This window comes from bacterium (assembly GCA_023150945.1).
Classification (GTDB): domain Bacteria; phylum Zhuqueibacterota; class Zhuqueibacteria; order Zhuqueibacterales; family Zhuqueibacteraceae; genus Coneutiohabitans.
Genome location: JAKLJX010000007.1, coordinates 288358 through 338122 on the forward strand (window position 1 = coordinate 288358; position 49765 = coordinate 338122).

The 49765-nt window shown below is 57.9% G+C and carries 37 protein-coding genes; 26 read left to right on the plus strand and 11 right to left on the minus strand.

What is annotated here, in order from left to right:
- Positions 1-257: 257 nt before the first annotated feature.
- The 6 genes from L6R21_12180 to L6R21_12205 all read right to left on the minus strand — a co-directional run bounded on the left by L6R21_12180 (position 258) and on the right by L6R21_12205 (position 6229).
- Positions 258-1595, minus strand: coding sequence for an alpha-amylase (locus tag L6R21_12180; GenBank protein MCK6559944.1), 1338 nt, complete (start codon positions 1593-1595; stop codon positions 258-260).
- 97 nt (positions 1596-1692) lie between these two features.
- On the minus strand, positions 1693-2439 hold the full coding sequence (locus L6R21_12185) for a methyltransferase domain-containing protein (GenBank protein MCK6559945.1): 747 nt from the start codon (positions 2437-2439) through the stop codon (positions 1693-1695).
- Between the two features lie 309 nt (positions 2440-2748).
- Positions 2749-3696: a paraslipin gene (locus L6R21_12190; GenBank protein ID MCK6559946.1), complete on the minus strand. Its 948-nt coding sequence runs from the start codon at positions 3694-3696 to the stop codon at positions 2749-2751.
- 12 nt (positions 3697-3708) lie between these two features.
- A complete protein-coding gene (locus tag L6R21_12195) occupies positions 3709-4170 on the minus strand; it encodes an NfeD family protein (protein MCK6559947.1) in 462 nt (153 codons plus the stop codon).
- A gap of 322 nt (positions 4171-4492) precedes the next feature.
- Positions 4493-5218, minus strand: a complete 726-nt coding sequence (locus L6R21_12200) for a carbon-nitrogen hydrolase family protein (protein ID MCK6559948.1) — start codon at positions 5216-5218, stop codon at positions 4493-4495.
- 9 nt (positions 5219-5227) lie between these two features.
- The gene (locus L6R21_12205) at positions 5228-6229 is read right to left on the minus strand and encodes a ParB/RepB/Spo0J family partition protein (protein ID MCK6559949.1); all 1002 of its coding nucleotides are present in this window, start codon (positions 6227-6229) and stop codon (positions 5228-5230) included.
- A 510-nt stretch (positions 6230-6739) separates the two neighbouring features.
- Between L6R21_12205 and L6R21_12210 the strand changes: the two genes are divergently transcribed.
- From L6R21_12210 to L6R21_12245, 8 genes are all read left to right on the plus strand, one after another.
- The gene (locus L6R21_12210) at positions 6740-8518 is read left to right on the plus strand and encodes an SLC13 family permease (protein MCK6559950.1); all 1779 of its coding nucleotides are present in this window, start codon (positions 6740-6742) and stop codon (positions 8516-8518) included.
- Between the two features lie 314 nt (positions 8519-8832).
- Positions 8833-9918: a hypothetical protein gene (locus L6R21_12215; protein ID MCK6559951.1), complete on the plus strand. Its 1086-nt coding sequence runs from the start codon at positions 8833-8835 to the stop codon at positions 9916-9918.
- Position 9919: 1 nt separating this feature from the next.
- On the plus strand, positions 9920-10063 hold the full coding sequence (locus L6R21_12220; protein ID MCK6559952.1) for a hypothetical protein: 144 nt from the start codon (positions 9920-9922) through the stop codon (positions 10061-10063).
- Positions 10064-10430: 367 nt separating this feature from the next.
- Positions 10431-13178 (plus strand): HAD-IC family P-type ATPase, encoded by a 2748-nt coding sequence (locus tag L6R21_12225; protein MCK6559953.1) that lies wholly within the window; start codon positions 10431-10433, stop codon positions 13176-13178.
- Positions 13088-13828, plus strand: coding sequence for a hypothetical protein (locus L6R21_12230; protein ID MCK6559954.1), 741 nt, complete (start codon positions 13088-13090; stop codon positions 13826-13828). The genes L6R21_12225 and L6R21_12230 overlap by 91 nt, the downstream gene beginning before the upstream one ends.
- A gap of 12 nt (positions 13829-13840) precedes the next feature.
- Positions 13841-14662 (plus strand): hypothetical protein, encoded by an 822-nt coding sequence (locus L6R21_12235; GenBank protein ID MCK6559955.1) that lies wholly within the window; start codon positions 13841-13843, stop codon positions 14660-14662.
- A gap of 83 nt (positions 14663-14745) precedes the next feature.
- Positions 14746-16023: an outer membrane protein assembly factor gene (locus L6R21_12240; protein ID MCK6559956.1), complete on the plus strand. Its 1278-nt coding sequence runs from the start codon at positions 14746-14748 to the stop codon at positions 16021-16023.
- 34 nt (positions 16024-16057) lie between these two features.
- Complete coding sequence (locus L6R21_12245; protein ID MCK6559957.1) at positions 16058-17317, plus strand: anion permease; 1260 nt, start codon at positions 16058-16060, stop codon at positions 17315-17317.
- A gap of 3 nt (positions 17318-17320) precedes the next feature.
- Here the strand turns inward: L6R21_12245 and L6R21_12250 are convergent, their stop codons facing one another.
- The gene (locus L6R21_12250; protein ID MCK6559958.1) at positions 17321-17473 is read right to left on the minus strand and encodes a hypothetical protein; all 153 of its coding nucleotides are present in this window, start codon (positions 17471-17473) and stop codon (positions 17321-17323) included.
- A gap of 90 nt (positions 17474-17563) precedes the next feature.
- Between L6R21_12250 and L6R21_12255 the strand changes: the two genes are divergently transcribed.
- Entirely contained in the window at positions 17564-17755 is a 192-nt protein-coding gene (locus L6R21_12255; GenBank protein MCK6559959.1) for a hypothetical protein, read from the plus strand.
- A 109-nt stretch (positions 17756-17864) separates the two neighbouring features.
- On the opposite strand, the gene L6R21_12260 is transcribed toward L6R21_12255, so the two are convergent.
- On the minus strand, positions 17865-19472 hold the full coding sequence (locus tag L6R21_12260; protein ID MCK6559960.1) for a Na/Pi symporter: 1608 nt from the start codon (positions 19470-19472) through the stop codon (positions 17865-17867).
- 176 nt (positions 19473-19648) lie between these two features.
- On the opposite strand from L6R21_12260, the gene L6R21_12265 reads away from it, so the two are divergent.
- The 7 genes from L6R21_12265 (at position 19649) to L6R21_12295 (ending at position 26614) form a co-directional block, all read left to right on the plus strand.
- The gene (locus L6R21_12265) at positions 19649-22120 is read left to right on the plus strand and encodes a hypothetical protein (GenBank protein ID MCK6559961.1); all 2472 of its coding nucleotides are present in this window, start codon (positions 19649-19651) and stop codon (positions 22118-22120) included.
- A gap of 149 nt (positions 22121-22269) precedes the next feature.
- Positions 22270-23907, plus strand: a complete 1638-nt coding sequence (locus L6R21_12270) for a L,D-transpeptidase family protein (protein ID MCK6559962.1) — start codon at positions 22270-22272, stop codon at positions 23905-23907.
- The gene (locus tag L6R21_12275; protein ID MCK6559963.1) at positions 23852-24931 is read left to right on the plus strand and encodes a D-Ala-D-Ala carboxypeptidase family metallohydrolase; all 1080 of its coding nucleotides are present in this window, start codon (positions 23852-23854) and stop codon (positions 24929-24931) included. Before L6R21_12270 ends, L6R21_12275 begins: the two co-directional genes overlap by 56 nt.
- Positions 24932-25040: 109 nt before the next feature.
- The gene (locus tag L6R21_12280; protein ID MCK6559964.1) at positions 25041-25514 is read left to right on the plus strand and encodes a Na+/H+ antiporter subunit E; all 474 of its coding nucleotides are present in this window, start codon (positions 25041-25043) and stop codon (positions 25512-25514) included.
- Entirely contained in the window at positions 25511-25783 is a 273-nt protein-coding gene (locus L6R21_12285) for a cation:proton antiporter (GenBank protein MCK6559965.1), read from the plus strand. The genes L6R21_12280 and L6R21_12285 overlap by 4 nt, the downstream gene beginning before the upstream one ends.
- On the plus strand, positions 25780-26205 hold the full coding sequence (gene mnhG, locus L6R21_12290) for a monovalent cation/H(+) antiporter subunit G (GenBank protein MCK6559966.1): 426 nt from the start codon (positions 25780-25782) through the stop codon (positions 26203-26205). The genes L6R21_12285 and mnhG overlap by 4 nt, the downstream gene beginning before the upstream one ends.
- Positions 26206-26269: 64 nt before the next feature.
- Positions 26270-26614, plus strand: coding sequence for a sigma 54-interacting transcriptional regulator (locus L6R21_12295; GenBank protein MCK6559967.1), 345 nt, complete (start codon positions 26270-26272; stop codon positions 26612-26614).
- Positions 26615-27124: 510 nt separating this feature from the next.
- Here L6R21_12295 and L6R21_12300 read toward each other — a convergent pair.
- Positions 27125-28369, minus strand: coding sequence for a transporter (locus L6R21_12300; GenBank protein ID MCK6559968.1), 1245 nt, complete (start codon positions 28367-28369; stop codon positions 27125-27127).
- Positions 28370-28645: 276 nt separating this feature from the next.
- On the opposite strand from L6R21_12300, the gene L6R21_12305 reads away from it, so the two are divergent.
- The 7 genes from L6R21_12305 to L6R21_12335 all read left to right on the plus strand — a co-directional run bounded on the left by L6R21_12305 (position 28646) and on the right by L6R21_12335 (position 43591).
- On the plus strand, positions 28646-31192 hold the full coding sequence (locus L6R21_12305; GenBank protein MCK6559969.1) for a DUF3536 domain-containing protein: 2547 nt from the start codon (positions 28646-28648) through the stop codon (positions 31190-31192).
- Between the two features lie 417 nt (positions 31193-31609).
- Positions 31610-32953, plus strand: coding sequence for a glycerate kinase (locus tag L6R21_12310; GenBank protein ID MCK6559970.1), 1344 nt, complete (start codon positions 31610-31612; stop codon positions 32951-32953).
- An 860-nt stretch (positions 32954-33813) separates the two neighbouring features.
- Positions 33814-34695 (plus strand): hypothetical protein, encoded by an 882-nt coding sequence (locus L6R21_12315; GenBank protein MCK6559971.1) that lies wholly within the window; start codon positions 33814-33816, stop codon positions 34693-34695.
- A 2-nt stretch (positions 34696-34697) separates the two neighbouring features.
- Positions 34698-36050 carry a PEGA domain-containing protein gene (locus L6R21_12320; protein MCK6559972.1) on the plus strand — a complete coding sequence of 451 codons (1353 nt, stop codon included), beginning with the start codon at positions 34698-34700 and terminating at the stop codon, positions 36048-36050.
- A 44-nt stretch (positions 36051-36094) separates the two neighbouring features.
- Positions 36095-37288, plus strand: coding sequence for a hypothetical protein (locus L6R21_12325; protein MCK6559973.1), 1194 nt, complete (start codon positions 36095-36097; stop codon positions 37286-37288).
- An 87-nt stretch (positions 37289-37375) separates the two neighbouring features.
- Positions 37376-42796 carry a leucine-rich repeat domain-containing protein gene (locus L6R21_12330; GenBank protein ID MCK6559974.1) on the plus strand — a complete coding sequence of 1807 codons (5421 nt, stop codon included), beginning with the start codon at positions 37376-37378 and terminating at the stop codon, positions 42794-42796.
- A 216-nt stretch (positions 42797-43012) separates the two neighbouring features.
- Positions 43013-43591: a DJ-1/PfpI family protein gene (locus L6R21_12335; protein ID MCK6559975.1), complete on the plus strand. Its 579-nt coding sequence runs from the start codon at positions 43013-43015 to the stop codon at positions 43589-43591.
- Positions 43592-44009: 418 nt separating this feature from the next.
- Here the strand turns inward: L6R21_12335 and pabB are convergent, their stop codons facing one another.
- Together pabB and L6R21_12345 are read right to left on the minus strand one after the other, a co-directional pair.
- Positions 44010-45911, minus strand: coding sequence for an aminodeoxychorismate synthase component I (pabB, locus tag L6R21_12340; GenBank protein ID MCK6559976.1), 1902 nt, complete (start codon positions 45909-45911; stop codon positions 44010-44012).
- Between the two features lie 9 nt (positions 45912-45920).
- Positions 45921-46199, minus strand: coding sequence for a hypothetical protein (locus tag L6R21_12345; GenBank protein MCK6559977.1), 279 nt, complete (start codon positions 46197-46199; stop codon positions 45921-45923).
- A gap of 305 nt (positions 46200-46504) precedes the next feature.
- On the opposite strand from L6R21_12345, the gene hisZ reads away from it, so the two are divergent.
- The 3 genes from hisZ (at position 46505) to hisD (ending at position 49558) form a co-directional block, all read left to right on the plus strand.
- On the plus strand, positions 46505-47497 hold the full coding sequence (gene hisZ / locus L6R21_12350) for an ATP phosphoribosyltransferase regulatory subunit (protein MCK6559978.1): 993 nt from the start codon (positions 46505-46507) through the stop codon (positions 47495-47497).
- Positions 47498-47631: 134 nt separating this feature from the next.
- Positions 47632-48294, plus strand: a complete 663-nt coding sequence (gene hisG, locus L6R21_12355) for an ATP phosphoribosyltransferase (GenBank protein MCK6559979.1) — start codon at positions 47632-47634, stop codon at positions 48292-48294.
- Positions 48275-49558 carry a histidinol dehydrogenase gene (gene hisD / locus L6R21_12360; GenBank protein ID MCK6559980.1) on the plus strand — a complete coding sequence of 428 codons (1284 nt, stop codon included), beginning with the start codon at positions 48275-48277 and terminating at the stop codon, positions 49556-49558. The genes hisG and hisD overlap by 20 nt, the downstream gene beginning before the upstream one ends.
- The last annotated feature ends 207 nt before the right edge of the window (positions 49559-49765 follow it).

A 49765-nucleotide genomic window follows, 5' to 3' on the forward strand; every position in this document is an offset into this window, starting at 1 on the left:
ACCGGGCTGCAGCCCGGTGCGGATCAAAGCCGTCGGATTCCATAACCCTAAAAGGCAGAGCCCAAAGCTTTCGTGATGCCATCGCAATTAGGGGAACATGGCACAGCAACATCCCGACTTCCAGTGTTTTGTGTGATAACTCTCCTGCGCTTGAACAAGTTTCCTGGCAAAATACCCGAGGCGTCCCGCGCGTGCGCAAATTCGCGAAGCCGCGGCCAGGCCGGCAGCGGGCACCGCCAGCGCAGGTCGGCGCTGTTTCAGATTTTGGGGGCATAGATGACATAACCGCGCGGCGGCGCATAGAACTCGGCGCGGCCATCTGCCGCCGCTTGCTGGTCGTTGGGGCGATTGCGATCCGTCGGACTCCACCACGCCACCGGCGTGAAGCCCGCGTTCCGCCACTGCGTGGTGACCCATGCCCCGCGCCAAGCGTCGCCGCGATTGTTGAGGGCGTAGATCAATCCCGGACTGCCGCCAGCGCCGGTGCGCTGCATGAGGTAAAAATCGTCATCCACATACAGAACGGCCGTGGTGCCCGCCGCATAGGTCTCGTGCGCCTGAATGAGAGCGGCAATGCCGTGCGGCGTGCCGCTCAGGTGCAGCCCGGCGTTGAAATAGTCCTTCCAGTAAACACAGGGATAGCCCTCGTGCGCCAGAATAAAACTGTAGGCCAGCAGTTTGTCATTGCCGATGGCGCGCCCCTCGTCGCGCAAATCGTGATTCTCGACGAACGTGACGGTGGATTCCGGTTGCTCCTGCAGCAGCGTCTCCCCGGCGACGAGATTGCGCAGGCTAAAGCCGTATTGATCACACAGGCCTTTGAGCAGCTCGCGCAGGGGGAAATCGAAGGCGTCCACCGGATTGGTGTTGGAAAAATTGGTCACGTTGACCCATTGCTCGATGGCGCGTGCGTTGTCCCAGTGTTCCGCCACGCCATAGGGTTTGAACAACTGGCCGCTGCGCTGATAACGATACTCCTGGATCGCGGCCACGGTGCCCGCGCCATACCCTTTCACGAAATCATAGCGAAAGCCGTCGAAGCCGATTTCTTCCACCAGCCAGCGCGCGAGATTGATGATCTCACCAAAGACGTAGGGATTGCGGTGGGAAAGATCCGGCATGTCACCAAACGTGCTTTCGTCCCACGATTCATACATGTTGGGATGAAAGCATTCCCAGTTGCGCGGGAAGCGGCCGCTCTGGGGCCGAAACAGCGTCCAGCGTGCCTGTTGGGTGATGGGATTGACTTCGGTGGCATCGGCGCCGCTGTTGTGATTGATCACCATGTCGGCGATTACCGTCATGCCGTGTTGATGGGCGGTCTGGATCAAGGCAAGCAACTCTGCCTTGGTGCCAAACCACGTGGGCACGCCGCCCTTTTGATCGAACTCGCCGAGATCATAGTAATCGTAAGGATCATAGCCCATCGAGGGCCCGCCGAGATTGGCGGCCTTGTGCGCCGGCGGCAGCCACAGCGCGGTGAAGCCGGTGGCTGCCAGGCCGGGGATTTGTGCACGCACATATTCCCACCACTTGTCATCGCGGCCTTCCTCACCCGGCGCATTCCAGTAGAACGCTTGCAGCATCACACCCATAGAATGACACCTCCTGTTTAATCTTACGCATGGGACAACCGGAATCAAGCGCCGGCAACACACTTGAATTTCCACAAGCACCGGAAGAAAAGAGCACTCAGCGTTTGCGCGCCAGGCAGCCGCAGTGGCCGGGCAGAAATCGCATTTCACCGTAACCGCGCGACCAGCGAACCGAAAAGCCGGCCTGTCGCAGCATCGCCGCTATCTCGGAAGGCGAATAGAGGCGCTGGCGATGAATCTCTTCCCGGCGGCGATAGAACCGGCCAATGCGCCGAAAGCTGGTAATGTGGCGCGTCAGCACGCGTTGCGCCGTATCCTCTTCGGCGCGCACCAGGGTGGCCCAATCCCGGCCGCTCGCCCAGCGCTGCGCCGGCTTGCGGTTGCGCCATTGCCCGGGTTCGAGAAAGTCAAAAATGAACACGCCGCCGCGAGGCAGGCTGGCATGCACCCGGCCAAAGAGGCGCGCCAGCGCCGCCGGATGATGACGGCCGTCGAAACGATAATTCAGACACTCGCCCAGCGAGGTGACTGCGGCGCAGGACGGCAAAGCGATGGCAAAGAAAGAGGCACGCTTGAATTTCGCCTGCGGCGCGCGCTGCCGCGCGCGTTTGATCATGGCCGCGGAAATGTCGATCCCGAGAACTTCATAGCCGGCGGCTGTCAGCGCCTGCGCCCAGAGGCCGCTGCCGCAGCCGAGATCGACGACGAGGCCATCGTTGATTCCGTGCCGCCGCAACATTTCCAATAAAGCCGGCGCAGCCGTGCGGGCGAAATCGCCAAAGCCGCGGTCGTGAATATCGGCAAGATCGCTGTGATAAGCTGTGGGTGATTTGAAAGCCGACATGGCCTCAAAGCGCTCGTAGCTCATTTCAAATGAAAATGGCTGGCATTGCTTTGCGTCCCCGCCAGCAGAGCCGTTCAGGCGTGGTTGGGAGTACTTTGCTCTGTGGATCGTTTGCTCCCAGGCACTGAAGCATCGGCGTGTGACTGTGAGGTGACAGTTGGATTCACGAACTCGTTCAGTCAACGGCTGGCTCTAGTCGGTCAATCGGTGCAGGGACAATCTTGCTACTCCGGTTAGTGAACTAGAGCCAGCCGTTCGCAACCTTCATTTGGTATGGCAAAGCGAAGCGCATCGCAAAACCGCCGGCGCTCAGGCCTTGCGCATTTCCGCGGCTTCGACGGGCTTCATCGTGCTGAAAATCTTGCCCGCCGCCGCCACGATGCCGGCGACGTCGGAAAGGTTGGAGGGGATGATCATCGCGTTGTTCTTCTGCGCCAGCTTGCCGAACTCGCCGAGATACTGCTCGGCAATGCGCAAATTCACCGCGTCCAGGCCGCCCTTTTCATTGATCGCCGTCGCGATCTCACGAATGCCCTTGGCGGTCGCCATGGCCACGCGCTCGATTTCCTGGGCGCGGCCCTCGGCCTCGTTGATGCGCTTCATTTTTTCGCCCTCGGACTTGGCGATGGCCTCCTGCTTGTCGCCCTCGGCACGGTTGATCTTGGCCTGCTTGTCGCCTTCCGATTCCGCGATCAAGGCACGCTTCTCGCGTTCGGCGCGCATCTGCTTTTCCATCGCGTCGCGGATGCTGGCGGGCGGCACGATGTTCTTCACTTCATAGCGCGTGACCTTGATGCCCCAGGGATCGGAGGCCTTGTCCACCGCGTTGACGATTTCATGGTTGATCTTTTCCCGCTCTTCGAAAGTGCGGTCCAACTCGATCTTGCCGATCTCGCTGCGCATCGTGGTTTGCGCGAGCTGAATCGAAGCAAAGCGGTAGTCGCTCACGCCGTAGGCAGCTTTTACCGGATCGATGACTTGCATGTAAAGCACGCCGTCCACTTCCACCTGAATATTGTCTTTGGTAATACACGTTTGCGGCGGCACATCGATCACCATTTCCTTGAGCGAATGCTTGTAAGCCACGCGGTCCACAAACGGCATCAAAATATGAAAGCCCGCCTCGAGCGTGCCGGAATATTTGCCCAGCCGCTCGACGATGAACACGGTCTTCTGCGGTACCACGATCGCGGTGCGCGCGAGCGTGGTCAGCGCAAACAGAATCAATCCCAGAATGATGATGGTTTGCAGCGACATCCCTTCCTCCTTTCAGGAAAGCGGTCTGACTCGTAACGTGAGATTGTTGCGGCTGACAATTTCCACCACGGCGCCGGGCGCAATCTCGACTTCTGCTTCCGCCGCCCAGGGCGTGCCGTTGTACTCCACTTTGCCGCCCAGCGCGTTCGGTTTGATCGCGGTGAGCGCCACCGCCCGTTGGCCCTGCACGTCATCCAGTGATTCGCCGGGCAGCAGCCTCCCCGAGACCTTGCCCTCAAAATAGCGCTGGCCCTGCTTGCGAAACAGCACCAGCGACAGAATCGAAGAAATCAGAAACACCAGCAACTGCTCGTTGAACGACCCGATCACACCCGCCATCAAGGCCAGCGCCGTAATCCACGCCCCCACGGCGAAGAAGATGACGATCAACCCCGGAATGATGAACTCTGCCAGCGCCAGCACCAGCCCGACAATGAACCACGCCAACTCCGCGGGTTCGGTCCACATTGACATAGGCACCTCCGCTATTTTGAGGATTGGAATTTTCAGCGTCTTCTACGCACGCCGCTGCCGCGAGTTCGGCGATTTCTTTGCCCGCGCCGCGGCTCCTGCGGAATTTCGGCGCAGCAGAGAATAACAAAAGCCCGGCACGGATGCCACTACTTTTTCCGTGCGGGTTCGCGGCCGCGCGGTTGGGGCGCGCCTGCCCCTGCCCGGTCACACCGCAGAAGCACCTTGCGGAGGGGGTTCACTGCTCTTTGCTGCTGCGTGCCAGGCGCGCGCACCGGCGTTGCCGCGCTGAGGCAGCCGGCGGCCGCGGCGCCGGCGTGCTGCGCTAAATCGTCTTTGCCAAAACTGCTTCGGTCGCGGTGTCAAAGAGCAAGATACCCTCATGGGTGCCGTCCAATTGCCCGAGCAAAACGCCACGATCGTTCCAAACCGATGATCTGCCCGCGCTCGCAAAGCCGCTGCTCGCGCCGATGCAATTCGCCATCACGACCGTCATCGCATATCGCGCTGCGATCGCGGCGAGGCGCGGCACCGCGTTCTCAACGCCACCGGCTGATTTTGCCACGCTGGCCAAATAAACCGCCGCCCCGTTTTTGCCGGCACTTTCCGCATGCGCGGGCACGGACAGTTCGTAGCAGATTGCCGGCGCCAGCTTGACTTCGCCGCCGATCACAGCAAAGGAATTCTCGCCGCTGACAAAGAATTCATCTTCATCAGGGTGCAAATACTGCTTCGAATAGATTCGCCGGGGCTGGTGCGGTTGAAAAATAAGCAGGCTGATACAAATGCCTTCGCTTCTGGTCGGGATACCGATTGCGAGGGTCGCGTGACTGGAATCAGCAATCCGCTGAAAATCGTCAAAACGGCGGTCGTCCGGCGCGATTGCCAATTCCTTCGCCCGTTCCGGCTCGTAACCCGTTAGGGAGAGTTCCGGGAAAACGATCGTGTCCGCTCCATGGGAAAGCGCCAGATCGATCAACCTTTTGTGCTTCGCGATGTTTGCCGGAATATCGCCTTGCACCGGCCGGAGTTGCGCCGCGCAGATTTTCATTTTTTCCTCTCAGAAATCCTCTTCCGCCGGCTGGCCCTCGGCCTGCAACAGCGCGAACAATTTCTGCCAAAGGCCTTTGCGTTCGGCTTCGTTGAGCGTCTGGAGTACGGAGGCAACTTCCTCGGGCGCGCGGGCGCGAAAGGAGACGGTGAGATCATCGCCTGCGAAATATCGCGGCGGCTTGATGTCCAGCCGGTGGCCGCCTGCCAGCAGCTTCGCCAGATCCTCGAAGCGTTCCTCCCGGCTGCTGAGCTGGGGGAAACGCTCACGGTGGAGCAGCGTGCGCAACTCGTGCGTGCGCTGGCGCGGTGACCAATCATCGCGCAGGAAAATCTCCCTGACTTCGGGCCGCTCAAACACCTCGAGCACGCGCGTCCCGTGGCGCGCGGCCAGGCCGGCGGCGTTTTCGATGATCTCCCGCGCCTCCCGCAGCGGAATTCTCTGCGTGCCGAACAGATGCTCCGCCGCCGCTCGGCGATCTTCGGGCGGCAGGGGCCGCAGCAAATCCGCGTGTTGCGGCGTGAGGCGGCCGGCGGCAATGTCCTCCTGCTGCGCGGCGGGAAATTCCTTGAGGAAAAGATGGCTCTCGACCGCGGCGGCGGTGGCGGGCAGGCCGAGCAATGGGCAAATCTCGTTTTGCAGGCGCTCGACGTCGCCCTGCCACAACTCGGCGAAGCGCTGCAACACCCGCGATTTCTCCAGCGCGTTGAGCGGCCGGCTACCGGCCTTCTCGTGCAGGCTCAGCCACAGAAGTTGCTCGCGGCTCTGGGGCGGCTGCACGATGGCCGGAATCTCCTGCCAGCCCAATTCCCGGCAGGCGAGCACGCGGCGCACGCCGATAATGAGCCGGAATCTCTTCTTGAGCGGCGTCACCACCACCGGCTGCTGCAAACCGATCGCGGCGATCGACTCCTTCACCGGGCCGGGCGCAAACGGGTAGGTGAAAATGAACTCATCCCAGCCTGCGGAGCTGAGATCGATGTGGACGAGGGCAATATTTTCTATTTGCATAGTTCTTCATGGTTGGCACGGAGAAATTAAGAAAGTTGGGGAAACATACAAGCGGAAGATGGCAGGATGGAGAGTAGTCAGGTGGGAGGTTGAATTGATGATGACCCTGCAGTGTGATCACCTCAGCAGGCGCATTCTCCAAGGCGGAAAAATCGACGGCTCTTCGCCGGTCTCGCTGTACTATTCTTCGAGATGATTGCCAGGCCTGTCCACTTGCTCGGCTCCGCCCGCGCGGCCAGCACAGCCGAAGCGCCCGATGCTCTGTCATGATCAACAAGACCATCCTTCCTTACGCAACGCGGAGGAGGCGCAACCCAGTGGATAGACCCGGTGGAAGCGGAATCGACGAAGGCGGGTGTGAGAACTCCCTCCATGCTTGATGCAAGTCCCCCGGTCTGCTCGCCTTGCTTGGAAACTCTTTGCTTTTCTTGCAGCAGTTGCGCTTTTTGTGGCACATCCTCCTTGCGAAAAGAAAACAAGGCAACCACCCTGAGAGAAGACAGCCTCTATATGACCTTCGAAATCGCCTTCGTTCTCGCTCTCGTCGTCATCGCCGTCGTCCTTTTCGCCACCGAGAGGCTGCCGGTCGATCTGGTGGCACTGCTGGTGATGGGCACGCTGCTGGTGAGCGGCATCATTTCGCCGGAGCAGGGCATCGCCGGCTTCAGCAACACTGCCACCGTCACAGTCGGCGCCATGTTCGTGCTCAGCGCCGGCTTGTTCAAAACCGGCGCGGTAAATCATCTCGGCCGCGTCTTGAGCCGGCTCTTCAAACTCAATCTTTGGCTGGCGTTGATCGTGACCATGCTCCTCGCCGGTGGCTTGTCAGCCTTCATCAACAACACGCCGGTGGTTGCGATTTTCTTGCCGCTTCTGCTCGGTGTCGCGCGCGATCTCGGTGTCAGCCCTTCGAAACTGTTGATGCCGCTGTCGTTCGCCTCGATGTTCGGCGGTGTGTGCACGCTGATCGGCACCTCCACAAATATTTTGGTCAGCGCCATCGCCGAGCGCCACGGCCAGCCGGCTTTCGGCATGTTCGAGTTCACGCCGATGGGTGCAATCTTTTTCGCAGCCGGCATACTGTATATGATCTTTATCGGCATCCGCTTGATTCCCGACCGCCGCGGCAAGGGTGATCTCATGCAAACCTTTGGCATGGGCGATTATTTGATCGACGTGGTGCTGCTACCGGAGGCGGAATCGGTCGGCAAATCCGTGGCGGATTCGCCTTTGGTCAAAGATCTCGATCTTGATATTCTGGAAGTGCAGCGCGAGGACCGGCTGATTCCCCTTCCCACCGCGGCAACCGTGCTGCAGGCCAACGATGTGTTGCGCGTGCGCTGCGAAATCGAAAAGATAAAACAACTGCAGGAACGCAAGGGCATTATTCTGAAGCCGGAAATCAAATGGCGCGATGAGGAGCTGGAGTCGGAGGAAGCGATGTTGGTGGAAGCCGTGATCGCGCCCAATTCCTTGTTGGACGGCAAGACGTTGAGGGACATCCGCTTCCGCAATTATTTCGGCGGCACGGTGCTGGCCTTGCGCCATCGCGGCGCCACCGTGCATGAAAAGATGGAAAGCACCACCCTGCGCGCGGGCGACGTATTGTTAGTGAAGATTCGGCGCGATCATCTCATTCACCTCGAGGAGCATGAAGCCTTCCTGGTGGTTTCCGAGGTTGGTCTGCCCACGTTTCGCAAGAGCAAGGCTCTCCCTGCAATAGCGATCGTCGCGGGCGTTGTGCTCGCCGCCGCGTTCAACATTATACCGATTGTCAGCAGTGCCATTGCCGGCGCCATCTTGATGATTCTGGTCGGCTGTCTTGATTTGGAGGAAGCTTACAAAGCCATTGAATGGAAGGTGATCTTCCTGCTGGCCGGTGTGCTCTCGCTCGGCGCAGCGTTGGAGAAAACCGGCGCGGCGCAGGTGGTGTCTTCGGTCATGATCAATGCGATCGGCGCGTGGGGGCCGGTCGCCGTGGTGGCGGCGTTTTATCTGCTCACCTCGCTGTTGACGGAAACGATGTCGAACAACGCCACCGCCGCCCTGCTCGCGCCCATCGCCATCATCACCGCCGATTCGCTCGGCGTTGATTCCCGGCCGTTCCTGATGGCGGTGACCTTTGCCGCCTCGGCGAGTTTCATGACGCCGGTTGGTTACCAAACCAACACGCTGATTTACGGCCCGGGGCAATATAAATTTGCCGATTTCCTCAAGATTGGAACGCCGTTGAATGTTCTGTTTTGGCTGTTGGCGACTGTGCTGATTCCGCAATTTTGGCCATTCTAATAAAGAAGGTGTGAAGCCCGGTTGGGGCAGAGCGTCCACGTGCGGCGGCCGTTTTTCCAGGGTTTGTAGGGAATTGGTGGCCACGCATACGGCGCCGCTGCGGCTTCGGAGGTCGAAGTGGTGCTCCTTCGCCTCTCCCGGCTGATGCCGATGCGGCGCAAAATCCAGAGCATGTTGTCACCCAGCCTTTCAGCCCGGCCCTCTCTGGGCCTTGGTCTGCAACGCAGGCAGGCAAGCTGCCTGCGCTGCTGCAACCTGACCTGAAAGCAGCCCATTCCCAAGCTCCAGTTTTCAACACAATGGAGAAATAAATCATGAATCGTAACGACATTCAATTCCTGCAATCCCAGCGCGGCTATCCGGCGCTGTCGATTTTGGTGCCGACGCACCGCCGCTTCCCCGAGAATCGCCAGGACGCGATCCGAGTCAAGAATTTGGTGAAACAAGCCGGCGAGCGTTTGCTCTCCGAATTTTCCAAGCGCGAGGTGGAGCCGCTGTTGTCGCGCCTGGAAGCCCTGGCGGCGGAGATTGATTACAACTACGCGCTGGACGGCCTCGCCCTGTTCGTGAATCAAGACCTGGCACAGAAGTTTTATCTGCCGTTTCAGGTCAAAGAGCGCGTGGTGGTGGATCAAACGTTTGCGACGCGCGATTTGGTACACGCGCTCAACCGCAGCCCGCACTATTGGGTGCTCGTGCTCAGCGAGCAATCTACGCGACTGTACGAGGCTTGGCGCGATACCTTGATTGAAGTTGACGCCAATGGTTTTCCCATGGCCTACGAAGGCCCGGGAGTAACCGAACCCATGCCTGGCGGCCGCGGCGTAAACAAATCGGCCTATCGGGACGAACGCCATCGCCAATTCTTCCGGCAGGTGGATGCCGCCTTCAAAAAAGCCGCGAAAGCCGATCCCCTGCCGCTGGTGGTGACGGGTGTCGACCGCCATCTGGCTTTTTTCGATGAAGTGTCATCCCACCAAAGTTTGCTGGCCGCAACGCTCACCGGCAGTCACGACAAAACGCCGGCGCATGAATTGGCCAAGCTGGTTTGGCCTTTGATGCAGGAACATCTGGCGAGCCAACGCCGGGAAGTTTTGCAGGAGCTGGAAGCGGCAGTCAAAGCGGGCAAACACGCTTCCGGCATAGACACGGCGTGGCGCATGGCGCACGAAGGCCGCGGCGCGGTTTTACTGGTGGAAGAAGATTTTCACTACGCCGCGCGCGTCGACGCGAGCGGCTGGCGCTTGACGCCGGTGAGCGAATTGGCGGGACCCGAAGTGTTTGATGACGCTGTGGATGAACTGATCGAAGCCGTGCTCGGCAAAAGCGGCAGAGTCGTGTTCGTCGAAAACAGCGCGCTGGCTGCGCACCAGCGCCTGGCGATGATTTTGCGGTATTGACATGACCGTCGAATTCGCCTTCGTTCTCGACCTCGTCGCCCTCGCCGTTGTTCTTTTCGCCATCATGCAGTTGCCGGTCGCTCGCGGCATTTTTTGTGACGACGGTTTTGACCAACATCTTGTCTGCCAACGCCACGCGGCGTAATCTGTTCAGGCAATGCGAAGTGTGCGGGCGGGGATCGATCACCAAAGTCGAACCCAAGGCGTCCTGAAGATTGGGCGTGGCCTTCAAGTGAAGCTCTGTGACGCCCATCTCGCACCTCGGCCCCAATTAAGCATGATTAGGACTCTAGCCGGACCATCGACAACGCCGGCGAATTTCTGATGATCGAAGCCGCGCTCAGCGGCGCCGCCATGAAACCCGCGCTGCGGGTTTAAAAGGGAGAGGGCAGAATAATGGATCGGCAGAATGATTTTTTTTAATCAAATCAACCGCTTACATTTTTCTCCCATTCATCTTTCTGTCATTCAAACGTTTTTTAGCAGGGTGAATTATCGAATTGCCAGGAAAAATGAAAACCAACAAACCCCATCGTCCTCGCGCGCAACGCGGGGAAGCCTCTGCCCGCTCACTCGCTTGGCACGCCCTTGCGGAAGAAGCGGTATATCACAAGCTCCAAGCCAGCGAGCAAGGCCTCAACCCGGAGCAGGTGGAAGAGCGGCTGCATGAATTCGGCAGGAACATCCTGCCCGCCAAGAAACCGCCCACTTTGCTGCAAGTGGTGCTGCACCAGTTCACCAGCCCGTTGATCTACATTCTGCTGATCGCCGGCGTCGTGGCTCTGGCCATCGGTGACGTCAAAGACGCCGGTTTCATCTTCGCCGTCATTCTGCTCAACGCCGTCATCGGCACGGTGCAGGAGTGGCGCGCCGAGCAGAGCGCACACGCCCTGCAAACCCTGTTGAAGATCAAGGCACGCGTGCGCCGCGCCGAGCCCCAACAAACGATTCCAGCGGAAGAATTGGTTCCGGGCGACGTCGTTCTGCTCGAATCCGGCGACAAAGTTCCGGCAGATTTGCGCTTCGTGCAGGTCAACAACTTGACCATTGACGAAGCTTTTCTGACCGGCGAATCTCTTCCCGTGGAAAAAAGCCTGTCGCTGCTGCGCGAAGACACGCCGGTGAGCGACCGCAAAAACATGGGCTATGCCGGCGCCACCGTGGTCACCGGCCGCGGCCTCGGTCTCGTCGTCGCCACCGGTTCGCACACCGAGGTCGGAAAAATCGCGCGCTCCCTCACCGAAAAAGAAGGCGCCAAACCGCCGCTGGTCATTCGCATGGAGCGGTTCGCCCGCCAAGTCAGCCTGATCGTGCTGGTGTTCGCCGTTCTGCTGGGCCTGCTCTCAGTCTCGCGCGGCGTCGAATTTCGTGACGTTTTCTTTTTGATGATCGCCATGGCGGTCTCGGCCATTCCCGAAGGCCTGCCGGTGGCGATGACCGTGGCGCTCTCGCTCGCCACCGGCCGCATGGCCAAGCGGCAAGTGATCGTGCGCAAGCTCATGGCGGTGGAAAGTCTGGGCAGTTGCACCACCATTGCCAGCGACAAAACCGGCACCCTAACCGTGAACCAGCAAACCGTGAAATTGATCGTGTTCCCCGAGGGCACGCGCGTGCAGATCAGCGGCCAGGGTTACAACGACGAAGGCGAAGCCAGCCGCGAGGACGGCGGCTCAATTGACGAAGCCTTGCAGGCGCGCTTGCTCGGCCTGACAAGAGCTGGCGTGCTGTGCAACGAAGCCTCGCTCGCCAACGAAAACGGAACTTGGAAACACAGCGGCGATGCCATGGATGTCGCCCTGCTGGCGCTGGGGCGAAAACTGAATCTGAATCCGGACGACGAACGCCGGCAGTTCCCGATTGCCGCCGAGATCCCGTTTGAATCTGAAAAGCGCTACGCCGCCACCGCCTATCGCAACAACGGCAAAATTGAAGTCGCCGTGAAGGGCGGCGTCGAAGCGGTATTGCCTTTCTGCACTCGCATGTCAACCGCCTCCGGCGACCAGCCGCTCGATGAAGACGGCCTTTTGCGCCAGGCGCAGGAAATGGCCGAGCATGGCTATCGCGTGCTCGTCATCGCCGGCGGCTCGCTCGCCGATGCCGTCAATGCGGCGCAATTTGACGAGTCGCAGTTGGCCGATCTCACGGTGTTGGGATTGGTGGGATTCATCGATCCGCTGCGTCCGGAAGTGCGCGATGCTGTTGCCGTCTCCCGGCAAGCCGGCGTGAAAGTGATCATGATCACCGGCGATCATCCGGCCACGGCGCTGGCCATCGCCAAAGAATTGCAGATTGCCGAATCGGTCGAGCAAGTGATCAGCGGGCAAGAGTTGGAAGAAATCGGTGGATATGACACGCCGGAATTTTACGAGCGCATCAAGCACGTCACGGTCTTTGCGCGCGTCACCCCGCAGCAGAAGCTGCACATCGTGGAAGGCTTGGTGAAGGTGGGCGAATTTGTGGCGGTCACCGGCGACGGCGTCAACGACGCGCCCGCTTTGCGCCGCGCGAACATCGGCGTTGCCATGGGCTCCGGCACCGACATCGCCAAAGACACCGCGCTGATGATCGTGACTGATGACAACTTTGCCTCAATTGTATCCGGCATTGAAGAAGGGCGTTTCGCCTATGCCAACGTGCGCAAAGTCACGCTACTGCTGATTTCCACCGGCGCCGCGGAGCTGATCCTGATTGGCGGCGCGACGCTCATGGGATTGCCGGCGCCATTGCTGGCTGTGCAAATTCTCTGGCTGAACTTGGTGACCAACGGCATTCAAGACGTGGCTTTGGCATTCGAAGCCGGCGAGAAGGGCGTCATGAGACTGCCGCCGCGCCGGCCCAGCGAGGGCATCTTCAACCGCAAAATGATCGAGCAGGTGCTGACCAGCGGCATCACCATGGCTTTGGTCTGTTTGGGCGCGTGGATCATCCTGCTCAACCGCGGCTGGGAGGAAGCAATCGCCCGCAACGCGCTGCTCACGCTGCTGGTGCTCATGCAATTCTATCACGTGCTCAATTGCCGCTCGGAATACCGCTCCGCCTTCCGCATTCCATTGCCCAATAACACCGTCTTGATGTTCGGCATGCTTGCGGCCTTCGGCATTCACGTGCTGGCGATGCACTGGCCGCCGCTGCAAGCGCTGCTGCGCACCAGCCCCCTGCCCCTCGAGCAGTGGCTGATTTTTGGCGCCATTGCTGCGGTGGTTATGGCCGTCATGGAAATTTACAAGCGGGTGAAGAAAATGCCATTGTTGGCAGAATGATTACAATTACAAAATTATCCTGCCGAACAATCATTCTGCCTTTTAAAAAGCTTTTGCTTTGTTGCTTTGATCAAAGTCGTTTTGTTCTGCAATTATTGAGAATTTCCATCGCATCTATTTCAGGGAATGAAACCATGCGTCTTTCAGATCATTTTCGAATTCCGTTTCTTCTATCCTTCATAATTACAAGCGCTGCCATCGATGCCGTCCACGCCCAATATTTTGGCCGCAACAAAGTGCAGTACGAAAGCTTCGATTTCAAAGTTCTCAAAACAACGCATTTCGACATTTACTATTGTGCCGAAAAAGAGGAGGCGGTACAGCACGCGGCGCGCATGTCCGAGCGCTGGTACGCCCGCATGTCGCGCCTGCTGAATCACCAGCTCACCGGGAAGCAGCCGTTGATTCTTTACGCCAACCAGCCGCACTTCCAGCAAACCAACACCATTCAAGGCACGCTGGGAGAGGGAACCGGCGGCGTTACCGAGGCTTTCAAGCGCCGTATGGTGCAGCCGTTTGCCGCCTCGCTGGCAGAAACGGATCACGTGCTCGGACACGAGCTGGTGCATGCGTTTCAATTCGACCTCACCGGCGGCGGCAGCCCTGGCGCCGGATTCCGAGCGCCGAGCGCGCTGCGATTGCCGTTGTAGTTTATTGAGGGCATGTCAGAGTACTTGACCCTCGGGCACGTCGATCCTCACACCGCCATGTGGATGCGCGACGTGGCGCGCGCGAAAAAACTGCCCACCGTTCGCCAGCTTTCCGATCCGCGATATTTTCCCTACCGCTTCGGCCAGGCATTTTGGGCTTACGTCGCCGGCAGATGGGGCGACGAGATGGTGGGCAGGCTGCTGCGCGACGCGGGCAAATCCGGCGACGTGGAGAAAGCCATCAAGACTATTTTCAACCTCGATGCCAACGCCTTGTCGCAAGCCTGGCACGACGCACTTCACACCGCGTATGATCCACTCGTCGAGGTCACGCAAACTCCGGACAAATATGGCCGCCTGCTGATTTCGGATAAACAAGGCGGCGGCAACATCAATTTGGCCCCGGCCCTCAGCCCGGATGGCAAGCACATCGTTTTCTTCTCGGAGAAAGATTTGTTCTCCATCGACATGTTTCTCGCCGACGCCGAGACCGGAAGAATCTTGCGCAAAATCACCAACACCGCGGTCGATCCGCATTTCGAGAGTCTGCAATTCATCAATTCCGCCGGCGCGTGGGATGCGCAAAGCCGCCGGTTCGCTTTCGCCGCGATCAAGAAAGGCCAGCCGGTTCTCTCGCTGCTCGAAGTCACCCGCAACCGCATGGAGCGCGAAATCACTTTGCGCGAGCTTGGCGAAATTCTCAATCCCACCTGGTCACCGGACGGCCGCTACATTGCCTTCTCCGCCCTCGTTGGCGGATTAACCGATTTGTTCATTTACGATGCTCAGCCCGGCGCTTTCGGTTGCCTCGCGCGCGCCACGTCTGGCTTTTAGTGTTTTCGAAAACGGCAAGTATGGCATTTATTCGGTGGATGCTGCGGAGAAGCTCGCCGGAGAAGAGCCCGCCAAGTGGCCAAATGACGGCAACCCTGCCGCCGATGCTGCGCGCCAACAACGAAGTGTTGACGCTCATCAAGAATCCGGACTTCGGCCTGCCGGCGGTGAGTGATTCCGCTGCCGGCGATTATCGCCCCAAGTTGTCGCTCGATTACATCGGCCAGCCGTATCTCGTTGCCGGCGTCGATCGCTTCGGCACCTATCTCGGCGGCGGCGCCTCGCTGTTTTGGAGCGACATGCTCGGCGATCACAATCTCGCGACAATGTTGCAAGCCACCGGAAATTTCGAAGAAATCGCCGCCGTCGCCGCGTACCAAAATCTCAAACGGCGCTTGAACTGGGGCGCCACGATCCAGCAAATTCCCTACGTTGCCGGTGACTTTGCCTCCGGGTTTGGAGAAATCAACGGCACGTCCGCATACATAGAGCAAGAGATTCGCTTGCGGCAGATCAACCGGGATATTGCCGGCGTGCTTGGATATCCCTTCAGCCGGGCGCAACGGTTCGAGCTGTCGGCGGGCTATCGCCACATCAGCTTCGACAGCGAAGTGAGAACGATTGCGGTTTCCACCGCCACCGGACGAGTGATTCTCGATAGAACGGAAGATTTGCCTTCGCCTCGTTCGCTGAGTTTGGGCCAGGCGAGCGCGGCGCTGGTGTACGATACCTCGATCTTCGGCGCGACCAGTCCCATTCTCGGCCAGCGCTACCGGCTGGAAATATCGCCCAGCTACGGTTCGCTGTCGTCATATTCGGCGCTTGCGGATTATCGCCGCTACGTGATGCCGGCGCGGCCCTTTACGCTGGCGGCGCGCGTTCTCCATTATGGCCGCTACGGTCGCGATGCCGAAGACGGCCGGCTCTTTCCGTTTTTCCTTGGTTGCTCCACGCTCGTGCGCGGCTACGACTTTAATTCTTTCAGCGCTGATGAATGCGGGGCCAGCGCTTCCGGCGACTGCCCGGTGGTGGATCAACTGTTTGGCAGCAAAATGTTGCCCGGCAATTTCGAGCTGCGTTTTCCGCCGTTCGGCGTGCTCGGCCTGGGTGGAGGATATTACGGCTTCCTGCCCATCGAGCTTGGCGCTTTTTACGACGCCGGCGTCGCCTGGACGAAAAACGAGAAGGCATGGTTTCTCGACGGCAGCCGCAATTTGGTGCGCAGCGCCGGCGCAACCTTGCGTTTGAATTTGCTGGGCTATCTGATTGCGGAAGTTATTTTCGTCTATCCCCTCGATCGTCCGAAAAAAGGCTGGCACTGGCAATTCAGCCTGACGCCAGGTTTTGAAGAGGTTTTATGAAATTTGCAAGTATAACTTTCAGATTGCATAACTCGTGTCCTTTCTCTTTTTGATCTTGACCGGCTTCTTGCTTTCCCGCTTGGGAGTGCGCTACGGGCTGATCGAGCGATTTTTCGCGCGCGGCCTCACCCGCCGCCACGATTCGATCACCAGTTTCCTGCTCGCGCTGATGGCGGCGACGGCGTTGATTTCCATGTTCATTCCCAACTTCATCACCGCGCTGGCGTTGTTGCCGATTTTGGAAAAATTGCGCCGCCACTTCGAGCAACAGTACGATCCGCCGCTCGCGCGCCGCTTGACCACGGCCATGGTGCTCGCGGCGATTTATGGCTGCAACATCGGCGGCATGGGCTCGCTTATCGGCAGCCTCGCCAACGCGTTGATGCTGGGCGCGCTGGAATTGTATCAAACGCCGGGCCGCGAAAAGATCAACTTTCTCTCATGGTTCGGCTGGAGCCTGCCGCTGACCGCGATTTTAATCGGCTGCGCCTGGGCGCAATTGGTTTATGTGATCTTGCCTCGCACCGTGCGCCGCGCCGGCATTGAGCTGGCACATTCATTTTCTGAAAGCCGCCCGCAAATTTTTGCCGGGCGCGCCGCACTGGCCATCGGGATTTGGCTGGCGTTCTGGAGCGCGCATTCCATTTTGCAACTCTTGTTGCCCGCGCCGGCAGCGAGCCTCTCCGTGCTGGGTTTGAAAATCGGTTGGACGCCGTGGGATAAAATTGCCGCGCTCTTTGGAATATTGTATACGCTGCTGTTGTTCGCGCCACTCTTTAAAGGCAGCGACCGCCGGCGTGAGCCGATTCTGCGCTTTGCGGATTGCTTTGAGCAATTGCCCCTGCGCGCGTTCGGCGTGTTGCTGCTGGCGCTGACAATCGGCGGCGTGCTGATTGCGCTCCAAGCGCCGCAGTGGGCGGCAACGCAGGTGAGCAAAATTCTGCCGCCACAGGCCGCGCCGTTCAGCCTGTACTTTTTTATGTGTTTCACCACCACGTTGGCCACGGAATTTTTCAACAACACGGCGGTGACGGTGGCATTTTTTCCGGTGATGCACGCGTTGGCCGAGCGCCTGCTGCTGCCGCCGCTGCTTGCGCTCATGGCCGTGGGGTTGGCTGCCACCAACGCGTTCATGCTGCCCATCAGCACCCCCGTCAATGCGTTGCTGTATGGCGGCGTCAAGCACGTCTCATTGAAAACCATGGCCGCTTCCGGGCTGCTGTTGGATTTCATCAGCGCGATATGGATGGCGTTGTTTCTGGCGCAGGTGATTCCGTGGTATTATGGACTATAGACGTCATCGTTCAAAGAAAAAACGAAAACGTTGCGGAAACTTTGCGTCTCGGCGCCTTTGCGTGCGCTTTTTCTTTTTTGGTCCCGGCTCGTCCGGGTTGTGGCTCTGCCCTTCAAAATCGCCGCGGTTGAAGTATTTCTTCAAATGGATGGCCATCGCCAATTAATTCCGCTTTTGCTTGACAAAGCGGAAGAGTATCAACATATTTTTAAGCGCATTTTGAACAAATGGAAAGGAGAAAAGCCCATGCCCAAGAACCGCATCATCTACATCGGCCTGATTGTTTTTGTCGCCAGCGCGCTGCTCTGGATCGGCGCGGAGCTGACCAAGCGCATCGACTGGCTTCTGCCCTATGCCGCCGGCGCCGGCGCGTTGCTCATTGTATTCGGCTTTTTGCAAGAAACCTGGAAGTCCCGCTCGTTGAAGCCGCCGGCATAATTCTACTTAAGCCACATTTGCTCAGCGCCACAAGGCGTGAAATGTTCTTAGCGTATTCCGCGTGTTTCGTGGGCTACTATAATCGTCGCCGAAGAATACCGCTCATGCTTCAAGCCGGCGGCTCGGCTTCCGCCATGCCCTTGGGCACGCCCGGCTCATCTTCATTACCGTCGGCAAGATGATGAACGGCGCGCCACGCGTGATAACCCAGGCGATCGAGCCAACGCAACGCTTCCAGCCGCGCCAAAGTATCTCCGGCATCGGCGCGGCCCGCGGCCGTCTCTTCCAAATTGGCGAGGCGATGCGTCTTTCGTGTTTCCGCCAGTGCGCGTGAGAGTGTTGCCAAATCGCCAACCGGCGCCGGCACTTCGTTGCCGCTGAGCCACGGCGCGATCGCGGCCAGTCCTTCGGATAAACGGCCGCTGGCCGCGGCAAGAACAGCATCACGCTCCAGCCATTGCAGCGACTTCGAGTCACGACCGGCTTCCAGCAAGCGCTCGAGATGATCCATGGCATGGAGCGTGTCGATGTGCCGTTGGTGCTCGCTTTTGGTTTCGGGATCCGATCGAATTCGGCCGAGGAATTTTCTGGTTTCATCAAGGGCGCGACCGGCGGGTTCGAGCGTGTCACGACTCGGGCGGCCTTGCAGCAGGTTCTGAAGATATTCTGAAAGAACCAATGCGATCTCGCGCAGCGTGAGCCGCGTCGCTTCGATCGCAACGGGCGCTACCGTCGCGACCGTGGCATCCAACCGTCGCGTCAGCGCCGGGCCGCGTTCCGGCACCAGGCGCTCGATGAGGCGCGCATAGCCGCGAGTCCAGGGCAGGAGCAAAAGGACGCCCAGCACGTTGAACACCGTGTGAAACGTGGCGAGCGCCAACGCTCCGGGCTGCGCTTCCAAGCCGTGCGCCAGCGCATCGGCCAAACGCACGAAATGCGGCAGAATCGCCAGCGCAACGACACCGGTAATCACATTGAACAGGATGTGAGCGAGCGCGGTGCGCTTGGCCGCCGTGGCCGCGCCGATGCAAGCAAGGCCCGCGGTCACCGTGGTGCCGACGTTTTGGCCCACCACCAGCGCCGCAGCTTGCGTCAAATCGATTGCGCCGCCGTGCAGCGCCGTGAGCGTCGTCGCCACCGCGGCGCTCGAGGATTGCATCACCACGGTCATGGCGATGCCCATCGCCACCAGCAGCAACCGCCCGGAAAAAGTCTCGCCGGGAAGTTGTGAAGGATCGAAACGCTCGGCAAGATGCGCCATGCCGGCTTGCAGCGTATCGATGCCCACAAAGATGAGACCAAAGCCCGCCAACGCCAGTCCGCCGGCGGCCAGCCGATCACGCGTGAGCAGACGCAACAACGCGCCAATGCCGATGAGCGGCAGCGCAAGTTTACCGACACTGATTTTGAGGCCCAGCACCGCCACGATCCAGCCGGTGCTGGTGGTGCCAAGATTGGCGCCGAACAGTACGCCCACCGCCTGCGGAAACGTAAGCAGCCCCGCGCTGACGAAGCCGATGGTGGTCAGCGTGGTGGCGCTCGAGGATTGCACCAGCATAGTGACCGTGGCGCCCGACAACAGCGCCGAAAACGGTCCGCGCACGAAGCGGCTGAGCACGCGGCGCAAGGCATCTCCGGCCACGGCCTTGAGGCCGTCGGTGAGCAATATCATGCCCAACAGAAACAGGCCGATGCCGCCTAATAGGTCTAGAATCATTCCACTTTTTTAGTTTCAGTTGTTGGGTTGATTTGATTTCCAAACAGTTTATACTTGCAGACGCAAAAATCAATTGAAATTCTATCAGTCAGAGAGAGCCCTCGCAGGCCGTCATTCTTCAGGAACAGCCGGGTATGAAAAGATTCATGCTTACAATAATCAGACTTCAGGGTTTAATGGCAATTCTGCTCTCTTCAAGTTTTGCACAGCAAATCCGCAAGGATAGTTACCTCCGCTTTGTGCCGCTCAATTATCCGCGCATCGTCGGCCAAACCGCGACCAATGCCGCGTTTCATCTTTACGGCAATCCCGATGATCCGAATTACCAAGATGTGAATCCCGTTGACGGCATCGATGATGCGCGGCACCGGCGCCTGCTCGAATTGGCAGCGAAGTTCGCGCCGTACCTGGTCAGAAACACCACCGCCATTCCGATGGATTTCAAAAAATTCATGGAGAGCCGAAAGGCTTTCCCGCTTCATGTCGACACATGGGACGTTTCGCGAGCAAGCGCCGAGCTAATCAAGTCCGAGACTGTCGATTTTGTTTCCATTGCCCGTTCTCCCTGCCAGGCTGCGCTGCCCGCGAGCAGCAATGCCGATGATACAACGAACGCGAAACATCCTCACGCCAATGCCGCCAACGACGATTGCTGGCTGCTCGCGCTGCTGCAAGAGTTCCACCCCACAAAGCCGCAAAACGAACGATTCAAAAGCGCCTTGGTTTCGCCGAACCGGAACATCTTCAAAGTGATGTACTTCGATTTCCCCGGCGAAGACGAGCAGAGTTGGAAAAGCGAATACGAAAATTTTCTTTCCGGCGAGCTCCCGCGCGCCTATCACGGCATCTCCAAAATTTATGCACATCCCTTCATTCAGGAAGTGCGCTCGAACTTGCACGGCATGCTCGGCTATGAATTCATCTTGCAATATTGGTTCTTCTATCCCTTCAATGACGGCGGCAACAACCACGAAGGCGATTGGGAGCATATCAATGTGGCGGTGACGATCAACGGCAATGGACTTTTGTCGGCGGAGGAGATTCGGCTAATCCTGGCAAGCGATAGCGCGGCGGCAGATGAACAATTAGTCATCAGCCGTTTAGAATACTATTTTCATCACAAAGTGATGATTTTGGATTTTCTCAATCCGAACGTTTATCTTCCCAAAAAAGAATGGCAGGCGGAAATCAAGCAACGCGGACAGGAACGTTTGGGCGAAAAATGGCTGTGGGAAAAAATCCGCGAGCTGGCTTACGTTGACCGCAAAGAAAGCCGGATCAACACGCACCCGCTCGGTTACATCGGCGCGGACAACAAGGGCACGGATCAATTGCTGGCTTTGCCCGGCGGCAAGAATCGCGACTCGCACGGCACGTATCCGTTTCCGGGACTCTATAAAGACGTCGGCCCGGCTGCCGCCGCGGAGTTGATCAACGCCCGATTCAATTATCACTTTAAAATTGATGAGATATCGCAGCAAGCCAACCCTCGAGTTGAGCGTTACGACGATCCCGCTAAGATTGAAATTGTGCCGGATTGGGAGCGCGTTGTGGACTTGGTGCAGACCGATCCGCAAGCGCGGCGCGAATGGAGCTGGCTGGTGCTGCCGCTGCGCTGGGGTTTTCCCGCGGCCGCCTCACCGTTTGCGGGTGCGGTCCCGCACGCCGAAACCGGTAATCTCGCGCCGTTTGGGCCGGCTTACAACAGCGGCTGGAATCGCGTGGGCGCAGCCGCCGGATATGCGCTTTACGATCCTCACAAATTCGGCTCCAATTTTCCGCTGGGCTGGCAGGACGGCTTCGTGAACAGTTGGGGGTTTTTGAATTTGTTTTTGCCGACGCTGGCGGTGATGCCGCCGTTTGATTTTGCCTGGCGCGTGGCGTTTGCGCCGCCGCGCTGGGCTTTGCAATTGCAGCGGCCGACTTTTTTCCCAAAAGAAACGATTCCGTTTCGTCATTTCGGCCTGGCTACGGGCGCGTCATTTTCTTTCTTATCGAATGATTTCGCGCTGTTGTTCACGGCGCCGGCGCAATTCGACGAGATTCGCCGGTTCATCGCGGCGACGGATACGCTCTCGACCACTGCCAACGAACACACAGAAAATGATGCCGCGACCATCGGGAAATTCAATTTCTATCTTGGCAAGCGCATGGTGAGCGAAAACATGGTGCGCCATCTCACCAGCATCACCGGCTTCGATATTCAGCAGCTTGCGCTCGGCCGCGCAGTGCCGGTGCGCGCTGATCTGGAAATGTGGGAATATGCCGGCAGCTTGCGCTACAATTTGTTTCCCGGCCGCTTGCAGCCGTTCGTGAAAGCCGGATACGGCTTGAGCTGGTATCGCTTGAAAAACGCGCGATTGGGCGATCAGCCGCTTGACAATCCGGACACGGAATGGGTGCGCCGGCCTTCATTGTTGCCACCGCGCAATTTGCTGCCGAACACCTGGCATCTGGGTTTCGGCGTCGAGCTCATTCCGTTCCGCAGTTATGCCGCTTTCCCCAAAGGCGTCGACCTCGGGCTGCGCGCGGATTATGCGATCTATTTTCACAGCCTCGGCCTGAGCCGCCAGGAAATTCTCTCGGATCAGGAAGAGACCAGTCTGCGCCGCTCGCACGTGGGCTTGGAATTGGTTATGAGTTTCTGATTGGCATGGTCGAACGTGGCCAAAAGCCGGAATAAATCAACAAAATTTCCCCAGGTACTGATATGATCCACATGCCCCGATCCGCCATCGGTTTGCTTCCGTTGATTTTTATTGCACTAGCTTGTGAACGGGCTGCGAAGGACAGGGGAGTGCCAGATTCTGAAAATGTGGCAGCGCCGCAGGTACTCCAGCAAACCGAACTGTTGGATGAGTTTTTGCGCGATCGCATTGAAGAGGCGGGCATTCCGCCGCGGATCGCGGTCGGCAATGAGCTGATCCATGCCTCTGCCGTGCTGCCGCTTTTTTATGAGCAGCGCGCTTATGCGCCCGCGTGGTGCCACGACGGCGGTATGGACTCCCGGGCGGATTCCCTGCTCGAAGCGATTCGCAATGCGGGTCAAGAAGGGTTGAATCCAAACGACTACCACCTGGAGAAAATCGGATCGCTTTGGGCGAGCGTGTATCAGCAGCGGGCGGAGAAAAAGCGGCATGACTCCCGCCAGCTTGTCGATCTCGATTTGTTGCTCACCGATGCTTTTCTCGTTTATGGCTCTCATTTATTGGCCGGCAAAATCAATCCTGAAACGATAGATTCCGAATGGTTCGCCAATCGCCGCGAAATCGATCTCGCCGCGCATCTCCAAACCGCGCTCGAAAAAAATCAAATCACCGAAGCTTTGCGAAGCTTGCTGCCGCCGCAGCCCGGTTATGCCCGCCTGCGAAAAGCGCTGGCGCGCTATCGCGACATTGCCGCAAACGGCGGCTGGCCGGTGGTGCCCGACGGGCCAAAATTGCAGCAAAGCGACCACGGCGAACGCGTTGTGGCGTTGCGGCGCCGGCTCATTGCCGCCGGCGATTTGGACCCGGCCGAGGGTGACAGCCTTGATCTTTTTGACGACGCGGTGGCAGAAGCGCTGCGCAAATTTCAGCGGCGGCACGGCTTGGAGGTCGACGGTGTTGCCGGCGCCGCCACCCTGGCGAATTTAAATGTTCCCGTGGCGGAACGAATACGGCAAGTCATCTTGAACATGGAGCGCTGGCGTTGGCTCCCTCAGGATCTGGGGCAGCGCCACCTCCTCGTCAATATCGCAAATTTCGAATTGGATGTCTTCGAGTCCGGCGAGATCGTGCTCATGATGCGCGTGATGGTCGGCAGGGATTATCGGCGCACCCCGGTTTTTAGCGATCGCATGACCTATCTCGTTCTCAGTCCATACTGGCATGTGCCTCCGGGTATTGCCACCAGAGACATCTTGCCTGCGGTCAAAAAGGACCTCGGTTATCTCGCCAAACAAAACATGAAAGTCTTTCAAGGCTGGGGCGCAGAGGCCAGGGCGATTGATCCCGCCACCATCAACTGGCAAACAATAACGGCGAGAAACTTGAATTACAGATTCCGGCAAGATCCCGGGCCCGCCAATGCACTCGGCCGCGTCAAATTCATGTTTCCCAACCGGTTCAACGTCTATCTGCACGACACGCCCTCACGCGAGCTTTTCACCAGGACGGAGCGCGCTTTCAGCTCCGGTTGCATTCGCGTTGAAAAGCCCATTGAATTGGCGGAATATGTTTTGCGCGGCGATCCCCAATGGACGCGCGCCAACATCGAAGCGGCATTCAAGAAATGGCAGGAGCAGACTGTGCGCTTGCCGGAGCCGATTCCGGTGCATTTGCTTTATTGGACGGCGTGGGCCAATGACGACGGCTCCATCAATTTTCGCCGCGATATCTATGAGCGTGACAAGCGGGTGGAAGAGGCGCTGTTCGAGAAGCCGCCTTCTACGTAATTTATGGAAAGGGATTCGAATGCATGGATTTTTTTATGAGCGGCGCTGCCGGCTGCTCCCAAGCGTTTTGCTGCCAATCGGGATTCTTATTTTTTGGCAAAACGCCATGGCCGGCTCAGGGTCACATTTTTCCACAGAAACAGCCGGTTTCGCAGTAAAATTCAAGGATGAAGTGTCCTCCTATCGCATCCTGGGCGTCTTTGTGCTGCCGCGGGAGACGCTCGCGCTGGAAGTGCAGGAGGCGCCCACGCACCACCAGTATGTTCTCAAGGCTGCGGCCGGAAAGGCAACGCCGTTCACCGCCAACAAATGGCAATGGCAGGCGCCGCAGGAAACCGGATTGTATCCGGTTAGAATTGTTCGCACGCCGTCTGCAGATTCCGTTGTCTTGAACATTTTTGTGATGATCCCCTACGAGCGCCTGCGTGGCGAATATTTGAATGGCTATCGCATCGGCAAATATTCCTCGGTCCCCTTGCAGCAGTTGTCCGTTTACAAGCCGCCGCGAGGATTTGTCGAAGTCACCCAAGAGAACCAGGAAGCTTTGATTGCGCCGCACTTCAAACTAAAACAATTCCTCTGCAAGCAGAATGGCGATTACCCGAAATACGTCGTGCTGAGCGAGCGGCTGTTGATGAAACTGGAGCTGATTCTCGAGCAGGTTAACGAAAAAGGCTATCGCTGTGATACGTTTCATATCATGAGCGGATATCGCACGCCTCATTATAACAAAGCCATCGGCAATGTAAAATACAGCCGCCACGTTTACGGCAGCGCTGCGGACATTTTCATCGACGTGAATCCGCCGGATGGGATGATGGATGATCTGAACGGCGACGGCAAATCGGATCATCACGATGCCGCGATACTTCATGATATCATCGACGCCATGTATGGTAAGCCGTGGAATTCACGTTTCATTGGCGGATTGGCAAAGTACGCGAAAACCGCCTCGCACGGCCCGTTCGTCCACGTCGATGTACGGGGATTTCGCGCCCGCTGGGGGGGAATGAAGCAGCCGTAAATCAATTGCAGTGAAATGGCTTGTTCTTGCCCAAAAACCATTCTGCCGTTTGACTGCACCCGAGAGTTGCGGCGAATGCCGTGTTACCGTTTACAGTTGCGGCAATTTCATGAACCTCTTTCTTCTCAATATCCTTCTCGCCTTGATTTGGTTGGCGTTGACCGGACACTTCACGCCTGCCAATTTCGTCGCTGGCTTTTTGCTGGCCTATATCGTGTTGTGGCTGGTGCAGCGCACGACGGAACCCTCGAGCTACTTTGTGAAAGTGCGCCAGGTGCTCGGTTTCATCGCCTTTTTTGTTTGGGAATTGACCAAGGCCAATCTGCGCGTGGCTTACGACGTGGTGACCCCACACCATCACATGCGGCCCGGGGTCGTGGCCATTCCGTTGGATGCAAAAACCGATCTCGAAATCATGCTGCTCTCCAGCCTGATCACGCTGACGCCCGGCAGCTTGAGCCTGGATGTTTCCGCGGACCGCCGCGTGCTCTACATTCACTCCATGTACATCAAAGATATCGAAGCTTTTCGGCAAGAGGTCAAGGCCGGCCTCGAACGCCGTTTGCTGGAGGTGCTGCGATGAACTTGCTGAACATCACATTAATGGCCGCCATACCCTTGTTGACCCTGACCGTGGTTTTTGCGTTCATCCGGCTGGTGCGCGGGCCGGGGTTGCCCGACCGCGTGGTGGCGCTCGATCTTATTTTCACCATCGGGATCGGCATCATCGCGGTCTACGCCATCTTGACCAATCAACCGGCATTTCTTGACGTCGCCATCATCGCGGCGCTCATTGCATTTTGGGGAACCATCGCTTTTACTTATTATTTGAAAAGGAGAGCGCACGAATGAAAGAAACCTTCAGCGCCGTCTTGATAATCGTCGGCGCCATATTTACCGTTTTGGCTGCCGTTGGCATTTTGCGCATGCCCGACCTTTTTCAGCGCCTGTCTACCGCCACCAAAGCGGCGACATTGGGAGTCGGCTCCCTGCTGCTGGCCGCAGCGGTTTACTTTGATGACCTCGGCACCACCACTCGAGCGCTGGCAACGATTTTTTTTCTGGTTCTCACCGCGCCGATTGCAGCGCATATCATTGGCCGCGCCGCTTATTTTGTCGGCACGCCGCTGTGGGAGGGGACCATAAGCGATGAGCTGGCCGGGCGGTATAATCCTGAAACCCATCTCCTTGAAAGCCCCAACGCAGCGAAGAGCACGCCGCGGCGTGATTCGAAGGAAATGATTGAATCTGAAAACAAACAACAAATCCGCTGACCAATATTGCTGTGAGCGGTTTAGCCGGCCAGCATAAATTTTCACCGGCGCAACGAAACGCAAGATCGGCAAATTTCAACAAGCCGACGGCGGCACGCCGTTTCGCGATGCGATCGGCGACATGAGCCTTGCCACGCAAGCGAAACTTTTGCGTTTGCGGCAGGAAGGAAGGTTCGAGCGCTTCGGCGGCGACGAGACGATTCATTGCAACGTGCGCATCGTTGCCGCCACCAACAAAAATCGCGAAGCCGCCATTGTCGAAAAAGCCTTTCGTGAAGCTCTCTCTTGTCGCGTCAAAGTCATCACCATCAACCTGCCGCCGCTGCGCGCGCGTCCGGATGATTTGCCCGACCTGATTCAGCATTTCCTCCACAAGCACTCCGCCGAGCTTACAGCTTTTTTCAAATGAAACCTTCGCCCCTGACCGCCTCGCCCCAGTCGTCGTCGATGGCTTGGAACGGTATCATGGCAGGCTTTACGAGACGGTGAGGTCGGCACGCGAGGGGGAGTTGATTGTGGCGGCGATGCAACATGCCGGCGGAAATCAGGTTCGCGCTACGCAGCTTCTGGGCAGCTCTCGTGTCATGTGGCACGATCGCCCGGAGCGGGACGGCAGCAAGGCCGAGGTGATCATGCAAAAGGCGTAACCCATTCCAGGTTGCCGAATCCGCTGGCAACCCCGCCGCCGCAGCCCGCTGGCGTCGGGAGCAGATGCAAGATCAGATGCCGTTTGCGGCGCGGCCGGCACACTGACGTCGGGCGGCCTGCCCCGAGCTGCTGCCTCCCCACCTTGCGCGAACTGGCAGCAACCGGAAAAAAACGGATGCAAAAAAAATCCCACGAAAAGGCTCAGGCGTCTTTTCGTGGGATTTTAATTCTGTCGGTGCAAGAATTCTTCCGTAATCACATGGACTCGCGTTTACGGCTTATCGCTGCCGTCGTTCTTCTTCTCGATGGGAGGCTCGGCGGGTTTGTCCTTCTTTTCGTCGGCCGGTGCCGCAGGGGCTTCGGCATCGGTGTTGAGCAGATTGCGCAGCCGCGCCAGCATGGCCTCCATGCGTTTGCGCTCGCTGCGAATGCGCTCCAATTCCTCTTCGGCATTGGCGGTCTTCTGCTGCTCCGCGTTCAGTTGTGCTTCCAACTCGGGCTGGCGCGAGACCAACCGGCCGCCGGAGCTGACGAACAACGGTTTGTTGTCCGGCGGCGGCGCTTGGTTGAGATTGAGCTTGACGCCGAAGTTCACGCGCCAGGCGGGATAGTTGGGAATATCGGGATGCAGGCGCGGCAGACCGCTGATGTAGCGCGTCGTTTCCTTGCCCTGCGACAGCCGGAAATCGAAGCCGACATTGAAGGCAGCCCAATACTTCGGGCGGTAACTCACGCTCGGCGAAAAATAGAAGAAATCTTCACGGGCGTAGGCGGTGACCGGCGGCCGTTGCGTGAAGATGCGGCCATACAGCTCGAAGGTGAAATCGAATTGCGCAGTGGGAATCGCCAGTCCGGCGCCCAATTGAAACTCCTGCGAGGGGCTCAGCACCGCTTGCGTATCGATGGCGGCGCCGGTGAGCAGTTTGCCGAGATCATTGTGATGCAGAAAGCCGAAGTTGACATGAAAGTTCGGTTCATTCTCCGGCAGCAGCAAATCCGGGCTGTAGGAGGCCGCAGCCATCAAGCCGATCTCATAGCCGCCCCCGCTGTAAGGCTCGAACAGGATGTTGTGATGCTTGGCAAAGGGCAGGCGCACGCTGCCGCTGGCGCCGAATTTCAATGGGCTGACCTTGCTGCCGAGCGAGCCGATTTTGGCACCGAGGTAAAGATCGTCCGGCAGATTGCGCGGCTGGCTGCCGCGGTGCGCATCTTGATAGATCACCTGCGTCGCCGCCCATTCCACATGCTTGCCGCTGGCGAAATGCAGACCGAGCGCGGTCTGCACATTCCAGAAGGTGAAGCTGGTGGGAGGCTGGCCGGGGCGCGGCTTCACCACGGTTTGATAATACGAAGAGCCGAAGCCGTGCAGAGTGAGTTGCCCTTTGGGCAGCGTCCATGCCGAGTGCAGATGCGGCAACCCGCGGCCGCCGATCAGACTAAAGGTCTGGCCGTGCGCCGGCGGGGCAACCAGGGCAGCCAGGGCCACCGTCATCGCAGCACAAAGAATTCGCTTCATAAGCTTGCGTCCGTCCTATTGGTTTGGTGAATCGGGTGGATGGGGAGGCAACCGCCTTGTCCGCCTCTCGTGTTTTCGCCGATGAAAGTTCTGTAATCTGTTCCCAACTCAACGTGTTCACTACTATACACGCAGAGTGCGGCAGGTGCATGCAACCCGCCGAGAAATTGTCGCAGCCGCGCGGCCATAAAGCGCTTGCGCTTTGAGATGAAATTCAGTAATGTCACCGCACTTCGACAGCCTGGTGACACGATTGCAACAATTCACCGCCGGTTTATGCCCAAAAAATTCCTGACGATACACGGCCACTTCTACCAACCGCCCCGCGAAAACCCCTGGACTGAAGCCATCGAGCGCCAAGACGGTGCCGCGCCGTTTCATGATTGGAACGAGCGCATCGACCATGAGTGCTACACGCCCAATGCCTACGCCCGCATCAGCGATCACGACAACCGCATTACCACCATCGCCAACAATTTCGAGTGGATCAGCTTCAACTTCGGGCCGACGCTGCTGAGCTGGCTGGAGAAGTTCTCGCCCCGCACTTACGAACGCATTCTTGCCGCCGACCGCAACAGCTTGCGCCGCCATCCCGGCCACGGCGCCGCCCTGGCGCAGGCTTACAACCACGCGATTTTGCCCCTGTGCAACGAGCAGGATCTGAACACCCAAATCCGCTGGGGCCTGGCGGATTTCCGTTACCGCTTTGGCCGCGAGCCGGAAGCGCTGTGGCTGCCGGAAACCGCGGTGAATGAGCGCGTCATGCGAGCGCTCATCGCTCATCAGATGAAGTATGTGATTCTCTCGCCCTATCAGGCCCGGCGCGTGCGGCCGCTCGCCGGCGGTGACTGGCGCGCCGTCGAGCAGGGCGAGATCGACGTCACCCAGCCCTATCGCTGGTTCGACCGCAACGCCGGCGGCGAACGCATACCCGGGCGGTTCATCGACGTTTTCTTCTATCACGGCGGCCTGGCACGCGGCGTCGGTTTCGAGCATCTGGTGCGGGATGCCAAGCATTTTGCCGGCCAGGTGGATGCCGCCTTCAGCAACCACGGCAGCAATCAACCCCAGCTCGTCTCCATCGCCACCGACGGCGAAACCTACGGCCATCACGAACATTTTGCCGAACGCGGCCTGGCTTATTTGCTGCAACGTGCCGCGCCGCAGCGTGACATTGCCATCACCACCTACGGCGCCTATCTCGCCGAGCATCCGCCGCAGCAGGAAGTGGATTTGAAAACGGGCCCCAACGGCGAAGGCACGGCGTGGAGCTGCGCCCACGGCGTCGGCCGCTGGGCGCGCAATTGCGGCTGCCGGAGCGGCGGCCCCGCAGAATGGCAGCAGGAGTGGCGCGCGCCCCTGCGCGAAGCCCTGGATCAACTGCGCGACGAGCTTAACCAACTCGCGCTCGAATTCGGCGAGCCGCTGTTCAAAGACCTGCCGGCGGCACGGGACGGCTACATCGCAGTCATCCTGCAGCGCACGCCCGAGCGCCTGCAAAGCTTTCTCGACCGCCACCAGCGCCAGCCGCTGAGTCCCGAGCAAAAAATCGCCGCCATCAAATTGATGGAGATGCTGCGCAACGCCCAGCTCATGTACACGAGCTGCGGCTGGTTCTTCACCGAGCTTTCCGGCATCGAAACGGTGCAGATCATCCAATATGCCGCGCGCGCGATTCAACTGGCGGAGGCCCTGAGCCGGCGGCCGTTCGAAGAGAATTTTCTGCGGAACCTCAAGGCCGCGCCCAGCAACGTGAAAGCCTACCGCGACGGTGAAGGCGTTTATGACAAGCTGGTGCGGCCGGCGATCGTTTCGTTCACGCGCGTCATCAACACCTATGCCTTTCGCGCGCTGTTCTTCGAGGCGCCCGCGCAGGAGAAACTCTATCATTATTCCCTGCAGCGCGAAGACCTCACCACCGCGGCCGCCGCCGGCGCTTCCCTGCTCACCGGCCTGGTGCAGGCACAGTCCGGCATCACCACCGAGAGCCTGCGCTACGGCTTTGCCTTGATCAAGCACGGCAGCGCCGACACCGCGCAATGCTTCATCCGCCGGGTGACGGGCACCTGGAATTATCACACGCAGCGCGACGCACTGGTTCAACGCTTGCACGCCGGCAGCGAGCTGGCCGACTATCTGCAAAAACACTGGGCGATGCAGGGCTACGGCCTGCAAAACATCTTCCTCGAAGAACGCCAGCAACTGATCCGTCTCATGCTGCAGGATCGTCTGGACGAAATCGGCGAAGCCTATCGCCAGCTCTACGAAGACAATCTCACCCTGATCCGCAACCTGCGCGACCTCGGTGCCACCATTCCCGAAGAACTCAGTGTGCCGGCGCGCTATACCCTCAGCCTCGAGCTGCGCCGCGAAATCGAACGGCTCGGTGAGACCACGGAAACGGAAGCCTACCGCCGCTGCCTGGAAATCTCACGGTTGGCCGAGAAACTCGGCATCGAGCTCAGCACCGAGTGGGCGGGGCAACATCTGCAAGCCATGCTGGAAAAGCGGCTGCATGCACTCTCCGCCAACTTCGGTCCGGCGTGCTGTCAGGAAATTCTCAGCCTGATCGACATCGCGCAAAAACTCAAACTGCGCCTGACTCCCGATCACATCCAAAACACCATCTTCGAGCTGCTGCAAGACCGGGTGCAACCGTTGATCGACACGGTCGCCGCCGATCCGCAAAACCGGCAGGCCTATGAACTCAGCACGCTCTTCCTGCAAATTGCCTATCATTTCAATTTCAATATCAAAGCCTACAAGGATCGCATGAAGGCGCTGGAGGAGCAGTTGGCTGCCGACCCCAGTGTGTGGCCTTAGCGCAATAGCGGCAAATCGCCGCGGGCTTTTCTTTGCCAGGATTCAGACTCAATCCTGTAGATTCTGCAATCCTGTCTCAGCTTGCTTTTGGGGTTCTTTCGGTGCACGGCAACTTTGAGAAATATTTCCGCGACTCCTGTCATCCAAAGCGAATTCTGCGAGAATGCAAACACAGCGCCGAGTGCTTCACAAGATTCCACTGAATGACATTGTCAATCTCGCAGCGCGGCAACTTGCCGCAACCAAATCTGTCAACCGCGAATCAACGCTAATCAACGCGAATAAAAAATTAGCGTACATTCGCGTGAATTAGCGGTTCGCGAAAATCTTCGCGGTTGTGATAGTTTTTCCGGAGTAATACTATACAAAACGGAAGCCCCCGCGTACCCGCTTGCCCAGTCATCGTGAGTCGGAATCATGCATGCCCCCGAGCTCAAAAAACTCCGGCATCATGCCCGCGAAATTTTTCTCGCCGGCTTGAGCGCCGTGGATCCTGAAAGAGCCGTTTTGCGCACCCTGCAGCGCGAAGGCGCCCTGCTGCACCTCGCCGGCGAAACCTTCGACCTCAACAAATTCGGCCGGGTGCTGGTGCTGGGCGCCGGCAAGGCCTCGCCCGCCATGGCAGCCGCTGTAGAAACCCGCCTGGTCGATCGCATCGCCGAAGGCCTGATCGTCACCAAAGACGGCCATGGCCGGCCGCTGCGAAAATGCCAGGTGTTGGAAGCCGGCCACCCCATTCCCGACAGCCGCGGGGAGCAGGCCGCGCGCCGGCTGCTGCATTTGGCCGAGACCGCGCAGATCAATGATCTCGTCATCTGTCTCATCTCCGGAGGCGGCTCCGCGCTGCTGCCGTTGCCTGCCGGCGAAATCACCCTGGCGGACGAACAACAGGTCACCGAGTTGCTGCTCAGTCACGGCGTCACCATTCATGAGATCAACACCGTGCGCAAGCACATTTCGCGCTTGAAGGGCGGCCAGCTCGCGCGCACGGTTTATCCCGCCACCCTCGTCACCCTGGTTCTTTCCGACGTCATCGGCGATCCGCTCGACATCATCGCCTCCGGCCCGACCGTGCCGGATCCCTCCAAGTTCTCCGATGCCGAGCGCGTGCTGGTGCTCTACGGCGTCTGGCCCAAGCTGCCGGCAAGCGTGCGCGACTATCTCACCGCCGGCTGCCGCGGCCACGCGCCGGAAACGCCCAAGCCCAACGATCCGATCTTCGCCAAAACCCTGGCGCACATTGTCGGCTGCAACGCCGACGCGCTCTCCGTCTGTGAAATGCACGCGCGCAGCCTGGGCTACAACACCATGGTGCTGAGCCATCGCGTGCAGGGCGAAGCGCGCGAGATCGGCCGTTTCTATGCCGCGCTGTTGCACCACGTGGTCGATCGCGGCCAGCCCCTCGCGGCGCCGGCCTGCATTCTCGCCGGCGGCGAAACCACAGTGACGCTGCGCAATCCGCGCGGCAAGGGCGGCCGCAACCAGGAGATGGCGTTGTCGGTCGCGCTCGACATCGACGGGCTGCCCAACTGCGTGTTTCTCTCCGCGGGCACCGACGGCACCGACGGCCCCACCGATGCCGCCGGCGCCTTTGCCGACGGCTGGACCATTGCCCACGCCCGCACCCGCGGCATGCGCTTCTTCTCCAGCTTCCTGCGCGACAACGACAGCTACAACTTCTTCAGCCAACTCGGCGATCTCTTCATCACCGGCCCGACCGGCACGAATGTGATGGATGTGCAGATTATGCTGGTGAGTTGAGGGGGGGGTGGGCTTTGGGGAAGTCCGCCAGCTTTCTGTGAGATTGAGCTTCCTCCGCCTGTCATGCCGAAAGACTTGATTTGCAAAAGTTTTTCCCATGCCAGACGACTCCCCTTCCCCCCAAAATACAAATGTTACAATTACACAAAATTTGTTCTTGATTTATTAAAAAAAACTTTGCATCTAGGCGCCACCATAGCTGTTGGTTGCATGTCTTTGCGCGAATAAGTCTCACCCTCAAATCTCATTACAATCGCATTTTCTGACTGCCACGCTCCTGAATGGTCGCGGGAGACGTGGTGGCATAATTGTCCAGGGGAGGTTCGTTTCACCGGCATCTTTTAAGCCCGAAAAGAGGCCAATCGCGGCAAGCGAAGTTTGGAAACGAACCGTGTACTTCAACCAGGCACTTAAGGCAAAGGCAAAATTCCTTCCCCCTCTCCAATCGCCAAGTGATTCGTCCACGTGAGTAATCCGGAAGCCGCGCTACGGCCGGTGGACGCGGCTGGCAGAGAAGCAGCATCTCGGCGGGACGCAATCACTCTGGCATCTCAGAACACAGCATCGCCTCACAGCAACGATCGAAGCTGAGATCGGTTGTACCCGGGCTGACCTCGAGAACCGCGCCGGTTGCAGCGCGGGCCGTTGGATTTGCTGTTGCGGTAGATGAAGCTGTCCCCTCCTGCATGAACTGCTTCTGCGATCCTGCACTCTATTGACAATTTGAATTCTCAAGCCAGCCGCCCCGCTGGAAGGATTCGGCGCATACACAATGGTATATCGCGAAATGGGTGTCGTGGCGTGAATTGAAGGATTCAAGGGTGGTTTGTTTCTTGACGAAGAAAGGAAGGGAGTGAACAATGGAACGGGAACAAAGGGTAAACGTCGTCAACACGTCGAAAGCCGCACCAGCCCAGCGTCGCAGCAGATCACACGGAAGAGTTGTTGGCTACTTTCTGCACATTCTGTGGGAGCATCCGGCGTTGATCATCCCCATGTTCTTTGCAATTGCAACGGTAATTGGTTTCTACTATCAAATTACCTTTTATGATCTATTTCGGGTCAACATTGTCAATTTCTCCCGCCCGGAAGATTTCTTTTTTGGCTGGATGCAGCACCGGCCTGCGATCTATGCTGTCTTTGGTTCCACGCTTGCGATGATTGGATTCTTTTGGGGAAGCGAATGGGGAAGACGTTTTGTCTGTCAGGGACTCACTCGAAGCATGATACTCAATAGACTTGGAGTAGCATCCATTGCGTTGGTTATCGTATTGGTCGTAATTCTGTTATTTGATCTGACTTTGCCGAGGGCTGTGACGAGCATACTCAACAAGCAGCTCCTTATTTATGGTACGAACACAACCTGTACAATTATTATTGGTTTTATGCTCCATCCCTTCTTGTCACTTATTCCAATAGAACCAAACAAGCGTGAACATAGCAAGAAAATAAGGCGACGAATTTTATATAGCAGCACACTAATAGTGATGTTCTTCTTCTTCCTCATGTTACGGGGTCAGCTTCAAAGCATTGCTGCTGATCAGATAAATCAGTCGAAGAGCAAAGATATTGACTATTTGGTGTACATCAAGTCGGATCAAGGCATGAACCCCGAACCTCTAACGCTTCGATTTATGGGCTCGACGAGTGCGTATAAGCTATTCTATCGCAAACAAGACAACAGCTTTGTCGCTATTCCCCAGGAGCATATCGCATTGATCATGACAAAATATGGGTACTGACAATGATGAAAGAGCCAACTCGTAAGTCCCCAAAAGCCGGACATAAGGATCCAGCGACACCCAATATCCCTCTAAGAAATAAGGAAAAATCAAGAGAAAGCAACATTTGGATTGCGGTAGCCTTAGTTATTCTTCTTGCCATGACAATATTCAGTTCACAAAACTCAAATTGCAAGCAACCTTCTATAGATATAATGATTGCCACTACACCTGATGGCGTCGATATTTACCGAGACAAGATTTATATTGGCACAACCAACTACAGCCTCCAGCTCAAGATCGGGAGGGAATACAGCTATATTCTTCGGAAAAGAGGATATGACGACTTACCAATTACAATAAAGGCAGAAAGAGATACTTCTTATCACTACACACTCATTCCATCTTTTACAACAATTTATGTGCAATCAACTCCCTCAGGTGCATCCATTTATGGAGGCGCTAACTATTCCAGCTTAATCGGTCACACAACGCATTCTATTCCCAACCGCCAACCTGGTGATACACTCAAATTCAAACTGACAAAGTCCGGTTATTACGACCAAATGATTTCCATCGTTGTGTCACAAGAGAAGAGTAACTTTCACTACAACCTTCAACCTATTTTACCCAGTGCTGCAAGGCCATCCACACCAACTAGTACTTCCAGCCTTGCATCCATCTGTGTTGTCTCCTTTCCTGCAGGCGCATCCGTCTTTCTGAATGGGGATTTGGCCGGAAGGACGCCCTACAACGCGACACATCCGGCTGGAAAATATGAACTCACACTAAAAAAGAATGGCTTTAAGGATTGGTATCAGGATTTTACACTCGGAATGGCTGGGCAAAATATCAATGCAACGCTGCAGTGCCGTACGGGTAGGCTCTCAGTCACCATAGGCCCCGCGGAGTTTACGCTATGGGTTGGCAGCCGCAAGTATGTCAATTCCCTTCCCGACAGTGTCATGTGTGTTGGATCGCACACAATACCTATCCGTGATTCCAGAAATGTCCTGTTGTGGCAGGAAGCTGTAGAGATTAACGAAAACGAAACCACGAAGCTTCACATTAATTTTAAGGACACAGCATATGTATTTGTTTCAGCGCGCTATGGCAACCAGCCAGTTGATGCTTATGTCATCGTCGATGGTGACACGATCAAAAACAAAGAGGAGGCCCTGAAAACCCCGTTACGCGTTCCGGTGAGAGTGGGCTGGCGTGAGTTGAAGCTTTATCACAAAGACTACGAATTTGAAGTCACGCAGTTCAACGCCTCCCAAAAGGGAGTCGAAATCGAAAAAAGCTTGCAGGCAAGACCAGTCAAAAACGACACTCTATCAACCAAGAGCAGTGGCAATAGAGGGTTTCAAAATTGAGATTGCCGACTATGAGATGGCAACTGGCTTTGGGGAGGGGAAGAATGATTCATCATATCGCGCGAAATAGAACCGCTTCATCGCTGGCCATTCAACGAGCCTTTTGGCCATGGCTGACAGCTCTGATGCTGATTCAGTTGTCACCCCTCTCCCCGATGCTTGCTCAGGATTCTTGTGCTACCCTTGTCGATTCAGCCATGATCAAAGCGAGAAATGCAACCAACTCGAGCCATTTCAATCAGGCGGTCGAAATTGCAAAGAGAGTCGAGCAATTGCAATGTTCGCCAAAGTATCTTGCCAAGGCATATGAAGTCATGGCTTACGTCATCTTTTCCAGTGGATACAACAATCCTTCTCATGAACAAAGGGCAAAAGATTACTTGTGCAAAATGCGGAAATTAGGTTTCTTCCAATCTCTGAGTGATGCAGCAAAGAGCCAACTTGGAAAATTAATTGCTGAGATCGAGGGCGATTCAGATTGTGCGCCTGCGATCGTCACACCTCAACCACAACCCATAGTATCCACGAAAGTCAATCTTGGCCTCACCTCCGGCTACCTCCACGCCTGGGACCTGCCGGAAGATCTGCGTCGATCCTGGCCAGGAGGGGAGTGGCTGAACGACCCGCGCCTCGGCGCGGAAATTCGGGTCGGGGAACGGGCTGATCTCGGGCTGACAATGACGGCAGCAACGCTTCCCCTCTCACAAGAGCAGGGTGGCCCCAAGAATCTCGTTCTCTATGGCTCGTCCGTGGAATTGAAATATCACCTGCGCGAGCGGGACGCCGCCGTGCCGGTCTATTGTCTCGCGGCACTGGGCGGAACGTGGTCGAAAACATCGGACTCGTGGGCATTGTCGACAAGCATCGGTGGCAAATTTGCTCCCAGTATCGCCCTCGGCGCGGGCTTGCGCTGGAGATTCCACGACTCATTTCCAATCAGCCTATTTCTCGAAACCCGGATAACAAGATTGCTTGGCTCAGGCCCAAAACTGCAGAGCGAAGAAGTCACTTTCTTTCACGGCTCGCAAGTCGGTTTTCACCTTCCCTTGCTCAACACCAAAGCCAAATCCTCATCTCGAGCAAACACAAAGCCGCGGGAGAGATTTTGGGAGAAAATGGGGAAGATCGCAGTGCCCCTCGGCTTGACGGTGGGAGGTGCAATACTTGCCTGGCGTCAAAACAAACCGCCGGGAAATGGCATCCTCCCCGATCCCCCGCCACCGCCGGACGGCGGTTAGGCTGAAGGCAAAGCCTGAAACCTTGCCAGAATCGGCGAGGTGACGGCTTGGATGAAATACAAAACACCCAAACCCCGGTGAAGTAATATGAAGGCAAAAATAATCCTGGCATTGCTGGCCGGCGCCGTGCTGGCGCTGCGGCTGCCGGCACAGAGCTTCGCGAGCGCGGGGGAGCAAGTTCAGCAAACCCAGGCGGCAGCTCCCGCGCCGTCGCCTGCCCCCATCATTCTGGCCGTCGACAGCATCGTTATCTTCGCCGACAAAAATCTCGAAGAATGTGTTAGGAGCCAGGACGGTATTCCCAAAGTGGGCCCGATTTACGCAAGCGACATGGCGAGGCTCACGAGCTTGAAGTGTGAATCCAAGAATATCACAAGCCTGAAGGGTTTGGAATACGCCGTCAATCTTACGGAGCTCCGGCTGTACAACACCAAGTCCATCCACGATCTTTCGCCGCTGCGCCACCTCATCAAACTCACTTTCCTGGATTTGCGCTCCTGCGGCGCAGACAGCGTGGGGCCACTCAGGCAGTTGACCAACCTGCAGACTTTGCTGCTCGCCGGCAACAAGATCGCAATAATCGATTCCCTGGCGTTACTGACCAACCTGACAAAGCTCGAGCTTTATGACAACCTAATCGACAGCGTCACCGCCCTCCGTGGCATGACAAAACTGACCTATCTGACACTCCACAAGAACCGAATTACTTCACTCGAGGGATTACAGGACAAGTTATCTTTGGCTACTCTGAGCCTTCATGACAACAATCTCACAGAACCACGTGGGGGCAATGTTCTCAATCCCCTGAGGTCACTAACGTCACTCACAGAGCTTTATCTCAACGATAATGCCGGTATCTCCAATCTCAATCCGCTGGATGAACTAACCAATTTGAAAATACTTTGGCTCAACAACACGGCAGTCAGAGTAATCAAGCCGCTGGAGAAATTGACCAAACTGACCGAGCTCTGGCTCAAAGGCTGCAAAATTGATTCACTCATTCATCTGCGCGATTTGGTGGATTTGAAGAAGCTGGACATTGCCAGCACCAATCTTCGTGGCCATGGCGAACTGCTTCAGCTTTATCGCTTGGATAAGCTCAACTTTCTTGGCTTGCGTGGGAACTCCAACATCACCGACGGCAAAGCTGTCTTCCGGCTCGCTCAGAATCTCGACAGTCTCGAATGCGAAGAAATCGACTGGGAGGACTGCTGCGGGATCGACGCATTTTTCACCAATCTAGCGCTGCTCGACTCGGTACAAGAAGCGCTTCAGCGCATGTATCCTGGCGGTTCGTTCGCGTGCATCGACGAAAAGGAGATCACACTCCTGGAATCTCTCCGCCTGAGACGCATCGACAGAGACACGGAGGAAGACACACTCGACGGCCTCGAATTCGCCACCAATCTTACCCATCTCGAGCTGCCGGGCAACGAGATTGTCGACCTCTCACCGCTGGACTCGCTGTACAACTTGAAAGTGTTGATCCTCGACAACAACAGAATCCAAAAGTTGGGACCATTGCACCAGCTCGACGGGCTTGATTCGCTTTCGCTGGCGGGGAATGTCATTGAGAGCATCGCTGCTCTCGGCACACTGACGGACCTGGAGTATCTGCGGTTGCGGCAAAACAGAATAGATTCCGCCATTGCGCTCGGAAAACTCACTCGCTTGCGCACGCTGGATTTGAGCCACAACCGGCTCAAATCCAGCACCGGTCTGGGCAACAAGCCACAGCTCGACAGCCTGCTGCTGGGAAACAATCACCTCGCTGAGTTGACTGATTTGGATAATTTGCCGACTTTGCGTTACCTGACGTTGAACGACGACAGTCTCGGTCACGAGGATCTCCTCCTCCTTTACGATCTGAAGGAGTTGCGCTATTTGAATCTCCGCGGTAACCAGCGCCTGACCAGCGGAAAGGAAATGCAAAAACTGGCTGATGAATTGCCACATCTGAATTGCGACACCATCATCTGGGATCATTGCTGCGGCATCGAGGAGTATTTCGTCTCCTTCCCCTTGCTGGAAGCAGTCAGAGCGACCTTGTCTCGCGCGGGCGACAGCACAGAGCACTGCATCAACAACGATGACATTCAGCGGCTGGACAGCCTCGATGCCAGCGGCCTCGCAATCACCAGCCTAGCCGGGCTGGAGTTTGCCAAAAACCTGGCGCAATTGAATCTCAGGCGGAACGACTTGCGCGACAGTGCGCTGGCGGCGTTGAGCGCCTTGCCCGGACTGCAAACCCTCGACCTGGGATTCAATCACTTGCAACGGCCCGAGGCGCTGCGGCCAATGAAACAGCTCTATCGCCTGAATTTGGAAAGCAATCAAATTGATACCGCTAGCGCGCTTGCGGAGCTAAGGCAATTGCGCACGCTGGATCTGAGCCACAACCAACTTAGATCCAGCACCGGTCTGGGCAACAAGCCACAGCTCGACACCCTGTGGCTGGGCAACAATCAGCTCACCGAGCTGACCGGCCTCGGCAACTTGCCAGCTCTGCGCCTTCTGGCGCTCAACGACAACCTTCTCGATCATGATGATCTCCCCTTTCTCTATCATCTCGACAAACTCGAGACGCTCGTGTTGCGCGGCAATTCCGGCATCAGTGATGGCAAGGCCGTCTTTTGGCTCGCCGACAGTCTCGACAGTCTCGAATGCGAAGGAATCGATTGGGAGGGCTGCTGCGGAGTCACCGCGTTTTTCGAGAATGACGCCCTGCTCGACTCGGTGAAACAGGCGCTGCAGCGCCAATATCCTGGTGGCTCGTTCGAGTGCATTGACGAAAAGGAGATCACACTCCTGGAATCTCTCCGCCTGAGACACATCGACAGAGACACGGAGGAAGACACCCTCGCCGGCCTCGAATTCGCCGTCAACCTCACGCATCTCGAACTGCCCAACAACGAAATTGCCGACCTCGCGCCGCTGGATTCGCTGTACGACTTGAAGGTGTTGATCCTCGACAACAACAGAATCCAACACATTGAGCCCCTGCACCAACTCGAAAACATCGACTCGCTTTCACTGGCGAATAATCAAATCGACGCTTTGACGGCCCTGGCGGGATTGACCGACTTGACCGGACTCGATCTGCGTGGCAACAGACTGGATACGCTTGATATCAGCGGCCTGTATGGTCTGACAAACTTGCGCTGGCTCGACCTGCGGGAAAATGCCGGCATTCAAGGCTGCGCTGGACGCAGCGCAATCGAAATTCTCCTTGACAAAGTGTCCAATCTTTCGCCGGACAGCGTTTGGTGGGACGGCAGGGAGGCGCGATGCAAGTTTCGCCCGCCTGCGATTACTTCCATCGAGATTGACCCGAAGCATGCGTATCTTTGTCAGGATGTCCATCTGGTAGTAACCGTGGTCGACGCTGATGGTGATCCGGTGTATCTGGCCATCGACTGGGGCGATGACCAGCAGGAGACCTTGGGGCCCAAGGCTGCCGGCTCGATTTTTTCACCGGCGCACGCCTACACTGGTGCCGGCACCTTTCGGGTGACGGCCATGGCGCGAGATGAAACTGGAATGGATTCTGAAAAAATCGAATCCACAACCGTCATCGTGCGCGCGCGCCCGGTCGCCGGCGTCGACTACAGCGAGAAAACGGGGTTGCATTTCTCCGACGCGCTGACAATCAGCCTGAAATCAGAGACGCCGGGAGCGGTGATATACTTCAAGCTCGACGGCAGCGATCCAAGCCGGCGTGATTCCGTTTATAGTGGGCCCTTGCGGTTCACTCCCCCCGCCAACGTGCTGATCAAGGCCAGGGCTTATCTTCTGCCGTGCGATTCCAGCGCGGTGACGGAGGCGAGCTATGCGCTTTTTCCGCTGCCGAAAATTTCTCCGCCAGCCGATACCATTGCCGGGGCGGGCGTGCCAATGACGGTTGTCACCACGATTCAAAATGATCATGACTCGCTGCAGCACACGCTGCACTATCGTGTTGGCGGTGATTCCCTCTATCAAAGCCTGTCCATGATCCGGGGAGTGGACGGCGCGATCTCCGACACGATTCCCGGCGGCGCCATTACCAGTCGTGGCCTGGAGTATTTCATCTCTACGGCATACGACAGCCAGTTGGCCACCTATCCTGAAGAGGAGGCGGCGGCCAAGCCGAAAGTCATGCGTGTGCGAACGCTGGCTCTGACGAGCAAATGGAGCACGGTCGATTCCGTTTATCAAATGATCTCGGTGCCGAATCAACTGCAAAAGATGTCGGCCAGGGAGGTTTTCAGGGAATACTTCAAAAAATTCCCGAATTATGACAAAAGGGACTGGCGCCTGCTGCGCTGGGTGGATGATGATACCCCCGGTGATCTCGACTATGCCGAGTATCCGAATGTCGACAGTCTAACGCCGGGCCTGGGATTCTGGCTTATTACGAAAGAGTCGCAACCGGCTATTGCCGTGGGCGAAGCCATCAGCCTTCCCACTGACACGACTTTCGAACTGGCGCTGCGCAAGGGCTGGAATCAAATCGGCACACCGTTCGACTTTGCGATCGACTGGCGAGAGGTCAAGAAGCCGGCAGGCATGGAGGCCGACACGCTTTGGGTCTATCGCTGCGATAATAAGGACGGAGATAAATCCTACTATCCTCTGCTCGATGCCCACATGAAGCCGTGGCAGGCCTACTTCGTAAAAAGCGAAGTTGATGCCGTACTCAAAATTCCGCCGCATGCGGCCACCAGGCCGGCGCAAAAATCAATTGGCCCGCTTGCGGCTGCGCGCGCTCTGCAACCAGGCGAGTGGCTGCTGCGTTTGTCCGCCAGCGCCGGCAATCATGTGGATCCCGACAACTATGCCGGTTGTCTGTCCACCGCGGCCGAGGGCAGGGATGCCCATGATTTCAGCGAGCCGCCCCTGCTGCCCGGTTTCGTTGCGCTTTCCTTCCTCCCTGACGAGCGGCAGCAAGACGCTCAACGCTACGCCGGTGATTTCCGCCCGCCGTCGGTCAACGGCAAGGCTTTCGATTTCGCAGTGAGCAACGCGCGCCGTGATGTGCCCATCATGCTTCGGTTGGAAGAGGCGTGGAATCTGCCGCAAGACTGGCAGGCCATGCTGCACGACGTGAGCACCGAGAGAACCGTCGTTCTGTCAAGCGGGGGCGAGTACATCTTCTATCTGCAAGGATCGCAACCGCACCGTTTCAAACTGGCGGTGGGAGCGGACGACTTTCTGCGGAACCAGGATCCCGGCTTTGCGCCTCTGCCGTCGCGGCCGGAGCTGTCGCAGAATTTTCCCAATCCCTTCAATCCCGCAACCACGGTGCGCTACAGTCTGCCAACCGCGGAATTCGTGCGAGTCAATGTCTATGATGGCACCGGCCGGCTGGTTCGAACGCTGGCGGAAGGCTGGCGCAGCGCCGGCCATTACACCGCAAAATGGGATGGCCGTGACGCTGCGGGCGGCCGGCTGGCCAGCGGCGTTTATTTCATTCGCATGGAAGCGGGCGCGGTGGTGGTGCGGCGCAAGGTGTTGCTGGCCAAGTAGCCATTGGATGACCGGCAGCCTCATCGGTACGAATGACTGCCCGGCAAACAAACGGTTTCAACGCAGTAACAGAAAACCGGGCATCGTGCTTGCCGCGCCGAAGGCCAGCACCCGTATTGACAATTGCGCCTGGAATCCCGCGTTCGCGAATTGGCCAATGACTGGGATTTCGAGGTTACCATGAAGAACATTCAACCATAGAAAGGAGTGTCACCCATGCCAAAGAAAATCCTGCAGCTCGTCGGTGACTTTGCGGAAGACTACGAAGTCATGGTGCCGTTTCAGGCGCTGCAGATGGTCGGGCATACCGTGCACGCGGTCTGCCCCGACAAAAAGGCGGGCGACAAGATTCGCACCGCCATTCATGATTTCGAGGGCGATCAAACCTACAGCGAGAAGCCCGGCCACAACTTCACGCTCAACGCCACCTTTGCCGATCTCAAAGCGGAAGACTACGATGCCCTGCTCATCTCGGGCGGCCGCGCGCCGGAGTACCTCCGCCTCAACAGCCGCGTGCTGGAGATCGTGCGTCACTTCTTCGAGACGAACAAGCCGGTGGCGGCGGTTTGTCACGGCGCGCAGGTGCTCACGGCCGCGGGCGTGGTGAAGGGCCGCAAGGTCTCGGCCTATCCCGCGGTCGGTCCGGAAGTCAAAATCGCCGGCGCCGAATATGCCAACATTCGCATCGATGACGCGGTGAAAGACGGTAACCTGGTGACGGCGCCCGCCTGGCCGGCGCATCCCGCCTGGCTGGCCAAATTTCTCGAAGTGCTGGGCACCCGCATCGAAGCGTGAATCGCGGCGCGCTGCGCCGTGCAGCAGCGTGTGAGCACTAAAGGGCACCTGGCCGCCGGCCGTGTGCCCTGTTGTGTGATCTCGCCTGATGGAACTGCAGCACTGACGTTGCGGCGCTGACGATTCTCCCGTGCTCCGTGACCTTGATTTGGGTGAGTGATTTCTGGTGTCATTCAGCCAGAAGGAATCCGGTGATGCCCTTGGCGCCGTGCTTAAATCATCAAAGGATCCTTGCTGGATGACAACGAGTGTGAATATAGTATTACTCCGGAAAAACTATCACAACCGCGAAGATTTTCACGAACCGCTAATTCACGCGAATGTACGCTAATTTTTTATTCGCGTTGATTAGCGTTAATTCGCGGTTGACAGATTTGGTTGCGGCAAGTTGCCGCGCTGCGCTCTTTCCGGTAACATTTCACTGGCTGCCCAGCTTCGCGGGCAGCACGCCGCGCACCGAGTTGCAGAGCAGAATCTCATCCGCAGCCCGCAGCTCATCGACCGGCAGAACCTTCTCGCTCAGCGGCAGCGTTTGCGTTGCCAGCAGATGCGCGCGGTAGATGCCCGGCAGAACGCCGCACGCCAGCGGCGGCGTGAAATAGCGCTCCCCTTTTTTGATGAGGACATTCGTGCGCGCGCCCTCCGTTACCTCTCCCTTCTCATTCTGAAAGATCACCTCGAAAAAGCCGGCGGCCACAGCCCGCTCCAGTTCACGATCATACAGCTCACGCTGGGTCGTCTTGTGAAACAGAAAACGATCAAGCGAATTCGTCCGGGCGCTGGCCAGTCGCACGGCAACCGGCACAACCGGCGGTGGCAGCGGGGCGTGAGTGAGGGTGATTTCGCCTTCGCGCGCGAGCGTCAAACGGACGCGGCAGGCGATGCCCTCGCGCCGGCAGATTGCAGGCTGCGCTGCCAGGCGGCGCCTGATTTCACCGGCGTCGCATCTGAAATCAAAATACGCCGCCGAATCCTGCAGCCGCTTGAGATGCGCGTCGAGCAGCAGCCAGCCCTCTTGCGGATCCCAGCGCAGCGTTTCGATCAGTTGAAAATCGGTGCCCGGCTCGCTGAGAAAGCGTGACTTCAACAGGCACTCACGGTACTCCGCCTCACTTTCCGAATCCCACACGATGCCGCTGCCGATGCCCATTTCTCCTGCGCCGCTGCGCGTATCCAGACTCACCGTGCGAATCGCGACGTTGAAGACGGCGCGGCGCCGGGGCGAAAAGAATCCGATGCTGCCGGTGTAGATGCCGCGCGGCTCCCGCTCCAGGGCGTGAATGATTTGCATGGTGCTCAGCTTCGGCGCACCGGTGATGGAGCCGCTGGGAAACAGGCAGCGCAGCAACTCGGGCACCGTGACGCCCGGCCGCAATTCTGCACTGATGTTGGAAGTGGCTTGCTGCACGGTTTCATAGCGCTCGATTTCAAAAAAATGCGGCACCGCCACGCTGCCGGTGAGCGCCAGCCGGCCGGCATCATGACGGAGCAAATCGACAATCATCAAGTTCTCGGCGCGGTTCTTTTCGGAATGCTGCAGCCACTGGCGCTGCTCCTCATCCTCGGCGAGTGTGCGGCCGCGGCGGGCCGTGCCTTTCATCGGCTTGAGGGTGAGGCGATCATCTGCAAGACGAAAGAACAGCTCCGGCGAAAAGGAGAGCAGAGCATGATCGCGCAACGCCACCAAAGCGGAATAACTCACGCGCTGGTTGTGGCGCAGGCGGCAATACAGCGCGGCCGGCGCCTGCGGCCAGGTAAACTTGAGTTTGAAAGTGAAATTGACTTGATAGGTGTCGCCGGCCGCGATTCGTTCCTTGATTTGTGTGAGAGCATGTTCGTAGTCATGCTCGGTGAGGTTGGGTTGGATGCCGGAAAGCCGGAATTGGGCGGCACCGGCATCATCCGCAGGCAATTGCTCGAGAATCTGCGGCAGCAGCTCATTCCCCTCAGTGAATTCTCCCTGCGCATGATCATAAATGAGTGGTTGCTCATAAATGCCAAACCACAACAGCGGCAGAGAAACATTCGCCGCCGGCGGCAGTCGTTCCTCGAAGGCATAGCCGGCTTCATAGGTCAGAAAGCCGGCGGCGTAATGGCCTTGCCGCAGCGCGTGCTCGACCTCCGCGAGTTTTGTTTCCACTTGCGCAAGCTCGTGGCAAGAGACTGTTGCCTGCGGGGCAGCGAAGAGAAAGCTGTGCTGATTGTCCGTGTCCCGGCGCGTCGTTTCAAGAAACACGGTGTCATGCCGGCCGGCAAGCCAGTGAATGAATTTCGGACGAAACTCGCCATGCGGCGTCACAAGGCGTGATGAAGTTGTCATTGTGACTTTCTAATGGTGGCATTGTGGCCGGGACATCGTAACGTGGGCTGCCAGCCTGCAAACGAAGGCAAGCTGGAATGGAGAAATACCATACTTCGTCAACTCTGCCACGCTGCAGAGCTTGAGCTTGCCCATGAGGTTGTGGCGAGGGCCGATGGTTTTGAAGTCCTCTGCCAGAGCAATCAACCGCAAAACCTCCAGCTCGCTGGCCTCGAATATTGCGGCAAGCACAGCAATCAGCCCCACTAAAACCGAAAGACAGGGCCACGGATGAACGCGGATGCGCACGGATTTCGTGTTTGGGCTTCATCCGTGTCGATCCGTGGCTAAAGCTCCTCACGCCCCTTCCTGAGTGATCATTTTCCGAATGGCGTAACGCAGGCGTCCAGCCTGCAAACGAAGACACGCTGGCAGCCTGCGCGACAATCTCCTCGCGGCCGTGGTATTTTTTCAGAGAAATACTATATCACATCCGCGGAAAAGTTGCAACGGGAGTTTTGCTTGATATTTCGCTGCCGCCGCGCTATTTTCGCAGGAGTCAATCGGTTTCGCCGGTTTCCGGCCGGCGACTGGCACATATTCGACAAAAAACCATGAAGCCACATCACCTCCACCAACTGCCCGCCGGCCTCAAGGATTATCTCTTCGAAGAGGCGCAGCGCCGGCGCGATGTCGAACACGCGATCACGGCCGCCTTGCGCCAGCAGGGTTATCGCGAAATCATCACACCGACCTTCGAGCATTGGGAAGTCTTTGCCGCCGCCGGCAGGAACGGCTGGCACGACAAGATCTACCGCTTCCTCGACCGCGAAGGCAATCTGGTGGCGCTGCGCTCGGATTTCACCGCGCAGGTGGCGCGCCTGGTGGCGCACAAACACGCCGCACTCACCTTGCCCTTGCGCTTGTTCTATTCCGGCAAAGTATTTCGTTTTGAAGAACTGCATGCCGGCCGCAGCCGCGAATGCTGGCAGGTGGGATTCGAATTGCTGGGTGAAACCGGATTGCAAGGCGACGTTGAAGCGGTCGCACTGGCGGCGCAAGCCCTGCGCGCGCTGCAACTGGGCGCGTTTCAGATCAACCTCGGAACCATCGGCTATTTCAACGGCATTGTGCTGGAAGCGCGGCTCACGCCGGAGCAACTCAATGAAATCAAGCGCCTGCTCAGCCACAAAGATGCTGACACGCTGAACGAGTTTCTGCTGCAGGTTGCGCCACCCTCTGCGGTCCGGCAGGCGCTCACCGGCCTGATGCAATGGCACGGCCGCCGCGACATTCTGGAGCAGGCGCGGGCAGCAGCGCCCAATGCGCAGGCGGGTGCAGCGGTTGATCATTTGACCGAGGTTTATGATCGCCTGGAGGCTCTGGGCTTGTCAGAGCACGTGGTCATCGATCTCAGCGAAGTGCAGGGCATGGGCTACTACAGCGGTATCATGATCAAAGCCTATGTGCCCGGACTCGGCTATGAGGTCGGCTCCGGCGGCCGCTATGATCATCTACTCTCACAGTTCGGCTACGATTGCCCGGCGGTCGGCTTCTCGTTCGACGTCGATCGGCTGGTGGAGGCGATGACAAGACCAGCGGGGTGAGATTCTCATTCAACTCTTACTCTTACTCCTACTCCTACTCCTACTCTTACTCGCATTTCCATTGGCGCAGTGGGAGTTAGAGTAGGAGTAGGAGTAAGATTAAGAGTAAGAGCAAAACCACTTGGCACCCGGCTATGCCAGACAACACAGACATAACTCTCGCCCTCGCCAAAGGCAAGCTCTTCGCGCCGGCGGTGGCACTGCTGCAGCGTGCCGGCCTGGTCGCCAACGCGGAACTGTTTCGCTCGCGGCGCTTGCGTTTTGATTCCGACGCGCACCCGGCTTTTCACTTTCTGCTGGTGAAAAACAGCGATGTGCCGACTTATGTCGAGTATGGCATCGCCGATGCCGGCATTGCCGGGCTGGACGTGCTGCTGGAAAGCAGCGCGGAAGTGGATGCGCCGTTGAATCTCAAGATCGGGCGCTGCCGGATTGCGGTAGCGGGCCGGCCGGAAGACGCAGGCAAGGGCTACATTCTGCAATCGCAATTGCGCGTGGCGACCAAATATCCGCGCCTCACGCGCGAGTATTTTGCCGGCCGTGGTGCGCAGGTGGAGATCATCAAACTCGACGGCTCGGTGGAGCTGGCGGTGCAGGTGGGGCTAGCCGATCGCATCGTCGATCTCGTGGAAACCGGCGAGACGCTGCGGCAAAACGGCCTGCTCATCCACGAAACCATCGGCGAGAGCACGGCGCGCTTGATCGTCAACAAAGCGAGCCACAAGCTCAAACTGGCAGCGATCACCGATCTCATCAATCGTTTGCGAAAGGCGGTGCATGAGAATTCTTCACGCTGAGACGCCACAGGACTGGCAGGAATTGCGCCGGCTCTTCGCGGTCGACTATGCCGCTGAGGATCGGGTGGAGGCCGCAGTGCGTGAGATCATCACGGCGGTGCGGCAGCGCGGCGATGAGGCCGTATGCGAATACACCCGGCGCTTCGACGGCCTCGCTCTGAAGCCGCAGGAGCTGGCGGTGCCGCAACACTCCTGGCTGGCGGCACAGCAGCAGATCAGCGCGGCAGCACTGGCGGCGTTGCAAGCCGCAGCACAGAACATCACGGCGTTTCATCAACATCAGCGCGAAACCGATTGGGAGTTCGAGCGCGAAGGTGTGCGGCTGGGAGAGCGGGTGGTGCCGCTGGCTGCCGCTGGCCTTTATGTGCCGGGCGGCCGCGCGTTATATCCTTCGAGTGTGCTGATGCTGGGGCTTCCCGCGCGCCTGGCGGGCGTGCGCCGTGTGGTGATGGTGACCCCGCCGCGCGCCGGCGGCCTCGATCCGCACGTGTTGGCGGCCGCGGCGCTGGCGGGCGTACACGAGATCTATCAAGCCGGCGGGGCGCAGGCCATCGCAGCGCTGGCATTCGGCACGCAATCCCTTGCGGCGGTGGACAAAATCGTGGGGCCAGGCAACAGCTTTGTGACGGCGGCGAAACGGCAAGTCTTTGGACAAGTCGGCATCGACAGCCTGGCAGGTCCCAGCGAGATTGCAATTCTCGCGGATGACAGCGCCAATCCCGAATGGGTGGCGCGCGACTTGATTTCCCAACTCGAACACGATGTCGAGGCCAAAGCGGTGCTGGTCACCGACGCGAGGACATTGGCGGAACGTGTGAGCAGGCGCGTTGCAGAACTTGCCGGACGCGTGGCGCGCGCGCCGATCGTCGCGGCAGCGGCGCAACGATTCGGCGTGGCATTCGTGGTGCGTTCGCTGGCAGAGGGAATTGCGGCGATCAATGCAATTGCGCCCGAGCATTTGGAAATCATGACGCGCGCACCGCGGGCAGTGGCGGCAGCGATCACCAGCGCCGGCGCCATTTTTCTGGGCTCTCATTCTCCCGTGCCCATGGGTGATTATGTCGCCGGCCCCAATCACACGCTGCCGACGGGCCGTTCGGCGCGTTTTGGCTCCCCGTTGCGCGTCGCGGATTTTTGCAAACACCTCAGCATGATTGAATACAGTGCCGAGGCTTTTCAGCGCGACGGCAGCGCGGTCGAAACGCTGGCGGTGATCGAAGGCCTGCCGAATCATGCCGAGGCCGTGGCCGCGAGAAAAGCATGAGGGCCCGATTGTGCTGAAGCCCGCGCGAGAATCACGGTTGGTTTGGAACGCGCACGGCAGGCGCTGGTCGTGCTTCCCAATGTCCGTACGAAAACGCTCCAACCTCGGCGGAGCCGAGGTTTTCAAGACATTATTGAGTTTTGCATAAGTAATAGGAAATTGACAGTTTTTTGATTATATTAAGAGGCATGAGACCTTATGGAGCTG

Excerpts from the sequence above, each read along its gene's own strand:
- L6R21_12180 (MCK6559944.1), bottom strand. The coding sequence starts at position 1,595 with ATGGGTGTGATGCTGCAAGCGTTCTACTGGAATGCGCCGGGTGAGGAA.
- L6R21_12185 (MCK6559945.1), bottom strand. The coding sequence starts at position 2,439 with ATGTCGGCTTTCAAATCACCCACAGCTTATCACAGCGATCTTGCCGAT.
- L6R21_12190 (MCK6559946.1), bottom strand. The coding sequence starts at position 3,696 with ATGTCGCTGCAAACCATCATCATTCTGGGATTGATTCTGTTTGCGCTG.
- L6R21_12195 (MCK6559947.1), bottom strand. The coding sequence starts at position 4,170 with ATGTCAATGTGGACCGAACCCGCGGAGTTGGCGTGGTTCATTGTCGGG.
- L6R21_12200 (MCK6559948.1), bottom strand. The coding sequence starts at position 5,218 with ATGAAAATCTGCGCGGCGCAACTCCGGCCGGTGCAAGGCGATATTCCG.
- L6R21_12205 (MCK6559949.1), bottom strand. The coding sequence starts at position 6,229 with ATGCAAATAGAAAATATTGCCCTCGTCCACATCGATCTCAGCTCCGCA.
- L6R21_12210 (MCK6559950.1), top strand. The coding sequence starts at position 6,740 with ATGACCTTCGAAATCGCCTTCGTTCTCGCTCTCGTCGTCATCGCCGTC.
- L6R21_12215 (MCK6559951.1), top strand. The coding sequence starts at position 8,833 with ATGAATCGTAACGACATTCAATTCCTGCAATCCCAGCGCGGCTATCCG.
- L6R21_12220 (MCK6559952.1), top strand. The coding sequence starts at position 9,920 with ATGACCGTCGAATTCGCCTTCGTTCTCGACCTCGTCGCCCTCGCCGTT.
- L6R21_12225 (MCK6559953.1), top strand. The coding sequence starts at position 10,431 with ATGAAAACCAACAAACCCCATCGTCCTCGCGCGCAACGCGGGGAAGCC.
- L6R21_12235 (MCK6559955.1), top strand. The coding sequence starts at position 13,841 with ATGTCAGAGTACTTGACCCTCGGGCACGTCGATCCTCACACCGCCATG.
- L6R21_12240 (MCK6559956.1), top strand. The coding sequence starts at position 14,746 with ATGACGGCAACCCTGCCGCCGATGCTGCGCGCCAACAACGAAGTGTTG.
- L6R21_12250 (MCK6559958.1), bottom strand. The coding sequence starts at position 17,473 with ATGGCCATCCATTTGAAGAAATACTTCAACCGCGGCGATTTTGAAGGG.
- L6R21_12255 (MCK6559959.1), top strand. The coding sequence starts at position 17,564 with ATGCCCAAGAACCGCATCATCTACATCGGCCTGATTGTTTTTGTCGCC.
- L6R21_12260 (MCK6559960.1), bottom strand. The coding sequence starts at position 19,472 with ATGATTCTAGACCTATTAGGCGGCATCGGCCTGTTTCTGTTGGGCATG.
- L6R21_12265 (MCK6559961.1), top strand. The coding sequence starts at position 19,649 with ATGGCAATTCTGCTCTCTTCAAGTTTTGCACAGCAAATCCGCAAGGAT.
- L6R21_12275 (MCK6559963.1), top strand. The coding sequence starts at position 23,852 with ATGAGCGTGACAAGCGGGTGGAAGAGGCGCTGTTCGAGAAGCCGCCTT.
- L6R21_12280 (MCK6559964.1), top strand. The coding sequence starts at position 25,041 with ATGAACCTCTTTCTTCTCAATATCCTTCTCGCCTTGATTTGGTTGGCG.
- L6R21_12285 (MCK6559965.1), top strand. The coding sequence starts at position 25,511 with ATGAACTTGCTGAACATCACATTAATGGCCGCCATACCCTTGTTGACC.
- mnhG (MCK6559966.1), top strand. The coding sequence starts at position 25,780 with ATGAAAGAAACCTTCAGCGCCGTCTTGATAATCGTCGGCGCCATATTT.
- L6R21_12300 (MCK6559968.1), bottom strand. The coding sequence starts at position 28,369 with ATGAAGCGAATTCTTTGTGCTGCGATGACGGTGGCCCTGGCTGCCCTG.
- L6R21_12305 (MCK6559969.1), top strand. The coding sequence starts at position 28,646 with ATGCCCAAAAAATTCCTGACGATACACGGCCACTTCTACCAACCGCCC.
- L6R21_12310 (MCK6559970.1), top strand. The coding sequence starts at position 31,610 with ATGCATGCCCCCGAGCTCAAAAAACTCCGGCATCATGCCCGCGAAATT.
- L6R21_12315 (MCK6559971.1), top strand. The coding sequence starts at position 33,814 with ATGGAACGGGAACAAAGGGTAAACGTCGTCAACACGTCGAAAGCCGCA.
- L6R21_12320 (MCK6559972.1), top strand. The coding sequence starts at position 34,698 with ATGATGAAAGAGCCAACTCGTAAGTCCCCAAAAGCCGGACATAAGGAT.
- L6R21_12325 (MCK6559973.1), top strand. The coding sequence starts at position 36,095 with ATGATTCATCATATCGCGCGAAATAGAACCGCTTCATCGCTGGCCATT.
- L6R21_12330 (MCK6559974.1), top strand. The coding sequence starts at position 37,376 with ATGAAGGCAAAAATAATCCTGGCATTGCTGGCCGGCGCCGTGCTGGCG.
- L6R21_12335 (MCK6559975.1), top strand. The coding sequence starts at position 43,013 with ATGCCAAAGAAAATCCTGCAGCTCGTCGGTGACTTTGCGGAAGACTAC.
- pabB (MCK6559976.1), bottom strand. The coding sequence starts at position 45,911 with ATGACAACTTCATCACGCCTTGTGACGCCGCATGGCGAGTTTCGTCCG.
- hisZ (MCK6559978.1), top strand. The coding sequence starts at position 46,505 with ATGAAGCCACATCACCTCCACCAACTGCCCGCCGGCCTCAAGGATTAT.
- hisG (MCK6559979.1), top strand. The coding sequence starts at position 47,632 with ATGCCAGACAACACAGACATAACTCTCGCCCTCGCCAAAGGCAAGCTC.
- hisD (MCK6559980.1), top strand. The coding sequence starts at position 48,275 with ATGAGAATTCTTCACGCTGAGACGCCACAGGACTGGCAGGAATTGCGC.